49 protein-coding genes, 2 pseudogenes and 1 riboswitch (2 of these 52 cut by a window edge) are annotated in these 57671 nt (G+C 44.6%); of the genes and pseudogenes, 35 read left to right on the plus strand and 16 right to left on the minus strand.

The window, feature by feature from the left end; all coding sequences use genetic code 11:
- The 4 genes from ACYUJT_RS18780 to rlmD form a co-directional block, all read left to right on the plus strand.
- Nucleotides 1-282: the 3' portion of a YerC/YecD family TrpR-related protein gene (locus ACYUJT_RS18780; protein WP_055109624.1), read on the plus strand. 9 nt of this gene lie to the left of the window's left edge; the window shows 282 of its 291 coding nt (coding positions 10-291); the start codon falls outside the window, past its left edge; the stop codon is at nucleotides 280-282.
- Between the two features lie 2 nt (nucleotides 283-284).
- The gene (locus tag ACYUJT_RS18785; RefSeq protein ID WP_460325064.1) at nucleotides 285-1181 is read left to right on the plus strand and encodes a sirohydrochlorin chelatase; all 897 of its coding nucleotides are present in this window, start codon (nucleotides 285-287) and stop codon (nucleotides 1179-1181) included.
- Nucleotides 1182-1202: 21 nt separating this feature from the next.
- On the plus strand, nucleotides 1203-2084 hold the full coding sequence (locus tag ACYUJT_RS18790) for a diacylglycerol kinase (protein WP_460325066.1): 882 nt from the start codon (nucleotides 1203-1205) through the stop codon (nucleotides 2082-2084).
- A gap of 338 nt (nucleotides 2085-2422) precedes the next feature.
- Nucleotides 2423-4027, plus strand: coding sequence for a 23S rRNA (uracil(1939)-C(5))-methyltransferase RlmD (gene rlmD / locus ACYUJT_RS18795; RefSeq protein WP_460325068.1), 1605 nt, complete (start codon nucleotides 2423-2425; stop codon nucleotides 4025-4027).
- A gap of 123 nt (nucleotides 4028-4150) precedes the next feature.
- Here the strand turns inward: rlmD and ACYUJT_RS18800 are convergent, their stop codons facing one another.
- Both ACYUJT_RS18800 and ACYUJT_RS18805 read right to left on the minus strand, forming a co-directional pair.
- The gene (locus ACYUJT_RS18800; RefSeq protein ID WP_460325070.1) at nucleotides 4151-4570 is read right to left on the minus strand and encodes a GNAT family N-acetyltransferase; all 420 of its coding nucleotides are present in this window, start codon (nucleotides 4568-4570) and stop codon (nucleotides 4151-4153) included.
- Nucleotides 4571-4760: 190 nt separating this feature from the next.
- Nucleotides 4761-4919, minus strand: a pseudogene (locus tag ACYUJT_RS18805) (XRE family transcriptional regulator); the annotation flags it as partial.
- 47 nt (nucleotides 4920-4966) lie between these two features.
- On the opposite strand from ACYUJT_RS18805, the gene ACYUJT_RS18810 reads away from it, so the two are divergent.
- The gene (locus tag ACYUJT_RS18810; RefSeq protein WP_460325398.1) at nucleotides 4967-5059 is read left to right on the plus strand and encodes a hypothetical protein; all 93 of its coding nucleotides are present in this window, start codon (nucleotides 4967-4969) and stop codon (nucleotides 5057-5059) included.
- Nucleotides 5060-5194: 135 nt separating this feature from the next.
- Here the strand turns inward: ACYUJT_RS18810 and ACYUJT_RS18815 are convergent, their stop codons facing one another.
- On the minus strand, nucleotides 5195-6064 hold the full coding sequence (locus ACYUJT_RS18815) for a GNAT family N-acetyltransferase (protein WP_460325072.1): 870 nt from the start codon (nucleotides 6062-6064) through the stop codon (nucleotides 5195-5197).
- Nucleotides 6065-6251: 187 nt separating this feature from the next.
- Between ACYUJT_RS18815 and ACYUJT_RS18820 the strand changes: the two genes are divergently transcribed.
- Both ACYUJT_RS18820 and ACYUJT_RS18825 read left to right on the plus strand, forming a co-directional pair.
- The gene (locus ACYUJT_RS18820) at nucleotides 6252-6518 is read left to right on the plus strand and encodes a DUF695 domain-containing protein (protein WP_460325074.1); all 267 of its coding nucleotides are present in this window, start codon (nucleotides 6252-6254) and stop codon (nucleotides 6516-6518) included.
- A 271-nt stretch (nucleotides 6519-6789) separates the two neighbouring features.
- Nucleotides 6790-7386 carry a chloramphenicol phosphotransferase CPT family protein gene (locus ACYUJT_RS18825; protein WP_460325400.1) on the plus strand — a complete coding sequence of 199 codons (597 nt, stop codon included), beginning with the start codon at nucleotides 6790-6792 and terminating at the stop codon, nucleotides 7384-7386.
- A gap of 102 nt (nucleotides 7387-7488) precedes the next feature.
- Here ACYUJT_RS18825 and ACYUJT_RS18830 read toward each other — a convergent pair whose 3' ends face one another.
- On the minus strand, nucleotides 7489-8040 hold the full coding sequence (locus tag ACYUJT_RS18830) for a TetR/AcrR family transcriptional regulator (protein WP_460325076.1): 552 nt from the start codon (nucleotides 8038-8040) through the stop codon (nucleotides 7489-7491).
- Nucleotides 8041-8234: 194 nt separating this feature from the next.
- Here ACYUJT_RS18830 and ACYUJT_RS18835 point away from each other — a divergent pair, with 194 nt between their 5' ends.
- Together ACYUJT_RS18835 and ACYUJT_RS18840 are read left to right on the plus strand one after the other, a co-directional pair.
- Nucleotides 8235-9278, plus strand: coding sequence for an LLM class flavin-dependent oxidoreductase (locus ACYUJT_RS18835; protein WP_460325078.1), 1044 nt, complete (start codon nucleotides 8235-8237; stop codon nucleotides 9276-9278).
- Between the two features lie 17 nt (nucleotides 9279-9295).
- The gene (locus ACYUJT_RS18840) at nucleotides 9296-9667 is read left to right on the plus strand and encodes a DoxX family protein (RefSeq protein WP_460325080.1); all 372 of its coding nucleotides are present in this window, start codon (nucleotides 9296-9298) and stop codon (nucleotides 9665-9667) included.
- Between the two features lie 179 nt (nucleotides 9668-9846).
- Here the strand turns inward: ACYUJT_RS18840 and ACYUJT_RS18845 are convergent, their stop codons facing one another.
- Nucleotides 9847-10824, minus strand: a complete 978-nt coding sequence (locus tag ACYUJT_RS18845; protein ID WP_460325082.1) for a phosphotransferase enzyme family protein — start codon at nucleotides 10822-10824, stop codon at nucleotides 9847-9849.
- Nucleotides 10825-11158: 334 nt separating this feature from the next.
- Between ACYUJT_RS18845 and ACYUJT_RS18850 the strand changes: the two genes are divergently transcribed.
- The gene (locus ACYUJT_RS18850; RefSeq protein WP_460325084.1) at nucleotides 11159-11956 is read left to right on the plus strand and encodes a sensor domain-containing protein; all 798 of its coding nucleotides are present in this window, start codon (nucleotides 11159-11161) and stop codon (nucleotides 11954-11956) included.
- A 79-nt stretch (nucleotides 11957-12035) separates the two neighbouring features.
- Here ACYUJT_RS18850 and nhaC read toward each other — a convergent pair whose 3' ends face one another.
- Nucleotides 12036-13412, minus strand: a complete 1377-nt coding sequence (nhaC, locus tag ACYUJT_RS18855; protein WP_460325086.1) for a Na+/H+ antiporter NhaC — start codon at nucleotides 13410-13412, stop codon at nucleotides 12036-12038.
- Nucleotides 13413-13694: 282 nt separating this feature from the next.
- Between nhaC and ACYUJT_RS18860 the strand changes: the two genes are divergently transcribed.
- The 5 genes from ACYUJT_RS18860 to ACYUJT_RS18880 all read left to right on the plus strand — a co-directional run bounded on the left by ACYUJT_RS18860 (nucleotide 13695) and on the right by ACYUJT_RS18880 (nucleotide 19898).
- Complete coding sequence (locus ACYUJT_RS18860; RefSeq protein ID WP_460325088.1) at nucleotides 13695-14690, plus strand: tRNA dihydrouridine synthase; 996 nt, start codon at nucleotides 13695-13697, stop codon at nucleotides 14688-14690.
- A gap of 48 nt (nucleotides 14691-14738) precedes the next feature.
- Complete coding sequence (locus ACYUJT_RS18865; RefSeq protein WP_460325090.1) at nucleotides 14739-17006, plus strand: ATP-binding cassette domain-containing protein; 2268 nt, start codon at nucleotides 14739-14741, stop codon at nucleotides 17004-17006.
- Nucleotides 17007-17587: 581 nt separating this feature from the next.
- Nucleotides 17588-17668, plus strand: a riboswitch (ZMP/ZTP riboswitch).
- Nucleotides 17669-17725: 57 nt separating this feature from the next.
- Nucleotides 17726-18319: a DJ-1/PfpI family protein gene (locus ACYUJT_RS18870; protein WP_460325092.1), complete on the plus strand. Its 594-nt coding sequence runs from the start codon at nucleotides 17726-17728 to the stop codon at nucleotides 18317-18319.
- 45 nt (nucleotides 18320-18364) lie between these two features.
- A complete protein-coding gene (locus ACYUJT_RS18875; protein ID WP_460325095.1) occupies nucleotides 18365-18832 on the plus strand; it encodes a GNAT family N-acetyltransferase in 468 nt (155 codons plus the stop codon).
- Between the two features lie 496 nt (nucleotides 18833-19328).
- Nucleotides 19329-19898, plus strand: coding sequence for a GNAT family N-acetyltransferase (locus ACYUJT_RS18880; RefSeq protein ID WP_460325097.1), 570 nt, complete (start codon nucleotides 19329-19331; stop codon nucleotides 19896-19898).
- Nucleotides 19899-20253: 355 nt separating this feature from the next.
- On the opposite strand, the gene ACYUJT_RS18885 is transcribed toward ACYUJT_RS18880, so the two are convergent.
- The gene (locus tag ACYUJT_RS18885) at nucleotides 20254-21177 is read right to left on the minus strand and encodes a GNAT family N-acetyltransferase (RefSeq protein ID WP_460325099.1); all 924 of its coding nucleotides are present in this window, start codon (nucleotides 21175-21177) and stop codon (nucleotides 20254-20256) included.
- Between the two features lie 673 nt (nucleotides 21178-21850).
- On the opposite strand from ACYUJT_RS18885, the gene ACYUJT_RS18890 reads away from it, so the two are divergent.
- The 5 genes from ACYUJT_RS18890 to ACYUJT_RS18910 all read left to right on the plus strand — a co-directional run bounded on the left by ACYUJT_RS18890 (nucleotide 21851) and on the right by ACYUJT_RS18910 (nucleotide 25887).
- The gene (locus ACYUJT_RS18890) at nucleotides 21851-22486 is read left to right on the plus strand and encodes a glycoside hydrolase family 11 protein (RefSeq protein ID WP_460325101.1); all 636 of its coding nucleotides are present in this window, start codon (nucleotides 21851-21853) and stop codon (nucleotides 22484-22486) included.
- 204 nt (nucleotides 22487-22690) lie between these two features.
- Nucleotides 22691-23557 carry a formylglycine-generating enzyme family protein gene (locus ACYUJT_RS18895; RefSeq protein WP_460325103.1) on the plus strand — a complete coding sequence of 289 codons (867 nt, stop codon included), beginning with the start codon at nucleotides 22691-22693 and terminating at the stop codon, nucleotides 23555-23557.
- A 228-nt stretch (nucleotides 23558-23785) separates the two neighbouring features.
- Nucleotides 23786-23968 carry an aspartyl-phosphate phosphatase Spo0E family protein gene (locus tag ACYUJT_RS18900; RefSeq protein WP_460325105.1) on the plus strand — a complete coding sequence of 61 codons (183 nt, stop codon included), beginning with the start codon at nucleotides 23786-23788 and terminating at the stop codon, nucleotides 23966-23968.
- Between the two features lie 30 nt (nucleotides 23969-23998).
- Complete coding sequence (locus ACYUJT_RS18905) at nucleotides 23999-24313, plus strand: hypothetical protein (protein WP_460325107.1); 315 nt, start codon at nucleotides 23999-24001, stop codon at nucleotides 24311-24313.
- Between the two features lie 383 nt (nucleotides 24314-24696).
- The gene (locus tag ACYUJT_RS18910) at nucleotides 24697-25887 is read left to right on the plus strand and encodes a NupC/NupG family nucleoside CNT transporter (protein ID WP_460325109.1); all 1191 of its coding nucleotides are present in this window, start codon (nucleotides 24697-24699) and stop codon (nucleotides 25885-25887) included.
- A 1181-nt stretch (nucleotides 25888-27068) separates the two neighbouring features.
- On the opposite strand, the gene ACYUJT_RS18915 is transcribed toward ACYUJT_RS18910, so the two are convergent.
- Nucleotides 27069-27590, minus strand: a complete 522-nt coding sequence (locus ACYUJT_RS18915) for a cupin domain-containing protein (RefSeq protein WP_460325111.1) — start codon at nucleotides 27588-27590, stop codon at nucleotides 27069-27071.
- A 356-nt stretch (nucleotides 27591-27946) separates the two neighbouring features.
- On the opposite strand from ACYUJT_RS18915, the gene ACYUJT_RS18920 reads away from it, so the two are divergent.
- A complete protein-coding gene (locus ACYUJT_RS18920) occupies nucleotides 27947-29116 on the plus strand; it encodes a DUF4317 domain-containing protein (protein WP_460325113.1) in 1170 nt (389 codons plus the stop codon).
- 616 nt (nucleotides 29117-29732) lie between these two features.
- On the opposite strand, the gene ACYUJT_RS18925 is transcribed toward ACYUJT_RS18920, so the two are convergent.
- Nucleotides 29733-30677, minus strand: a complete 945-nt coding sequence (locus ACYUJT_RS18925; protein ID WP_460325115.1) for a ketopantoate reductase family protein — start codon at nucleotides 30675-30677, stop codon at nucleotides 29733-29735.
- Between the two features lie 148 nt (nucleotides 30678-30825).
- On the opposite strand from ACYUJT_RS18925, the gene ACYUJT_RS18930 reads away from it, so the two are divergent.
- The 3 genes and pseudogenes from ACYUJT_RS18930 to ACYUJT_RS18940 all read left to right on the plus strand — a co-directional run bounded on the left by ACYUJT_RS18930 (nucleotide 30826) and on the right by ACYUJT_RS18940 (nucleotide 32628).
- The gene (locus ACYUJT_RS18930) at nucleotides 30826-31416 is read left to right on the plus strand and encodes a TetR/AcrR family transcriptional regulator (RefSeq protein WP_460325117.1); all 591 of its coding nucleotides are present in this window, start codon (nucleotides 30826-30828) and stop codon (nucleotides 31414-31416) included.
- A gap of 199 nt (nucleotides 31417-31615) precedes the next feature.
- Nucleotides 31616-31696, plus strand: a pseudogene (locus tag ACYUJT_RS18935) (1,4-beta-xylanase); the annotation flags it as partial.
- A gap of 95 nt (nucleotides 31697-31791) precedes the next feature.
- Nucleotides 31792-32628 carry a YitT family protein gene (locus ACYUJT_RS18940; protein WP_460325119.1) on the plus strand — a complete coding sequence of 279 codons (837 nt, stop codon included), beginning with the start codon at nucleotides 31792-31794 and terminating at the stop codon, nucleotides 32626-32628.
- Nucleotides 32629-32694: 66 nt separating this feature from the next.
- On the opposite strand, the gene ACYUJT_RS18945 is transcribed toward ACYUJT_RS18940, so the two are convergent.
- From ACYUJT_RS18945 to ACYUJT_RS18955, 3 genes are read right to left on the minus strand one after another with little or no spacing between them, the layout of a single operon-like run.
- Nucleotides 32695-33711: a 2,3-diaminopropionate biosynthesis protein SbnB gene (locus ACYUJT_RS18945; protein ID WP_460325121.1), complete on the minus strand. Its 1017-nt coding sequence runs from the start codon at nucleotides 33709-33711 to the stop codon at nucleotides 32695-32697.
- 32 nt (nucleotides 33712-33743) lie between these two features.
- Nucleotides 33744-34706, minus strand: coding sequence for a 2,3-diaminopropionate biosynthesis protein SbnA (gene sbnA, locus ACYUJT_RS18950; RefSeq protein ID WP_460325123.1), 963 nt, complete (start codon nucleotides 34704-34706; stop codon nucleotides 33744-33746).
- Nucleotides 34707-34723: 17 nt separating this feature from the next.
- Nucleotides 34724-35950 (minus strand): phenylacetate--CoA ligase family protein, encoded by a 1227-nt coding sequence (locus tag ACYUJT_RS18955; RefSeq protein WP_460325125.1) that lies wholly within the window; start codon nucleotides 35948-35950, stop codon nucleotides 34724-34726.
- 159 nt (nucleotides 35951-36109) lie between these two features.
- Between ACYUJT_RS18955 and ACYUJT_RS18960 the strand changes: the two genes are divergently transcribed.
- Nucleotides 36110-36895, plus strand: coding sequence for a YheC/YheD family protein (locus ACYUJT_RS18960; RefSeq protein ID WP_460325127.1), 786 nt, complete (start codon nucleotides 36110-36112; stop codon nucleotides 36893-36895).
- A gap of 247 nt (nucleotides 36896-37142) precedes the next feature.
- Here ACYUJT_RS18960 and ACYUJT_RS18965 read toward each other — a convergent pair whose 3' ends face one another.
- Entirely contained in the window at nucleotides 37143-37871 is a 729-nt protein-coding gene (locus tag ACYUJT_RS18965) for a serine hydrolase domain-containing protein (protein WP_460325129.1), read from the minus strand.
- Between the two features lie 130 nt (nucleotides 37872-38001).
- Nucleotides 38002-39366 carry a guanine deaminase gene (gene guaD, locus ACYUJT_RS18970; protein ID WP_460325131.1) on the minus strand — a complete coding sequence of 455 codons (1365 nt, stop codon included), beginning with the start codon at nucleotides 39364-39366 and terminating at the stop codon, nucleotides 38002-38004.
- Between the two features lie 187 nt (nucleotides 39367-39553).
- Here guaD and ACYUJT_RS18975 point away from each other — a divergent pair, with 187 nt between their 5' ends.
- On the plus strand, nucleotides 39554-40723 hold the full coding sequence (locus tag ACYUJT_RS18975; RefSeq protein WP_460325133.1) for an aminotransferase class I/II-fold pyridoxal phosphate-dependent enzyme: 1170 nt from the start codon (nucleotides 39554-39556) through the stop codon (nucleotides 40721-40723).
- A gap of 706 nt (nucleotides 40724-41429) precedes the next feature.
- On the opposite strand, the gene ACYUJT_RS18980 is transcribed toward ACYUJT_RS18975, so the two are convergent.
- Nucleotides 41430-42944 (minus strand): hypothetical protein, encoded by a 1515-nt coding sequence (locus ACYUJT_RS18980; protein WP_460325135.1) that lies wholly within the window; start codon nucleotides 42942-42944, stop codon nucleotides 41430-41432.
- Between the two features lie 1163 nt (nucleotides 42945-44107).
- Nucleotides 44108-45211, minus strand: coding sequence for a UDP-galactopyranose mutase (gene glf / locus ACYUJT_RS18985; RefSeq protein WP_460325137.1), 1104 nt, complete (start codon nucleotides 45209-45211; stop codon nucleotides 44108-44110).
- A gap of 216 nt (nucleotides 45212-45427) precedes the next feature.
- Between glf and ACYUJT_RS18990 the strand changes: the two genes are divergently transcribed.
- From ACYUJT_RS18990 to ACYUJT_RS19030, 9 genes are all read left to right on the plus strand, one after another.
- The gene (locus ACYUJT_RS18990) at nucleotides 45428-46309 is read left to right on the plus strand and encodes a LysR family transcriptional regulator (protein ID WP_460325139.1); all 882 of its coding nucleotides are present in this window, start codon (nucleotides 45428-45430) and stop codon (nucleotides 46307-46309) included.
- A 188-nt stretch (nucleotides 46310-46497) separates the two neighbouring features.
- Nucleotides 46498-49359, plus strand: coding sequence for a glycoside hydrolase family 3 N-terminal domain-containing protein (locus ACYUJT_RS18995; protein ID WP_460325141.1), 2862 nt, complete (start codon nucleotides 46498-46500; stop codon nucleotides 49357-49359).
- A gap of 72 nt (nucleotides 49360-49431) precedes the next feature.
- Nucleotides 49432-51855 carry a beta-glucosidase family protein gene (locus ACYUJT_RS19000; RefSeq protein ID WP_460325143.1) on the plus strand — a complete coding sequence of 808 codons (2424 nt, stop codon included), beginning with the start codon at nucleotides 49432-49434 and terminating at the stop codon, nucleotides 51853-51855.
- Nucleotides 51856-51885: 30 nt separating this feature from the next.
- Nucleotides 51886-52491 (plus strand): hypothetical protein, encoded by a 606-nt coding sequence (locus tag ACYUJT_RS19005; RefSeq protein ID WP_460325145.1) that lies wholly within the window; start codon nucleotides 51886-51888, stop codon nucleotides 52489-52491.
- Nucleotides 52492-52503: 12 nt separating this feature from the next.
- A complete protein-coding gene (locus ACYUJT_RS19010; RefSeq protein ID WP_460325146.1) occupies nucleotides 52504-53520 on the plus strand; it encodes a glycosyltransferase family 2 protein in 1017 nt (338 codons plus the stop codon).
- A gap of 164 nt (nucleotides 53521-53684) precedes the next feature.
- The gene (locus tag ACYUJT_RS19015) at nucleotides 53685-56120 is read left to right on the plus strand and encodes a beta-glucosidase family protein (RefSeq protein ID WP_460325149.1); all 2436 of its coding nucleotides are present in this window, start codon (nucleotides 53685-53687) and stop codon (nucleotides 56118-56120) included.
- 179 nt (nucleotides 56121-56299) lie between these two features.
- Entirely contained in the window at nucleotides 56300-56641 is a 342-nt protein-coding gene (locus ACYUJT_RS19020) for a PadR family transcriptional regulator (RefSeq protein WP_460325151.1), read from the plus strand.
- A 3-nt stretch (nucleotides 56642-56644) separates the two neighbouring features.
- The gene (locus tag ACYUJT_RS19025; protein WP_460325153.1) at nucleotides 56645-57514 is read left to right on the plus strand and encodes a permease prefix domain 1-containing protein; all 870 of its coding nucleotides are present in this window, start codon (nucleotides 56645-56647) and stop codon (nucleotides 57512-57514) included.
- A gap of 93 nt (nucleotides 57515-57607) precedes the next feature.
- Nucleotides 57608-57671, plus strand: partial view of a GGDEF domain-containing protein gene (locus tag ACYUJT_RS19030; RefSeq protein WP_460325155.1) — the 5' end (the start) only. It continues 1169 nt past the right edge of the window; the window shows 64 of its 1233 coding nt (coding positions 1-64); its start codon is at nucleotides 57608-57610; its stop codon lies beyond the right edge, outside the window.

Here is a 57671-nt window from a genome sequence, read left to right on the forward strand (position 1 = left end):
AAGAAGTTGAATGATAAAACGATCGACCAATTATTTGAAGCTATTCTTACATTGAAGAATATCGAGGAATGTTACATCTTTTTCGATGATTTATGTACAGTTAACGAAATACAATCTTTGTCTCAGCGCTTGGAAGTAGCGCGCATGCTCGGCAAAGGAAATACCTATAATCAAATCGAGGCGGAGACTGGAGCCAGCACGGCGACGATTTCCCGCGTCAAGCGCTGTTTGAATTACGGCAACGACGGGTACAAGATGACGCTTGAACGCCTGGGACGTTAAGGATGAAGCAAAGCTTGGATATGCTGCATGGGCGAAGCGAAGCCTCGGGGCAGGAGCATGGACAAGGACAAGGGCTCGTTAGCGATGGTTTGGAATTTGCGGAGAAGACGCTTTCGGCGGACGGACCGCAGCGGCCCGGCGTGCTCGTGATCAGCCACGGTTCGCCGGACGGCCATTGGGTGAAGCTGGTGGATGATGCGGTTGCGGCAGTCCAAGCACAATTACCGGAGGGGCTTCCAGTGGAAGCCTCTTTCCTTGAAATCGTGGAAGGCCGCCTTATTCAGGACGGGATCGATCGGCTGGAGCAGCAAGGCGTCACCGATATGATCGTTATTCCTCTGTTCATGTCCTCGGGAAGCACGCATGTGGATGAGATCGCGTATGCGCTTGGGGTCAAAGACACGCCGGAGAAGGAGACGGATTTGGAACGTTTTCGCCTCTCTGCACGCGTGTTTTTTGGCGAGCCTGTAGACGACCATCCATTGGTTGCCCAAATGATCTGGGATAAGTCCAAGCTATTATCCCGTGAGCCGGAACGGGAAGCGCTGCTGCTAATCGGTCATGGCAGCAGGCATGAGGGTTTCCGCCAGCGGTGGGAGCAAGGCATCTCTTCGCTGGCTGCGCGGGTGAAAGAGCTCGGCGGCATTGCCGTGACCGACTATGCGCTATTAAATCCGGATAGCGTGCATAAGAAGGTAAGTTATTGGCAAGAACGGGGATATGAGGTGGCAATTGCCCCGTTATTTTTAAGCGCAGGTTATTTCACGAAGAAAGAAATCCCTTCCAGGCTGGAAGGATTGACATACCGCTACTCGGGAGAGGCGCTGCTTCCCCACTCGCTTTTGCCTCACTGGATGTTGGATCAAATATTGCATATAATGAGGTCAATGAAATTATGATAAACGGGTGGCGTTCATATCATGAAAAAAGCTAGGTTGATTTATAACCCGTCCTCTGGACGGGAGGAGATGCGGCGCTTGCTTCCCGATGTGCTGGATCGCTTGGACCTTGCCGGCATCGAGACGTCATGCCATGCGACGACGGGCGAAGGTGATGCTACGCGAGAAGCGGCGGAAGCAGTGCGGCGCGGCTACGATATCATTATTGCGGCCGGCGGCGACGGCACGTTGAATGAAGTGGTGAACGGTATGGCAGGGCTTGAGAATTTGCCGCCGCTCGGCATCTTCCCGATGGGAACGACGAACGACTTCGCCCGCGCTATGGGAATTCCCAAGCGCTGGGAGGATTATTGCGATTTGGTGATCGAGAACAAGACGCGGCCGATCGATATCGGTAAGGTGAATGGCCGCCACTTTATTAATATCGCTGGCGGCGGCTCGCTTACGGAGCTGACGTATGAGGTGCCCAGCAAGCTCAAGACGATGATCGGCCAGTTGGCTTATTATATGAAGGGCATCGAGAAGGTTGCCAGTCTGTCGCCAACGGAGCTGATCATTAGCGCCGAGGGCCATGGGGTACTGGAAGGCGAGTTCATGCTGTTCCTGATCGCGAACAGCAATTCCGTCGGCGGCTTTGAGAAGCTGGCGCCTGATGCGCGAATCGATGATGGCCTGCTGGACGTGATCGCGGTGCGCAAATGCAATCTGGCCGAATTTATCCGCCTGCTGACGATGGCGCTGCGCGGCGATCATTTCAGCGATCCGCGCGTCGTCTATTTCAAGACGAAGCGGATGGAGGTCACTTCGCCAGGGCTAGTCCAGCTAAATCTGGACGGTGAACTGGGCGGGGAACTGCCCGGCGTGTTCGAGATTTTACCGTCGCATTTGCGGATTTTTGCGTAGGTGTCGGATTAAGCGGATTGCAGGGTAATAGGATAGTGAAGAGTCGATATGTTGATGGATATAGAGGGGCTGTTTCCGAAGCATGCAGGATGCGGGGAACAGCCCCGGCTTCATGAAGGTGGCATGAGGGAAGAGCGGACAAGCTGTTATGGGTTATGCTTGTATGAGATATAGTGGATCGGGAATGGCAGGAAGGCTTGAAGGGCCTGGAGAGTAGGAGAACTGACAGATCTGGAGACCTGGCGGTGGCGGATCTGATTATCCGGAAACCCCAGAAACTCTGGCAGCTATTTTAATTATGAGGAATTACCTTACAAGAAAGAAGTGAAGTACCAGCAATGAAGAGGCAGCGAAGTAATGGGGCAGCGGGCAGGAAGGAATCGGCTGGCCATGTCTATGGATCAGCGGAGCAAGAGACCGGTATCCGCAGCTCTAGTAAGCGAAGCAGAAATGGAAGTTCAGGTAATTCGCGTGGCGCTAGAAAGCAGCAGGATCTAGAGATCGCCGGATTGCCTGTCGGCAAAAACGATGAAGTTGTTATCGATATCATCGGTATGAACCATGACGGCGAGGGCGTGGGCCGGGCGGACGGCTACACGCTGTTTGTAGCTGGAGCGCTTCCGGGCGAGAAGGTGCTCGTGAAGGTGCTGAAGACGAAAAAGCAGTACGGCTATGCCAAACTGCTTGAGCTGCGGGAGTCTAGCCCGGATCGCGTAGCCCCGCCGTGCGGCATCTACGACAAGTGCGGCGGCTGCCAGCTGCAGCACTTGAGCTACGCGGGCCAGCTGGCCTGGAAGCGCCAGCACGTGGTCGATGCGCTGGAGCGCATCGGCAAGCTGCGTGTGGCGTCAGAAGGCGATGCTGGCGCGGTGCTGGGCGGCGATGGGGCTAACGAGGGAGCAGCGCTTGGTGGCGTCGTTGTGCTGCCGACGCTCGGCATGGCGGAGCCTTGGCGCTACCGCAATAAGGCCCAGGTGCCGATTGGTGTGACCGACGGCGGCCTGGTCGGCGGCTTCTATGCGCGCGGCAGCCACCGCATCGTCGATATGGAGACCTGCCTGATCCAGCATGAGCATAACGACGATGTCGTCACCCGCGTGAAGGCAATCGGGCGCGAGCTCGGCATCACCGCCTACAACGAAGAGACGGGGCGAGGCCTCTTGCGCCATGTCGTCGTGAAGAAGGCTTTTCGTACCGGAGAAATGATGCTTGTCCTTGTCACCAACGGGCAGGACATTCCGCACGTCGAGGCCTGGGTAGGCCTGATCCGGGAACAACTCCCGCAGGTGGTCAGCATTTGCCAGAACATTAACACGAAGCAGACCAACGTCATCTTTGGCGACGAAACCCGCGTCCTCTGGGGACGCGACGTCATTTATGATTATATCGGAGACGTACAGTTTGCGATCTCGGCGCGCTCTTTTTACCAAGTGAATCCGGTGCAAACTGAAGTGTTGTACAGTAAGACGGTGGAATATGCGGGGCTGACCGGAAGAGAGACTGTCATCGACGCCTACTGCGGCATCGGAACGATTTCCTTGTTCCTGGCGCAGCACGCCGAACGCGTATACGGGGTAGAAATCGTCAAGGAAGCGATCGACGACGCCCGCAGCAATGCCGAGTTGAACAGGATGAAGCATGTGACGTTTGAGGTGGGAGCTTCGGAGGACGTCATTCCCCGCTGGAAGGAGCAAGGCATCGAAGCAGATGTCATCGTGGTCGATCCTCCGCGTAAAGGCTGCGATCCTCGCTTGCTGGAGACAATCCTGGAAATGAAGCCGGAACGGGTGGTATATGTAAGCTGTAATCCGTCGACATTGGCCAGGGATCTACGGATTCTGGAGGATGGTGGCTACCGCACCGTTGAGGTGCAGCCGGTGGATATGTTCCCGCATACGGTGCATGTGGAGAGTGTGGCACTGTTAGTGCGGAATGACAAGTAAATCGGAGATGTATTGGCGGAAATAGCAAAGAGGGGCGAACCCCCTCTTTTTTGTTGAACTAATGTTGGTTCTTGAATTAATCTATGACTGCAATAAGGGGGGGGCAGGTGATTATAAGTCAGTTCATATGTCCTTTTTTAAATAATAATGTGTATGCCTGCCTGCATTTTGAATTTCCCCATAAACTTCGAAACCTTGCTTTTTATAAAAATCTAATGCTTGAAAGCTTAATGTATCAAGTTTTATGAAATCGCACGCTTTTTCTTTAGCGATTTTTTCAGCCTCATATAAAAGCTTTTTCCCATACCCTAACTTACGAAGCTGTTCATCAACAAACAGATATTGAACTTCCATCCAGTTCCAACATATTTCACTGACGATTCCACCAAAAATTTGACCTTCAGCGTTTTTTAAATACAGATTTACCTCTTGATACCTACCTTTTAAATCATCAGGAAAATGCATTAAATTAAACTCAATCATCTTGTTACTTACATAGTTTTTGTCAGTATTATTTAATTCACTTGAGATATACAAGTCCATTATTCTGCCACGCCCCTTATAAATCGAAATCAACTGATAATAAAAAACTGAACTGATCACAACTGTAAGTTACCATATTACTCCCGTGTATCGGTAGTAAAGAATGGTTAAATCTGAATCTTCCCGTACTGATTTCGATAGAACCATCTTCGTGAGTGAATACAGTGGACTAGTAAATATAGTAGTAACTTTAGCCTAATGAGGATATCTTTTGTGCAATCATTTTAGTCATGGCATGCTTGTGAGGAATACCTGATGAATTGCAGTCGAAAACAATTTCCGAACTATTCTTAACTAGCCAGTCGTGATAATGTGTGAGTAATTCTCCAGAGTACCACTTAAAGGCGTTTTGTTGGCGGGATATTTCTAGATTATGGAACCGATGTTAACGCTAGAATTGAAGGTGGAGAAACAGCATTGTCTCTTGCTATCAAGCAAGGTAACAATAACGTAGCGGAACTTCTTCGTCAAAATGGAGCGATACTCTAGAGTAGATTGCTACCAATAGTCTAAATCTTGAATTTGACCTAGCTGCATCATTTACGGTTCCAATAAAGCCTAAAGCCCTGACAATCACAGTCAGGGCTTTTAGTCGGTAGGGGCTCATCGTATACCGACCTAGCTTTAAGCTATTGATGTAATTGGGTGTTTTACGTGTACAGGATAGAGGTTTTCACCATTTGTTCTTACAAATAAACCACCATCAGAAATATTACTTTTTATATCGATATCTTTATAATCTGGAGTGAAATGGAAAGTTATTTTTTCAGTATCCCTACCCGCAATCTTAGTCAAAATATCTTGGATTTTGACTTCCTTTATGCTGATAATATCGAAGATGTCCATGTGATTGTTTTCTTTTTTATAAATAGCAATAGCGTTCTCGTGTTCCAAGTAATAAATATCATTACAAAAAACGTTCAGGCAATAATACATTAAAATTCCTTGAGTGCAATCAGTTCCAAAACGTTGAGAAACGGGCAATCTTTCTAATGCAAATTTGTAAATAAGACGAAAATCATCTGCTTGACTTACATTTAGTTTTCTAATGCCTGTATGCTCAAATTCGCTTGATGTAAAGTCCATTGAAAATAGATGCTCTTCTACTGCTTTAAACCCAAACTTGGGATAAAAATCAAGAACCGTATTGTTGGCAAAGAGATACATGAAATCATATTTGTTCTCATATTCCTCTAAAACTTTGTTCATTAAACATGTAGATAATCCTCTTCTTCGATATTCAGGATGTGTCATAACTGTTCCAATTTGTATAGCTTTTTTCTTCTCTCCATTAATAATTAACTCAAGAATGTTTACTGAAACATTTGCAATAACCTTCTCTCCCTCAACAAATGAAAAAGGAATGTAACGTTCGCTCCAACCCCCTTTTTGATACCAATTTTCAAAACTTAAACCAAAAGTGTTGGTAGCAAGTTCGAAAAAACTCTTTCTAAGAGGTTCATTGTTTTTATAATCCTTCGTAAACTCCTGCATTGCATTCTCCCCCCCATAATCCTCAAAATCGACTGTCTTTATATTAATGGTATTATTCCGCGTTTGCTAGGTAGAATATGATTAGATATTTGCTTTACGTAATTTTCTGGTTTGGCAGTTCTGCAGGAAAATGGTGGGTATTTGTCGAAACAGATCATCATAATATGAAAAAGAAGGTGGTACAGAGATGTCGGACAATTGGAATACTTATTTTTCTGTCATAGATAATAAACCAGCTTCCTTCTTATTGGATTTGGAACCTTGGAAAAATGGTGAAAACGAACAGTATGTCTATTTGTACAGGCTAAGCGTTACACTAAATGACCCGAATGAAGATGGAGTTACTACCAAACAAGAATATGATGGAGAGTATGATGGTTGGGAAACTAAAGTAATAGAAGAAAAGGATAGTTTTCAAAAAAGATTGAAAAGGTTTTTCAAGTTGCAGGAGTAACCAGAGCTGCTCACTATTAGTCTGGAGCGGGACTTAATTCGGGGGTGTATTGGCTAAAAATAGAGCTTAACGAGTGAAAGTCTGTGGTCTAATTCTCCACAGGCTTTTTTGAGTTAGGCTCTGCTAACATTTAGTGTTGATTTTTCCGCTAAACTAACTGGCAGGATATTGCAATCGTTTATCGAATACTTCTGGGGTTGGGTAATTTTGTGAATTTTGTGAAAATAACGTTATCTGAAAATACGCAAATCTTATAGGTGAGGTGATTCGACTGGAGCAAGGACTCATTGTGTTGTTGAACGGAACTTCAAGTTCAGGAAAGACTAGTATTTCTATGGAACTGATCAATCAGAAAGAGATTCTTTTTCATCATTTATCAATTGATGATTTTTTTCATAACTTGAATGATTTTATTGATAAAAAATTTCCGGATTTTAAACCTGCAAGAGAAGTAGATGATCAAGTTATTGCACAAATCATTTTTGATCCCATAATCTCAATGTACAATTCGACAATTAAACTGTTTTCAGAAATGGGGTTGAATGTAATCGCAGATACGGTAATCGACAATGACAAGCGGTTTAATGATTATCTTGATGTACTTTTTGATTATCCTACATTGTTTGTAGGTGTCATATGCTCGAAAGAAGAACTCATTAGAAGAGAACAAATAAGAGGAGATCGACAGATTGGACTAGCAAGTTCCCAGTTTGACAAAGTATATAGCTTTAATGAATATGACCTTGAGGTAAATACGGAAGAATTGAATCCAACAGAATGTGCCGAAAAGATATTAAGTTTTATTAAGTCCGGTAAGGATTACTCCGCATTTAAGAAATTAAGCAAAAGAAATGTTAGTGTTTTATAGAAGGTGTGTAACCAGATCATTAGCTTAAAAGCATCTACAGCCACCGCCGCTGTAGATGCTTTTTTCATGCAAATAAATAAATTTGCATTTTCTTCATCTACATTATTCTAGTTTTATGTTATGCAATACTTGCTTTACGTAATCTTCTGGTTTTGTCGTGCGGTTTTGCATCCAATACATTGCAGCCCCATAAAGTGACCAGCTTAACATCACCGCAAAAGTCTCGATTTCTATTCGATTTTGGTTAGACCATTGTCTTTGCGCCCACTCTGAAAAAAAGGCTTGGAGTTCCTTTTTAAAGATCGTTTCTATTTGGGGTGTAAAAGCTTCATAACTTCGCTGACACTGGTTGCCAACCGATGTGTGGAACTTAATAATCGAGGTGAAAATCGACGTTATCGTCTCTTCGTTAATGACCTCATGCATACTTACTTCTTGAAGGACTTCTCTCATCACGCTTTCACTTAACACTTTCTCAAGCAAGTCATATTTGTCAATGAAATGATTATAAAATGTTGCACGATTAACCGTTGCAGCAGATGTAATATCCCCGATGGTGATGTTATTAAAATCTTTTTTCTTAGTTAACTCAATAAATGCGTCCATAATGAACTTACGAGTGCGAAGAATACGGGGGTCGATTTGTTTTTCCATAACATTCTCACCTGCCTTTTTGACATTTTTACCATTATGTTGGTTAAGCGATAGATCTGAAATACTGTCGATTGCTTATAGTTATCCAAATTGTTACATTAATTTTACTACAAGTGTTGTATAAGCGAAAGTTGTTGGGTAGGAAAAATCATGATTCGGGACACATTATTTAAAATTGACTAGGAGGTAAGAGGATGGTCGAATTTGAATTCGGAGTATATTCATTAGGAGAACGAATACCTGATGCAAGTGGAAACAGCCCTAATGCACAATCCAGAGTCGAAGCTATTATTCAAATGGCAAAAATGGCGGATGAAGCAGGCCTCGATATATTTGGTGTTGGCGAACATCATCGTCTGGATTTTGTAACATCTTCCTATGCCATGCTGCTCGCAGCGATTGCACGCGAGACGAAGAATATTAAACTAACCAGTACCCTATCCGTTATTAGCACAGCGGATCCAGTACGTGTCTATGAAGATTTTGCAACGCTTGATTTATTATCTAACGGACGAACTGAAATTATTGTAGGACGTGGGGCATTTTTAGAATCATTCTCTCTCTTTGGAGAAAGTCTAGATGATTATGATGAATTGTTTGATGAAAAGCTGCATCTGTTTATGAAATTGCAAGAGCAGGAAGTGGTTAGCTGGCAAGGAAAGTTTCGTTCTTCTCTTCAAAATGCACAAATAGCACCTAGACCCGTTCAGAAGAAACTTCCCCTTTGGATTGGGGTGGGAGGCACACCTGCAAGTGCCATTCGTGCAGGAAGACTTGGAGTAAATATGGCACTTGCCTTGCTAAGCGGTCGTCCAGAATCCAGCAAGCCATTAGTAGACCTTTATTGGCAAGCTGCAAGAGAAGCAGGTCATGATTTAAGCAATCTAAGGGTTTCAGTGACGGGGCATTCGTATATCGCGCAAACTGGAGAACAAGCGATTACCGAATTTGTTTCGCACTATAATCAATATTTCGGATATTTTTTAAAGGAGCGTGGTCAACAATTTCGAACGACGGAAGAGGAATTGATGCCCCAGAGAGCAGCAGGACAAATATTGGCAGTCGGTAGTGCAGAAGAATTAGCAGAGAAAATCTTGTATCAGCATAAGCTATTCGGGCATTCACGCTTCATGGGACAATTTGATCTGGGGGGTCAGCCATTATCTCGGGTAGAAAAAGCAATGGATCTACTGGCGAACAAAGTAGCACCAATGGTACGCAGGGCTTTATCTAAGTAACGTATAGTAACACGAAATTGAAGAAGGAAGTGAGACGTGACGTGGAAATATTAACTTATATCTTACAAGGAATCCTTGTAATCATGTTTCTATTTGCAGGATTTGGAAAAGTTACGGGTATCAAAATGCATGTGGAAGCATTTAATCATTTAAGATTGCCCCAATGGTTTCGATTTGTAACTGGAATTGTTGAACTAGCAGGGGCAGCACTTTTAATTGCTGGATATTGGGCATCAACTTTTGCAACGGCAGGTGCACTTATATTTGCTATTACAGGTGTAGGCGGCATCTTTTCACATATTCGCGTTAAGGATTCCTTTAAAGATACAGCAATGATTATCTTCTTAACCATTCTATCGTTTGTTGTATTAATTCATTATGTTTCGTAAATGATTTCCATTCTTAAGTAAAAGAAATGTTAGTGCTAATGGGTTATGATAGGGGTATTCTTCAGCACAGTTTAACAGGTGAGAGTAAAGGCGTAAGAGCCATTTAGACCTCTCTAAATGGCTCTTTTGTGTACTTACTAATCTTAGAGATTAATAGCGTTTTACAGTGTAAGAAATTTTTATTCCCAATAAGGTATACCATTGAAAAGAAACGATTCATTCTTTACATAGCAATTAATTTCTCTATTGGCTAATTTACCAATATGGTTTGGTAACCATTCATGAGAGTCTGGTAGCCCCAGCCAAAAATTCATTGTTTCAAGTTGCCCTGCAATAAAAAAACCTTCTAATAGTTCAATATGGTTTTCTGGTAACGAATAATAATTAGAATATGATTTAAGTAACTGGTTTCTGAATGAAGGATGAATATATGAAAAAGTCCAGCCAAGATCAAATAAATAAAAGCCAAAGCCACAAGCACCAAAATCGATAGGTCTCGCTTCTTTGCCATGAAACACAAAATTACTTGGAATCAAATCCGCATGAATCATGCCCCAATTGCTGGATGTTCTCTCGATAGAGTTCATCATATTAATTACACGTTGACCTGCATTCTGAAGTAGCTCAGTATCACCTACTTTAAGCAATCCTGCATTAGACTGCTCTTTAAGCTTTTCAAGTGATTGCAATATTCGAGAGCCATCAAATGTAGGACGTTCAAATAAACTGGGGGGGTTCCAATCCGATGATTGTCTATGTAATTTACCTATCATCTCGCCTACGTATCCAGCATCATCTAATGTAGTAATGAATGGTTTCTGCTCACCTTCCACCCATTTTAGTAAAGTGCATTTTGTGCTGTTTACATCTGTAATGAATTCCCCGTGAATATTCTTAATTGGTGAAGGTAGAGTTAAATCTGTATCCAAAGTTAAGGAGTGAAGCCAAACCATTTCTGAACGAATTACTTCTTGTTTAGTCCAATAACTTTCGATGGTTTCGCTGTTTGATATATGTAAGCGGAGACTATAGCAGTTGTTTTCTAGGTCAGTTATTTTATAGATAATATTTGCACTCTGTCCAATAAAGTCAATTGATCTACATGTTATTGAGTAGTTATTTAATGCTTCCTTTGCGATACTCAAATTATTATTCAATTCCAAATCTCTCCTTGTTACAACTGTATAAAATTATGATAACACATCTATTTGTTGGAATTATGTAATGTTTAAGTATATTTGTTTTTGACTACTTCGATCTTGTTTAAAGGGTGAATATAGCCACATCTTAGATAGGCAGCACTCATCCTATTTGAAGTCAGTGACGTTGACGGTTCGCAAAGAATAAATGAGATGATATAAGCAGATATCGATCCTAGCCTAAAGACTAGGTTCAGATACTCCCTGAGACGGTTATGACAAGCGAATCAGGCGGTTATAATAGGATTCATAACTTAGAACGTGAACTTATGAATCAAAGGAAGTGTTTGATATGAAGGCAACTGAAGTGAATGCCAAAACGCCGACAGGTAAAGTGAATTGGGTGCTTTTTAATCCAAAAACCTATGCAACGATCCTCTATTTATTGCTATCTCTCCCTTTAGGAATTATCTATTTTACAGTAGCGATAACGGGGCTCGCTCTTTCAATTGCTTTGATTCCCCTATTTATCGGGATACCCTTATTTTTTGGAGTAGCCAAGCTGTTGGATGGGATTGTGAGTTTTGAACAAAGCATAATTAGACAAATTTTAGGTTTACCGGCTGCTCCTGCTTCGTATACCTACAATCCACAGTCTAATGCTGGGCAGAACTGGTTTATGCGAATGGTGAGAGGTTTTGACGGTGGGTTATTTATTCGAAATCTGCTGCTCGTAACCATGAGATTTGTAACAGGCATTGTATTCTTTGTCATTATGATAACTGTGATTTCACTAGGGCTTGGATTTATAGCCCTTCCCGTCGTGCATATCATTTTGATGAATGAAATGCAGCTTGATATTTTGGAAAATAGTTTGTTCAGTTATTTTCATATCGATTGGACCTATAATCAGCAATATATGTTTTACGTAGGCGTGGGAGTTGTACTTTTTTGGATCGCGCTTCGCGTTGTGAATGGGCTCATGCAAGTTCAGCGCAGAATCATGTTTGTAGATGAGCCCTATCAAAGAACACAGCCGGCAATGCCTTTGCAAGATCAAACACAAGCATCAGTTCAGTTGCAATATTTTGAACACCCGGTGGATCAACCCACTCCGGAGTTCATGCAGCCAGCCTATAGAGAGCTTTAAATCAATAAAAAGAAAGAGGGGCTTGTGATTAAGCACCCTCTTTCTTTTATTCTACTCCAGCAGGGGCAGTTCATTGGTATCACTTACTTGTTCCCAGCGAGTTCCGCTGTAATTGCGGAATCAAGGCAAAGCCGAAAGTGAATATCGGACTTAACCACAGGAATGCAGCGAATGGGGCATATTCAAGAACCGGAACTCCAAGGGTCGCAGCGAAAAAAGCTCCGCTGACGCCCCATGGAATCAGAGGGTTGACGAGTGTTCCGCAATCCTCCAGGGTTCGTGACAGGGTTTTGGCCGGAATTTGTCTACGGGTATACTCATCCTTAAACATTTGGCCCGGCAGCAGAATGGATAAATACTGCTCCCCTGTCATGCCGTTAACGGCGATCGATGATGCGCCCGTCATAAGAACAATGCTGCTGCGCCGTTTTAGTGGCTCAATCCATTTACGGAACAAGGCTTCGATGACTCCACAGTGCTGCAGCAATCCGCCTAATGATAAAGCAATCAGGATCAGGGACACCGACCACATCATCGATTGCAGGCCGCCTCGGTTCACGATCTCAGCTACAGTCTCATTCATGATGGTACTCTTGTAACCGCCCTGCATCACACTGAACCAGCTACCTATCGAGGTTTGCTGTTGAACAAATGCCGTTATCAAAAGTCCAGTAACAATGCCTACTATTAATGTGGGAAGGATCGGTATACGCTTTGCGGAACATGCAATGACCGCAAGGGGTGACAGCAGCGTTAACCAGTGAAGATGAAACCCCCTTTGCAATGATTCCTTGATGGACTGAATAGAGCTCAAATCAATAGACCCGGTTGTCGGGATCAGAAGAAATAATATCGTTGTGAAAATTAACGCGGGCACCGTTGTATACATCATATTACGAATATGTGTATATAAAGAGATCCCGGCTACTGCAGGTGCAAAATTCGTCGTATCGGACAGCGGAGACATTTTATCCCCAAAACAGGCGCCTGAGACAATTGCCCCCGCTGCCAGAGGAAGTGAAATTCCCGTTGTCATGGCAATTCCCATCAAGGCGACACCGACCGTGCTGACTGTGGTGAACGAGCTGCCGGTGAACATCGATACAATGATGGTGACATATAACGCGCTCACTGCAAAATAATGCGGTTCAATATAATCCAGTCCATAATACAGTATGGTCGGCACGGTTCCGCTCATCATCCAAACGGCAATTAATATTCCAATAAGCGAAAGAATCAAGATCGGCATAATCGCGGATTGTATGCCTTGAATGATAGAGGATTCAAGCTTCCTCCAGGAAAATCCGTATAAGTGTAATATGGCGGCAGTGCCGATCGTTGCGCCCAGAAGCGGGATATGAGGCTCTGCCTTGAATATAAAGATCGAAACAAACAGAAATGCAAGAATGAAAACGATAAGACTAATACTTTGTAAAAAACTAAGCCGTCGGTCCATGATGCTGGAGCTCCTTATAAATGAGGTTAGCGGTTGAAGATATGTGTCCCCATCCGCCTTTTATCGCCTTTTTACTTTTATGCTTTTGGGCTTTTTCGCATTGAAGCACGTAGGTACTATAAACGATAAGCTGAGATCGAGTCAATGTTAAAAAATACATTCCATAATGTATCCCTGAGCACTTCTGGTTGATCATAAGTGATGAGGCATGTTATAAGTGTAAAAGATGTGGAACAGTATACTTAAGAATAATGGACGAGAGTTTGATGTCGTTTCTATATAATGAAAGGATTTGAATTTGATTTGATAAATAACTTTTGGCGTGATTTACCACGACCCTTTTTTGTGCTTGCTCCAATGGAAGATGTGACCGATGTAGTGTTTCGTCATGTGGTGAGTAAAGCAGGCAGACCTGATGTTTTTTTTACAGAGTTTGCAAACACGGAGAGTTATTGTCACCCAGATGGGCACAAAAGTGTGCGTGGACGTTTGATATTTACAGAAGATGAACAGCCTATGGTTGCACATATTTGGGGAGATAAGCCCGAATATTTCCGTCAAATGAGTATCGGGATGGCAGAGATGGGGTTTAAAGGCATAGACATCAATATGGGCTGCCCTGTTCCAAATGTGGCATCGAGAGGGAAGGGCAGCGGCCTTATTCTTCGCCCTGATGTTGCCGCAGAAATTATCCAAGCAGCAAAAGCGGGAGGACTGCCTGTAAGTGTGAAAACAAGGCTTGGATTCGAGGAGGTAGACGAGTGGCGTGAGTGGCTAACGCATATATTAAAACAGGATATTGCGAACCTTTCTATTCATTTGCGAACAAGGAAAGAAATGAGCCAAGTGGATGCGCATTGGGAGCTGATTCCGGAAATTAAAGCATTACGCGATGAAGTAGCACCCAATACCCTTCTAACCATTAACGGAGATATTCCTGACCGTGAAACAGGGCTGAAGCTTGCGGAGCAATACGGTGTAGATGGCGTTATGATTGGGCGGGGAATATTCAGCAATCCGTTCGCTTTTGAAAAAGAACCCAAAGAGCATAGCCCGAAAGAATACCTGGACCTTCTAAAGCTGCATTTGGATCTTCATGATCAATATATCGAAGAGCTGCCACGTGCCATGTCAGGGCTTCAGCGTTTCTTCAAAGTATATGTCAAGGGCTTTCGCGGGGCTAGTGAATTAAGGCATCAAATGATGAGCACCAAGTCAACGGATGAAGTGCGGGCACTGCTTGATAACTTTGAAAAAGAATGTGGAGGTTCATACTGATCAGAAGGACAATGGGTGAAATATATACGGCATAGAAGGGATGGTAAAATGTCAGAAATAAAAGATGAGATCATTTTAAGAGGGCTTAAAGAAAATAATCTGAAAAATATAGATTTAAACATTCCAAAAGAAAAAATCACCGTATTTACGGGTCTGTCAGGCTCAGGCAAGAGTTCTGTTGTATTTGATACATTAGCAACGGAAAGCAGAAGACAAATGACCTTGAACTATCCCCTCTATGTCAGAAATCAAATGCCAAGGTATGAAAGACCTCAAGCCGATCTGATGCAAAACTTAAGCCCGGTTGTAGTTGTGGAACAAAGGCCTATAGGGGGCAATTCACGCTCAACCGTCGGCACCTTTATGGATATCCATCCATTGATTAGACTTTTGTTCTCAAGAATAGGAGAGCCAGCCATAGGCTCTGCTAGTGATTTTTCAAGTCAAAGCTCCTTTGGCAGATGTCCGCAATGTGGTGGATTCGGGGAGGTCATTACACCCGACATCAATAAGATGATCGATTACGATAAGTCGCTTCGAGATTATGCCGTGAAATTTAAGCCATTATCACCTTCCGGTTGGCAAGGCAGATGGATGATGACCGGCGGATTGTTCGATCCGGATAAACCCATTAAGGACTACTCCGAAGAAGAACTCCGCCTGCTATTATACGGTCCCCCGGAAGGCGAAAAAGTCTTCGCACCGTTTCACACGAAGAACGGACCTCAACCTCATGAGTGGGACGGGCTATTGCCCAGATTTATGCGGCTTTATATTAATAGAGATGTCACAAAGTTAAAAGAAGTGTCCCAAGATGACGTCTTGGCTGTATCCACACATGCATTGTGCCCAACCTGCCAAGGTTCTGGCCTGAACCCAAAGGTGTTGGAATGTAAAATAAAAGGTTTAAATATAGCAGAATACGACCAATTAGAGCTGACAGAATTACTTGAGGAACTAAAGAACATCAAGGGACCTATGGGAGCATCGATCGCACTCCAAGCGATTCCACTGATCCAACAACTAGTAGACATGGGATTAGGTTATTTGAGCCTTTCCAGAAAAATGGGCACTCTGTCCGGCGGCGAAGCGCAAAGAGTAAAAATCGCTCGACATTTAGGGAGCAGTCTGAACAATATCACATACATATTCGACGAACCGAGTGCAGGACTTCATCCAGAAGAAGTGGACATGTTAATACAGATGCTGCAAAGTCTTAAAGAACAACATAATACTGTAATCGTCATTGAGCACGATCTATCCGTAATTAAAGCAGCAGATGAAATCATAGAGATGGGACCAGGAGCAGGTGTACATGGAGGAGAAGTGATCTATCAAGGGGAATTAGAAGGACTAAAAAACTCTCCCGCTGCTACCATCCTAAATTACAGCCTAAACATAAACAAAAATCCAAGAGATATAAAAGGTCATTTTACAATAAAAAATGCAAGTCACAATAACTTAAAAAATATAAGCGTAAACATTCCTAAAAATGTCTTGGTCGCTATATGTGGAGTATCTGGATCAGGTAAAAGCTCCTTAATGCTGGAAGCATTCGCGGAAAGTTATCCAGAAACGATCATGGTAGGGCAAGGTAGTATAGGAATTTCTAGCCGTTCGACACTAGCTACCTATATGGGAATCATGGATGATATTCGCTCCATATTTTCGAAGGAAACAGGACGACCAGCCGGTTTATTCAGCTTTAATTCCTTAGGAGCATGTCCTGTCTGCGAAGGAAAAGGAGTGATCACGCCAGACGTTGCATTTGCAGATCCGGTGACGATCCCTTGTGAAGCATGTGCCGGTACGAGATATTCAGACGAGGCACTGTCATATCGATATCAAGATAAAAATATTGTAGAAATTTTAGGTTTAACGATCGATGAGGCTATGACCTACTTTCAGATGCCAAAGATCATAAAAAGAGTGAATACGCTAAGAGACGTAGGATTAGGGTATCTAACCTTAGGACAGACGACAAGCTCGCTAAGCGGAGGGGAAATCCAACGTCTGAAACTTGCCAGCCACTTGCAAAAAGAAGGCCAGATCTACCTATTGGACGAGCCATCCTTAGGACTGCACACGAAAGATAATGGAAAACTTCTAGACGTATTTCAAACGCTTGTAAACAGAGGCAATTCCGTGATCATCATCGAACATAATCTAGATTTTATAGCGGCGAGCGACTGGGTCATCGAACTGGGTCCAGGAGGAGGGAAACAAGGGGGACATATTATATTCGAAGGAATACCAGAAGAGATGTTGCATGCAAAAACATTGACAGCGAAATGGTTAAAGTTGACCTCCAACTAATTATCCTGCTTTGATGAACATGAGCTTTGCCCGCAGGTGAACAGCCATAACTTTCAACTTCCTGGGCGGATGCTTACTGATGCCCGCATATAAGATGCGATTAAGCCAGGGACAGTAGGGAGTCGTTTGTTGTGTACCTTATTCTATTCGAATTTTCATATATAAACTCGCCCAGGAAGAGAAAAGCTGTATATGTATATGAAAATTCATATATATTGGCTCATTTAACCGTAATTCGGCTTATTATACTCGAAATATCGAATACACTCTTAGGAGCGCAACAAGGTCACGCACGGTCAGCAGAATGTGATCTAGTTGGACAAGAATCAGAGGGGATGGAAATCATGTTTCCAGAGTGAATTAACAGGTCATAGGGAGGGGAGTGCAATCGCCCACGGTGCATGACCCTCTTTCTTTATTGTCTAGTTGTGGGGATAGTGCAATATTGTTCTAGCTCCAAAGCCGTGAAACGTATCATAATTCATTTAATATTAAAAAGTATCGGAGCAGTCAAAAAAATCACACTTGGAAATTACTGTTGTAACATTCAGAAATATTTGATATATATTGAGTAGGAATTAATTGGTATGTGTGACTGGCGTAAACGTGGGGTACCACGAGGGAGCACATATGATCATAAGCCGTACGCCTGGGCAAAGTATTTGGTCTGTAGACCAGATGCTTTTTTTATTTCATGATGAAAGGTCAGGTGCGTAATGATGAAAATGGCTTTTATTCTGTTTGACAAGATGACCACACTTGATTTTGTCGGTTTTTATGAAGCAGTAACATGGATGGGGATTCTGCAAACTAAAGAAAATGTGACATGGGATTTTTGTTCGAATAAGGAAGAAATTAAAGATGACCGAGGATTAACTGTAAAAGTAAATCATGTTTCCCCTGACCTATCAGGCTATGATTTGATATTTATCCCCGGAGGGTTATCTACAAGGCAACTAAGATATGATACGGATTTTATATCATGGATTCAGACTGCCCGAGATGTAGAATACAAAGTGTCCGTTTGTACGGGGGCTTTGATTCTGGGGGCGGCAGGATTTCTAAATGGCAAAAAAGCAACAACGAACCCATCTGCTTACGAGCTATTGGCCCCTTATTGCTCCGAAGTTGTTAAGGAGCGTTTTGTACGGGATGGAAACATCTTTACAGGCGGCGGAGTATCCGCTTCAATTGACCTGGGACTGTATGTCATTGAATCGCTCACAAACGAGGAAGTGGTTCGACAAGTTCAAGAGAAGATGGATTATCCGTACTATCCATCAGGTAAATTAGATTCAGACCATATTGTTTAAAGATAATTGGATATTTGGGGGAACTTAAAGGTGCATATTCGATCGTTGGAACAAAAAGACCAAACTGATGTTGAAGAAATTATGGCAGGTCATCCTCTACAGTTTCCTAAGTTCATTATTGAGAAATACCCTGCACGTTGGTCGAAATTTTTAAAATCGAAGGAAGAAACTCAGAATGATGGTTATTATGTAGCCGTTGACGGTAAAGATAAAGTTATAGGTCATGCAGGTTATATATATCATGAGGATGCAGGTCGTTTTGAAATCGTCGGAGTGGCTGTGAAGAAGGGCTATCAACGACAAGGAATCGGACAACAATTAATCCATACAATATGCAATAAAATTACGGATTTAGGCAGTAATGAGGTTATGCTTTATACTTTGGGTCATGTGGACAACGGAACAACCTTATCGTTCTATCAAAATATTGGTTTTGATATGGTTAACTACGAAAAGGATTTCTTTATTTCTGATTACCATAGAGTTACATTCGTAAAGACATTGGTTCGCTAAATATAACAAGCATTTGGGATACGAGTTCAGCACAATCCAATGGGGTTGTGCTTTTTTAAGTCTAAGCAGAAGGGTTCGGGAATTAAAATATAATCTATACTTTCCATCTTTGGTGTATAATTTTGGTAGTTTAGATATATTGGCTGGCGTCTATAGTCGGTGACTCCAGTTGCAATTGTAATTGGATAATAGAAATAGCCTATGGAAAATAGCAATTTCTCATTACACTTCAGCAATAAGCAAGAAGAGTTATCTTCTCTGCAGGGTTACAATAGAAAGAAAATAGGATAACTACTAAGCAACTTCCATGAACATGAAGTGGCGTACATAGACATGTCGGAAGCTGTTAGGATACTCGTGTTGCTTGGGATAAACTAGGATGAACCGTATGGAAGGAACGTGATTATTATTGGGACCCCAATAGGCATTGTGGACTGGGGATGAGCTGGAGTTTAAAGACTTTCAATAAAAAAAGAATACATGGAGCGGTGACGGAATGAACATAGAAGCAGTTTTTGAACAGTTTCCTAACCTGAAATCAGATGGTTTCATGTTGAAAAAGATTGAAGATGATCATTTAGACGAAGTATTTGAAATCTATGACAATGACAAGGTGTTTAATTACTGCGGCATTCTACCCAAACACAATAAAAAGACTGTAAAAAATATGATTGGCCATTTTGAGAGAGATTATAATAAAAGGTCAAGGGTGAAGTGGGGGATATTCGCCAATCCTCAACCGGATCGTTTGCTTGGAATAATTGAAGCTGCCGACTTTAATCAAAAAGTGAACATGGTGACGATTGGCTACTTTTTAGCTGAATCCCATTGGGGAAAAGGTATCGCTTCGGAAGCGGTGAAAATTTTGCTCAATTTCTTGTTCGTGGAAGTCAACGTCAACAGAGTTCAGGCAGAAGTGATGCCTCTCAATGAAAATTCTAAGAAGGTACTATTGAAAAACGGCTTCATCAAAGAAGGAATGCTTAGACAAGCTGCATTATGGGCAGGAAAGGGAATTGTCGATTTAGAAATATACAGTATTTTAAAAGAAGAATATGTGAAATGATGAAAAGAGGACTGCACAATAGGAAATCGTTCATAGTGCAGCTTATTCTATTCGAATATTGATATATAAACTCGCTCAGGAAGAGAAAATCGGTAAATATATATGAAAATTCATATTTATTCGATCACTTAGCGGTAATTAGGCTTATTATGATCGAAATATCGAATACATATCCACAAGAGCAACGAAAAATGAGCGTATCTAGCAGAATAATCTATTTTTTCTGGACGTGGACGGTGAGAACCCATGTTTTCCGAGTAGGTGGTTATAGGAAGGGGAGTACAATCGAACAGGGTGCGTGATATCCTCGCTGGAGAAGAGGGGCCTAGAACTCCAACCCCTCTTTTTGTGTCGCCTAATTTAGCTCTGTAAAGTACCTTACTTCTTCTTTATCCGCGCAGAAGCCAACCGATTCGTATAAAGCCAAGGCGGATTTATTTGTTGTTAAAACCATGAGGCTAGCGGATTGCAACTGATTAGCTTTGAGATATTTCAGAGCTTGTGTAAGTAAATACTTGGCAATGCCGCGTTTTCTCCATGGTTCGCGGACAAAAACATCCTCTATTACACCGTGCTCTGCTTCTTGCCATGTCATCAGTCCGCCAATAATAGTGTCTGATTGACATATGATCATGGACGTCCATAGCTTGTTATTTTTGTTTTCAGATAGCCGATTAAGACCTATTGGGGTGTCAGGCCAAATTTCAGCATCTATATCAAGGTAATCCTTTTCTTCGTCAGATGTCTCCATCTTCCAGTATGAGAATTGAAACTCTTCTTGTGGCTTTAACTCAGGAATCGGTTCATTCAAATCTCGATTCATACGATACAAACTATTCAGATGAAGGTATCCTTTTTGAATAAAAAACTGATTGTTTGCTGTTTCCGCTGAATCGTTACCAACACAAAGCATTGTTCCATATTCTTTAGGCAATGTTTCCTTTAATTGATTTGCTCTTATGAAAAGATACTGATAGACATTGTCGAGTAAAACAATGTCATTTTCTCTTTCGGGAATAGTTTTAAGATTGACGTATATGGAGTGATTGTTCTCTTTTGAACGACCGGGAGGTACAACGTTAATAATGCTAACTTGCCCCTTGGCAACCATTTTCCCATCTTCAAATGCACAGTAAACATTTCCCCAATTATCTTCGTCCCCTATCCACCAAAATATTGCATTTTCTTTTACTATTACTGATTGGTACAACTCGCCAAGCAAAGGCATGTCTCTATTTTCGAAGTTACGAATGAAAGTTTCTGTTGATGATTGGCTCAAAATAATACCCCTCTCAGAGTAGGGGGACTTCGCAGTTTAATGGGCTAGATATGCGAGTTCCCCTTGGATTTTATTACCATCCACGGTAACATACCTTCAATAACTATCAAAGATAATTTATAACTATAATTATTTTCTCCATCTGTATGTAATATTGTTCAAACGCAGTTGCATTGTTTCAAAGGCTGGGAGAAGAAGACATTAGGGGGACTGTTCTCTGCAATGCAAGAAGCTTTTGATATCGAATCCGAGGTGAAAATGGCGCTAGATTTATTCCTAGTAATGAGAAACAAGCTGGTGCATGGGATTACTTCTTATTTCTAAGCTTATAGTGGGATTGGGATTGAACTCAAAGAACCGAATCGTAATCAAGTATAATAGCAATGCCGCCCTATATGGGGCGGCTTTTTTTGCGTTATAGAGTTACTACAGGGGTTCCCCATAATAACCTACCTCCCTACACACCCAAAAATATGTAAAAAAAGCAAGGATAAACCTTTAATTTCGTAATAGTTATGTATACGCTTACATTCTATAATTTACTAGTCAGGAGGTGATAGAAAGAAGTTTAGCAGAATATTGGGCACAGTTAAGTTATGTGCAGCAAGGAAAAACAACGGACAAGTAGTGTGTAGGTAAGTAGTGACAAAAAATATATTGGGAGGTAGGTATGATGTTTAAGTTCAAGAAGAAAGTATTGACGGCAGTTCTTGCGGCTTCCATGAGTTTCGGGATGTTTGCAGCAATTTCAAATGCAGCGACGGACTATTGGCAAAATTGGACCGATGGCGGCGGAACAGTAAATGCGGTCAATGGATCCGGCGGTAATTACAGTGTGACATGGTCGAACACCGGGAATTTTGTTGTCGGCAAAGGCTGGAATACGGGGTCAGCAAATAGGGTAATCAACTACAATGCCGGTGTCTGGGCGCCGTCTGGCAATGGCTACTTGACGTTGTATGGATGGACAAGAAACTCGCTTATCGAATACTACGTTGTGGATAGTTGGGGGACTTATCGACCTACCGGAACGTATAAAGGTACCGTGACTAGCGATGGAGGCACATATGACGTATACACGTCTATGCGATACAACGCACCTTCCATCGATGGCACGCAAACCTTCCAGCAGTTCTGGAGTGTAAGACAGTCGAAGAGACCGACTGGAAGCAACGTTGCTATCACGTTTAGCAACCATGTTAACGCATGGAAGAAATACGGAATGAATCTGGGAAGCAACTGGTCTTACCAGGTGCTAGCGACAGAAGGCTATCAAAGCAGCGGAAGCTCTAACGTAACGGTGTGGTAATAGCAGTGTGGTAACAAATCAAAAACTAGTAAGCGCCAAACTTCCAGAATATTGAGAAAGTCTTCTTATCATTGAATAATGCTAAGGCCCGCCGGTCACACCAACCGGCGGCCTTATATATTTCCAATACAGGATACTTACCTATGTACTGCTGAAATATGATCTTTCAAGAATTAACATACGTACTCTGAAGGAGATATATCCATGAGAAAATTATTAATATTACTATTAATGGCCAATATATTTGTTGTCAGCGCTTGTTCGCAGGAAAAGCCTGTACAAAGCGCAATGCCTGTAAAGAACGAAAACCTTGTGTTCGTCCAGGGTGGGACGATGATGAACAAAAACTCTAACTATTACGGAAAAAGTGTAACTATATCGAACTTTTATATCGGTAAATATGAGGTAACTCAAAAAGAGTGGATGGAGGTTATGGGAAGCAATCCCTCGGGATTCCGAGGCGATGATTTGCCGGTAGAGACGATAAGCTGGTATGACGCTGTCGAGTACTGTAATCAACGCAGTATCAAAGAAGGCTTAAAGCCGTACTACAATATAAACAAAAATAAGAAAGATCGGAATAATGAGAGCGAGCACGATAATTTAAAATGGACAGTAACGATTAATGAGGGAGCTAATGGATACCGATTGCCGACCGAAGCCGAGTGGGAATACGCTGCAAGTGGCGGCCAGGAGAGCAAGGGCTACACCTACAGCGGAAACAATGACGCAGATGAGGTTGCATGGTATTGGAGGAATGCTGGGGAGAAATACTTATCCGGAGATTGGAACTGGCCTAAAATCGAAAGCAACCGTAATACAACAAAATCCGTCGGTGCCCAGAAACCTAACGAGCTAGGACTTTACGATATGTCAGGTAATGTAAGAGAATGGTGCTGGGACTGGTATGGGGAAGACTTGGATAGTAGTATAAGCGGCGGTGCTTTCCGGGTCGTGAAGGGCGGCGGTTGGATTGGCGACGTCAGGAACAACGAGATATCTTTTCGAGGCAAGTTTGAGGCCAATGGCTTTGGCCCGGATCAAGGTTTCCGCGTAGTTCGCAGCGAGTAAGTGAGAAGAACATATGTTGATATCGGTAAAATAATAAAGACGCTCGGCGGTCGGATCTGAGCGTCTTTAGATTTTATTCGGAAATATTATAGAACATACCCTTAAAACTAGCTAAAAAAATACCCCTAAAACTCATTAAAATCAACTATAAACTCCTCCATAATAAGAACTAAGGGTTCGCACAAACTGTTATAATCATCGTCTTGATTTAAATAAGGAGATGAATGGATGAAAGAGTGGATTAAATTATTTGAAATGGAAAAACAAAAGTTAAATCAACTAGGGAACGAATCTTTGGCGGATGGAATTCCGCTGCACGAAAACGATGCGCTGCAAGATCAAAGCCGAAGAGTGGATGAGCTGATTGTCAAGATGCACAAAAGGGCTGGATTTAAACGGCGTTCAAGATAAGCTCAAATATTTAGAGGGGGTTAATCAACGGTGGATTTGCCGTCATGGTTTCAAAATGCGATTCAGGAAAAGCTGGAGCAGGTTATGACTCAAATTGAACGTCATCCTGAGCTGTGCAAGCTACGTTCCGAGGAAAGATCGGCCCTTGAGGCTATGTTTTCTGGTGTGGATCGAACGAAGATTCCGGGGTTTATGAATTGGGAAGACAAGCATCACTTCAAACGGGGAGTAGAAAATGAGCACTTATATATACAGGGGCTGAGAGACGGAGTACAGCTTGCTTTTGCATTGTTAGACGATCCTATTTCCGCTACCGACAAACCGAAGACAATGCTAGGAGGGTAACATCCGATACAGAGAGCAAACTGTGCGGACATATAATGAAATTTAGGGAGCGCCTTTAACTTGGCGTTCTTTTTTATATACTTTTTCATTGAAAAACAATCAATGTATTATCCACTTTATGTTTTGACATTAAAACTGTCTGAGAAGGTAGGGGGAAGGGTAATGTTATTTATCGTTACGGATAGGCATATTATAAAAGACATGGACTCCGCCGGATTGGCGAGGCCTTAGCTGCGGAGTCATAGGCAAATTTGTGAAATTTTTTCAAACCTGATCGAATATAGATGGAATGGACAAGCTAATAATAACGATGTGCCATTAATCGCGTTGAAAATGCAAAGCATATAGGAAGGGCTCAGAAGCAGAGCAAGGAGGGACTTGAGATGAAATATATAATTGCTATTGCCGGATTGCTGGCCGTATTCGCAATGACCTATTTTGCGAGTAATGACCGGAGCCGTATCCGCTATCGGCCGCTGGCGCAAATGATTATTTTACAGATTGTCCTGGCGTTTTTATTGTTGAACACGACGCTGGGCGAGACATTGATCCGGGGATTTACTTCTGTGTTCGAAGCGCTGCTGGCCTACGCGGCAGAAGGGGTTAATTTTGTATTTGGCGGAATCATGAATGAGGGCACGACCTCGCAGTTTTTTCTGATGGTTCTGATGCCGATTGTGGTTATTTCAGCGTTGATAGGCATTTTGCAATATCTGAGGATCTTACCGTTTATCATTAGATATATCGGACTTGCGCTTAGCTACGTGAACGGCATGGGCAAGCTGGAATCGTATAATGCGGTTGCTTCCGCGATTTTGGGGCAATCTGAAGTATTTATTTCTGTGAAGAAGCAGATTGGGATGTTGCCGGAGCGTCGTCTGTATACGCTGTGCGCTTCCGCTATGTCGACGGTCTCCATGTCCATAGTTGGGGCGTACATGACGATGATCGAGCCGAGATATGTCGTCACGGCGCTTGTATTGAACCTGTTTGGCGGTTTTATTATCGCATCGATTCTGAATCCGTATAGGGTATCGAAGGAAGAGGACATTCTTGAGGTTCAGAAAGAGCGTAAGCAATCCTTCTTCGAGATGTTGGGCGAATATATTATGGACGGGTTCAGGGTGGCGATTACGGTCGCCGCGATGCTAATCGGCTTTGTCGCCCTAATTGCCTTAATTAACGGCTTGTTCGGGAGTTTGTTCGGTATTACGTTCCAGCAAATTTTGGGTTATATTTTTTCACCGTTCGCATTCCTTATGGGTGTGCCTTGGAAGGAAGCCGTCGAAGCCGGCAACATCATGGCAACGAAAATGGTGGCCAATGAATTCGTGGCGATGCTTGATCTGTCGACCATGACGAAGGAAGGTGCATTATCTGCACGAACGATTGGTATCGTATCCGTCTTCTTGGTCTCGTTCGCGAACTTTTCGTCGATCGGCATCATTTCCGGGGCTGTGAAGGGGCTGCATGAAGAGCAGGGGAATACAGTCGCCCGCTTCGGCATTCGCTTGCTGTACGGGGCCACGTTGGTCAGCGTGCTATCGGCCACGATTGCGGGTCTGTTCTTGTAAGGAATCGTAACTTTTAGGTAGAACTCGAACGACGAATCATGCTGCTTCATCGGCCTGATCGAAATTGCATTCCCGCTTCTTACTTCAGAGGAAAGACGATTCGTTCAATTGCAATCTCAAGATCATCTGGCTTCTCTGTCGCCATAGGTCGCTTGGGATTATCCCGCACGCTTTTTACTTATTCCAAAAAGAGATGCCATTGTGCATCTTTTTTGGTGCGCAGAAATTAATGTAGGATAAAGCCTAGCCTCTATTGTAGAGGGCTTGGGCTTCACCCCATTTACACAAAGGGAAGAATGCCTCTCCAACAATTCTACTCGAATATTCATATATAAACTCGCTCAAGAAGAGAAAATCTGTAAATATATATGAAAATTCATATTTATTTTACCGTCTAGCGGTAAATCGGCTTATTATATTCGAAATATCGAATACATATTAAGAATAGCAATGAGAACAAAGCAGAGTCAGCAGAATGATCTATATGGACGTGAACGAGGGCTTGGAAGACGTGTAATACTTGTTGAAAATTCTTCTTTCATGTTGAGTGATTGCATATCGTTATCAGTTCTCGAACCTGCATATGCGTCGTAAATAACTTGCTTAACAAGAGGTGCTGTTAGGCACCATAATAAAGAAGCACTGCAACCATTAGGTTGTGGCGCCTTTTGCATACATTACGGGGCGAAACCTCTAATTTAATTTTTACACTATGTTCTTACGTCAACTACAGCGCTTAAAAGTTCCTAGCCACGACTAAAAGTAGATATTTTCACCGAATAGTAGTATTCTTTACGTTTTTGGAGATCGATTAGGTAGCCAAGGCGAGCTCCGAGGCCAGATCGCGCGCAGTATGACAAAGTGGATAAGACCCTTTAGTTCTAACGGTTGCCATCGCCGTTAATTCGCGGCTTATTTGTTTTTTTGAAATTCTAACGATTGTATATGCGGCTATTCTAACGTTTTGAGTATGTTGCGACGAATTCGGCATAAATAACGTGGATTACAACCGTTAGAACATCGAAGTGCTCATTTTCAACTGATTAACCGTTGTGGCAACCGTTAGAAAAGAAAATACGATATATAAAAAACACCCTCGCACTGAATGAGCAGGTAGGTCATTCCTGTTATTCAACGGAAGGTGTTTACATTGATTGCTCTGATTGCTCTAAATTATACAACTATGCTGGAACTAAATCGTAGGCCAACTTCATGATAATATCTTGATGCTGCGGGTATTTAGACAAAAGTTCATCCTGTGTAAACAATTCAAAATCCTGAAATTCAAAACCAGGCGAAACCATGCATCCAACCAGAGAGAAGGTATCTTCATCCTTGACCGATGAACCAAAGATCGAGTTTTTTGGAACGAGTACTTGAGGGACTTCCCCATTCTCTAAGTCTATTCCTAATTTATACTCCTTATATACTCCATCTTCATCAATAACATGTACGGTTAAAGGACTTCCAGCGTGATAATACCATAATTCATCGGATTTCAAACGATGGAAATGAGAAATGTCATCTGAGCCTAATAAAAAGTAGATGCTCGTATAAAGCTTTCTTTTCCCTTCAAATTCGACGGATAATTCTTGATCTGAAGTTTGTTCTTCGGATTCAAATGTTCTTTTATAATACCCACCCTCTGGATGAGGAAGCAGCCCAAGTTTGGATATATAATATTCTGCACTATATTTGTTCATCTATATTGCCTCCAATGATTCGAAATTCTCAGCCTAACAAAAGGCATAATAATCATTGTAACAGTTAACCACCGCTTGTCACTCATTTCTTTCACAGATCCTGACAGTGAAGCTCGTTATTGATCCACCGTGACATTGATAAAATTTATGAACAACAAGCAATACAATATTATATAGCATATCGACATTTATAGCTCCAAAAATCGATTCCCATGATATAATAATACGATTTAAAAAAAGTATTAAATGTATTTAGAAGGCAGCCTTCGAGTAACTTAAAAGCATTCTAGCGAAGGGTTTTTATATCGTTTATACTGATAAGATCAATTTACTTCTTAGGGAGTTGTCTAACAACTATGATAAAGAAAGAAATCATGCATATACGCAAGCAATTTAAGCTGGATCACGATTTGCTGAACATTTACGACATTCTCAATGTGTATATTATGAAGGAAAGCAACGAAATCTATCATTGGGAGCGGCAGGCGTTTGCCTTACTGGACAGAGAGAAGCAAGAGCTGTATATGGGTAATTTCAAGAAACTGCTGACGGGTGAATTGGATCAAAAGTTGTTCGAGTTGAAGTTTCAGGAGGAAGAAGCGGAGGAGCCGACGCGGGTGCTGCTTCACCAGGCTTTGGTGACTGGTGATCCGGAGGAATGGCAGGACCTGCTGCTGCTGTTGGTGGACAAAATGCTAGTGGATGTCAAATATGAACGGGATACGGTGGTCACGTTCGTTCGCGGACAATACTATCAGCCAACCAAGGGCAGAAATGAAGAGACCGAGGAGAGCGAGAAAAATGAAGTGTTCGCGCATCCGTTCATTCTGTGCAGCGTGAATTCCACGGAGCAGCAGCGGAAAACTCTTTTGTTTGATTATGTAGAAAGAGAATTTAAATACAACGTCAATGTAGACCCGATCATCAAGCTCGGTTCGCCGGAGCAAGGGTTCTTCTATCCCAGTGTGACGGACAACTATTCCGATGTAAACCGCATACTGTATTGTACGGGGAAAGCGAATGAACCGAATCCTCATTTCATCGAACAGGTCTTGAATGCCGAAAGATCCGTGACGGCACGGGAAGAGAGAGCCATCTTCGAAGATATCGTGAAGGAAGTGGCGGGTGAACAACTGGACGCGACTACCCTTGCAAATGTGTATGAGGAAATTCATCGAGTGATTGAAACCAACGAGGAGGAGGAAGAGCCTCCGAAGCTGGATTATAAAGATGTGGAGCAAGTGCTAACGGTAAGTGGTGTAGAGAACGTGACGACTGAAAAAGTGGAACGGGCGTTTGAAACGATCGTCGATGATAGGAACTATGAACTGAAGGCGAGCAGCGTTATGCCGAAATTTACGTCAAAGTCCATTAAGATCGATACTAAGGTTGCCACAATTTCGGTTAGCCCGCAGGATTTAAAGTATGTGAAGCAGGTGAATTATCAAGGAAGACGATGTATCCTGATTGAGGTTGACGAAGATGCCGTCATCGAAGGATTTACGCTCAGTACAGAGACGATATAGAATCGTTTGACAGTTTGCAGGCGCATGAATCAACGAATGACAAAATGGGCCGATAATCGCTTGATATAAGGTGTTAATACCATTTTAAAGAGGGCCGTCTCCTAGTCATACGTCGATGACTGTGGGGATGGCCCTTTGTGGTGAAGTGTCCAAATGTTTCTAAAGCACATTCTTGATAAAACAAATGTCGGGGCTTTTCCTAACTTGGCTGGTAAACTAAAATATCGGATAATCGCAAACGATGCCGCCCCCAAGAATGCAGCTAAGGGTGGCATAATGTATTGATGATTTATACATTGGAATAGGGCATTCTACTATCCATTGAGAGCTGCAGGAACGTTGCCCGACGGTCGTCAGGGTCTGGCGCGCGGACGATCAGTTCCGATTCTCCACGTTCAGTCTTCGGAGCCCGGGAGCCAGCGCTTCGTGTGAGGCGCCGAAGCGTAGGAGTTCCTTATTTCTATTTGATGATAAACATCAAGGATGACGGGCACAGACGGGGGGTCCGGAGACAACTGGAACACGGCAGGCTATTCGCTCCACCAGGAATTTGACGAGTTGGAGAAGGCCGGTATCCTGCCGCTTCATGTTCTTCAGATGACAACCCTGCAAAATTTTATGATATGGAATTTTCAATAGCTTTGTGTTGTTCATTGTTTTCAAATGCCACAGTAAGACGTGGTAAAGGTATACCTAACTTTTTTGCTTCTCTCACAACTTCAAGTACCGCAAAACCTGCTTTACTATTGTTGTATTCGATGAAAAGTCGTGGTAAGCTGTCCTTTGCAAAAATAACCTTGTTAAAAAGCGTGCCGAGAAGTGCCGGTGGAATCTTGGTCAACAGTAGAGAAATCGCATCGATCTTTGCGCCTCTTGCTTTAAGTACAGGGATCATTTCCCTCATATTCTTACCGACATTTGCGAATGAGTCACTATGATTCATGAGTGCTGGAAAGCTTCCCCGTTTTAAAACCTCGGCCTCCATAGCCGCATTCACGGCAAAGTGATTCCATAGCCAGTTTTGCATATCCTTTATCCAACTAATTTTAAAATGGGCACTTTCAAATAGTTCTTTGACCTTGTTGTTAATCTGTTCCGTGCCTACCCGTGGTTTTTCCAGAAATACCATTTTCAAAAAGCCGCCCCTAAGCTTATTGTCCGCGATGCCGCCCCCTGCTCCTGGGAACCCAAAGACAACATTGTTCATAGACAATGGCGAGATCGATGATTTTAAATCTTGCCAAACATTATTGAATATTAGGATAGGGGTGTTTCCAGCGGCAGTCGATAGTAGTTCTGCTGCTTTGGGAAGTTGCTCCGTGTTGACACTCGCAATAATGAGATCGTAATTTGGGCTTATCTCCTCATGCAGTTTGACGTTCCAGCTTTCTTTTATTAGCTGTTTCCCTTTTCGCGCGTCCCACAGTTCAAGCTCTATATGGCTTCCGAAGGTTTCTTTTCTCCCTTTTCTAACGTAAAACTCAACTGTATGCCCTGCCTTTTTAAAAGCCCAAGCATATTGGGTCGATATTACACCTCTGCCGAAGAATAAAATTCTCATATTAGCCTCCTAAGAATAGAAATTAATCCTTGTTGATGATCAAACAACGTGTTGTATAATGTTATAGTATAGATTCACTATACGGTCATCAACCATCAGATTTTTAATATCTGTCGTATAATCGATTGAACAGAAAATGGAGGCAATAATGAATAAGCAACCTGAAATTACGGACAAAACAAGGCAAACATTTATAAATGTATTCTGTGATTTATATAGCCAAAAACCAATTGAAAAAATATCCGTTCAAGAGATTGCTAACCAATCAGGATATAATCGCAGTACATTTTATCAATACTTTACGGATATCTATGCGTTGTTGGACTGCGTTGAAGAGCGTGTCTTGAAATCCATTAACGAGGAAATGGCAAGCAGAGAGTTTTCTACACATACTTTCCAAGATGCACTTCAATGCTTGGAAAATGCAGAGGAAATTTCAGTTCTTAAAGCCCTCTTGGGCGACTATGGTTCTGTTCATTTTGTTGAACGCCTGAAAAGAGAAATTCCCTTTGAGAGATTGATTGTGGACTTTCCAACAAATGATGTCTTAGCACCATACATAATTGAGTTTTACATATCAACATTAATATCTATGTTTCGCCTTTGGATACGCAACGGCAAAGATCTATCGTCGGAAGAATTGGTCAAGTTGGTAGATAGCCTATTTGCAAATGGGATAACACCGTATCATATCTTTGGCACGGTCAATCCGCGGCGCCCTGATTCGAATAAAAAGTAAGGGGACGAGGAACAGGCTGATGCTCATATGCTATTTGAATGTCCTTGAGAGTAACTCCCTTTGACTTCAGAAGCTCAAGTGCTTCCTTTACTTCGTCATCATTTAGAACTAGAGGGATTTCCAAAACGGAAATACCTTCTTGTCCTCTAATTTCAACTTGGTTGACTCTTCTATTTTTTGGAGAAGCTCCCGGTTCAATTTTAGCAATCACGTTAACGCATGGAAGAGTAAGGGAATGAATCTGGGAAGTAGCTGGTACTATGATTTACCATATACTCAATTCATGATCTGCATGATAGAATCAGGTAATGTACAACCTGTTGATACGATAAGGCAGCATGGGTTGATTCTTAGAGAGATTGGACGGAGTAATGGATGAAACAAAGAATTATTGACATGTCCTCACTTATTGTGGGGGCTTTCTTGTTTGCACTGGCAGTGAATTTATTTGTCATCCCCAATGATCTGGGCGAAGGCGGGGTTACGGGGCTTACGATTATTTTCTACTATTTGTTCGGTTGGTCGCCAGGGCTGATGAACCTGATCCTGAACGGGATTCTGCTCGTTGTTGGCTACAAGTTCCTGGATAAGAAAACAATGGGCTATACGATTATTGCTGTGGTGCTTAATTCGATTTTTCTGCATTTGACGGAGGGTTGGAGCATTGATTCCAATGAATTATGGATCAACACGATCTTCGGCGGCGTATTTGCCGGGGCTGGGATCGGCATGATTGTTCGCGTGGGCGGTACAACGGCGGGGAGCGTCATTCTGGCTCGGATCACTAATAAATATCTGGATTGGAACATCAGCTACGGGCTATTGTTTTTTGACCTGATTGTAGCCTGCTCGTCTTTTTTCATTATTGGGGCCAAAGGTTTGATGTGTACGATTATATTGCTATTTACCGCCACCAAAGTGATGGAATTTATCATTGAAGGACTCAATCCCAAAAAGGCAGTTACCATCATTTCTACCAAGCAGGATCATATTGCGCGCCATGTGGTTGAGAAGATGGATCGCGGGGTAACCGTGCTGTCTGGCTACGGCTATTATACGAAGGATTCCAAAGAAATTCTGTATATTATTATCAGCAAGAAAGAAGTTTCTATGCTCAAAGAAATCGTACGCGCCGAGGATATGAATGCATTTATTACCATCCAGGATGTTCGCGATGTCTTTGGGGAAGGCTTCCTTGAGCTATCCAAGTAACCGTTACAAAACGGATTTGTTCAACACGTGAAAAGCCGCCTCCCCTCTTACAGAGGGGAAGCGGCTTTAAGCTTTACTCGAATGATTTCCGTTATATCTATCCGCTAAATCCAGTCCCACCCCGAGCGACTGGGCTTTCTCCACCCAGTAGGCTGCTGTTGCTATATCGAACACGGCCATTCCCATTGGGCAAAATAAAATAGACTCACCCTCTGCAAATTTCCCCAGAGCGTCCCTGCAGACGACATCGGCCAGCGAACATGTATCATTCTTCGTAAGTCCCCGCTCCAGGTGCAGCAGCTCGATATCGGTGTTTTCACGGCATACCTCATCCCAATCATCGACGACGATGCCCTGTATTTGCTCCAGAGCCGATACTTTATAGTCGCGCAGGGACACATCAAGCAGCAGGCTGCCGGCAAGAGGCGGCTGGTCGATGTAACGGTGATCGCTAACGGTGCACGTTATGATGACATTGCAGCTGCTGTACAGCTCCTGCCAGCTCTCAGCGAACCGTGTACGGCCGCGATAGTCTGCATCTGCTTCGTCTATAACATGCGTCCCCAGCTTGGCTCCTCTAATATCGTAGATAAGAACCTCTTCAATACATTCCCCGAACAGCTTGCCGCACATGTCATAATGATGCTGTCCAACCGGTCCAAAACCAATGATGCCAACCCGTATCCGCCCTTCGGCAGGGCGCGCCTGCAAATAATGGCGCAGCATGACTGCACTTACGGCAACCGTCCTGGCCACACTCGGCAGTGGCGAGTTCAGAATGGCGTAAGGCACGCCTGTATCGACCTTATTAAGCAGCAGCACGCTATGCGCTCTCGGCAGTCCGCTTAACGTATTGCCGGGAAAACTGGCGATCCATTTCAGGCCCGCCGCTTGCACGGTACCCCCAACATAAGCGGGCATCGCGATAATGCGGTTAGCCGGATTGCCGTAGCGGAGGTAAGGCTTGATGGGCTGCGCATAATCGCCCGAACCCAATAGCCGTAGCGCCTCCACGATGCAGCTCTCCAGCTCCTCCCAGCACAACCCGATAGCCTGCAGATGGTTATTGTCCAAATAAAGCATGGGTCTGCTCCTTTCTATTTACAGAGATCACTTTACAGAGAACCGGCGTTTAGATGTTGCGCTACCCATTCATCATTGTACACCGTATCCATATAACGCTCGCCGCGATCATGGAGGATTACGACGCATACCGAATTATCCGGTATTTCGTGGAGCAAAGCTTCTTTAAGGGCATAAACGACTGCGCCTGAAGAAGGACCAGCGAGGATGGCTTCATGCTGCACCAGCATGCGGCAGCCCGTTACCATATCGGCTTCTTTGACCTGAATGGTGTTGTCCGTAAATTTGCTTTGGTTAAATGGGGGAACGATGCCGGCGCCAAGGCCGGGGAAGAAGCGCTTGCCTTTCGTTCCGCCAAGAATGACACTGCCAACGGCGTCGACAGCGACGATTGTAGTATCCAGCTGCTGCTCCTTGACGAAGGTGGCGCAGCCCAGCATCGTCCCGCAGGTGCTGACACCGCCTATAACATAATCGACATGACCCAGCTCGGCGATAATTTCCCGCATTGTCCCGTCTTTATGAGACAAATAGTTGTTTTCATTCTCATACTGGTTGGGCCAGAAGCTGTTCGGGATGCTCTGAACGAGCTGTCTGACCCTGTTCAGCCTGGCTGGAAGGAACTCGCCGGTTTCAGGGTCAGGCTGCTGCACAAGCTCGACATCGGCCCCATAAGCACGCATGATGCGAATGTTTTGGGGTGCTGTTTTTGGATCGACAACGCTAATGAAGCGCATACCCAGTCGGGAGCAGATGGCTGCCAGGCTGATCGCCATATTGCCCGAGCTGGATTCGATAATGACCGAGCCGGGACCGATTAAGCCTTGCTCCAGCGCTGCCGAAATAATACGCATAGCGGGGCGATCCTTCGCGCTTCCGTTCGGATTTAGCATTTCAAGCTTGGCGTGGACGGCAATGCCGCGATCGTTGGCGAAGAGGCGGGAGAGCCGAACAAGTGGGGTGTTGCCGATGCAAGAAAGCCAATCTTTGGTCATGGATGACATTACGCCTCCTAGTTATATAGTTTTTTGGACTTCACGGAGCCTTGCCCTTGGTGAAAAGACTCACTTTTTTTCACATGAATAACCTCAATACGATTGAGTATACGGCTGTCGATCATTTGTCCGATAGCTTCAATCGTATGCTCGATCGCATACCGGATGGAGCTCAGCAGCTCGTTATTGAGCGAATCGCTGCGAATGCGGACGGTTAGCTTGTTGTCGTCTACGCTGACGCGCAGCTCGGCATCCTTGACGAAGGTATGCACAACATTCTCGATGTCGTACAAGCTGATTTTCTCGCCATGCTTGAGTTCGCTGCCGATTCGCTTGGAGATGCAAGTGAACGCCTGCCGCATCGTCCCGTCAATCTCTACGGTGCGGAAATCTCGCACAACATCGTAGGTAACATAACGGATGACAGGGAACAGGCTGCGTTCGCTGGAGGTTAGTACGAGCACTCCCTCGTTGTCTGCCAGCGGCTCGAAGCGAGGATCAAGCTGCTCGGCGCGGACCGTCTCCGCGTGGATCCCGTCAGCGAACAGATAGACGCCATGCTGGTGGGAATAGGAGGCAATCGCACCTATCTCGATGGAGCCAACCGTATCGAGAATATCCTGTGCATCTATGCCGAATCGCGCTGCCATATTGGCCTGCCAGGCGGGTGAAGCTAATTCTCCGACGAGAATGATTCTACGGATGCCAAGTGACGCGGGATCCCCGGCGGCTCGGGCAATGGCTTCCAGAATGGAAGGCATCGTGTAGAGCAGCTCGGGCTTGAATGCGTTAATTCGGGCGATATGCTCTTCAATGGGTCTGGAGAAGGAAATCGACTCTGTCTGCAGGCCAAGCTCGTGAAAAATCGAATTGGCCGTGCTTGCCGCATGACCGGTGCCTACATCAGAAAAAGCTCTTTGTATCTGCAAAGGGCTGGATGCTAGCCACGTACGATAGCAGGTCATTTTGGCAATCCGGTAATGCTCTTCGTCTTCTGGTGAATAATAGATCGATTTACGTATGCCGGTTGAGGTTCCAGATGTCCGGTAGACGGTAAGGCCAGTCTCTGTGCGCGGCTCCTGCTTGTAATAGATTGTATTCAGAAGTTCCTCGGTAAGGAGCGGGAGTTCGGACAAAACTGCAGTATGAGGCTGGATGCCCAGCTCTGCAAGCAGATCGCCATAGGCGGGATGCAACTGAATGATGCGAGCCAAATGCTGTTGAAGCGAAGGGGTAAGCGCCATATCGCTATTAAGCCTCCTAAACATAGTAGTGGATGCAGCTCTTCCAACTGCTAGTCAATTAAGCATATGAAAAATCCTTTCATCCCGTGCCGACAGCGGCCTACACCATTTTTTTTGTTCGGAACGTATGCTGGAGTAAAAGGGAAATGGAGGGATAGCATGAGGTTTCGTAAGAAGGATAAATGGACCAAGGACGTGATTATGCGAAAGGAGGAAATGCTGCGGAAGCATATGCCGCCGACAAGAATCGCCACGAAGGAGCAACTGCATGACATGCTTTTGAAGCACGGAATGGTCTACGTGAAGCCAGATGGCGGGACGCAGGGAAAGGGCGTCATGAGGGTGGAGTTGAGCAAAGTCGGAAAGCGGAGATATATTTATCAGATTGGCGAGCGCAGGCGGGAATTCGCAACCTATGACAGGGCTTATGAAGCTATAAGCAAGGAGATGAAGGGCAAGCGGCATGTCGTTCAGAAGGGGATTTGGCTGCTTAAGCATAAAGGGCGTCCATTCGATATCAGGCTCATGATTCAACGGCGGCCTAGGGGTGGCTTTGAAACGACCGGTACTTTCACCAGAGTGGCACATCCCCGCAAAATCGTGACGAATGGAAGCCAGGGAGGCACGATTTATGCAACCGATGACGTATTGCGCCAATTTGCCGGAACCGCAAAGCGTAAGGAATTGTATCGCCGCATGGACGATCTTGCGCAACGGACCATAAAGCGGCTGCGGGGCAGATTCACTGAAATTAAGGAGCTTGGCCTCGATTATGCTATCGACAGCAGCCTGAAGCCATGGATTCTTGAGGTGAACACGTTGCCGGATGCGGCTCCGTTTACGCTCCTGAAGGATCAGAGCATCGTCCGGCGGATTGTCCGATACGGCAAAGCATACGGCAAAACTTATAAGCTAGTTTGCAAAAAAGCCAAGCGTGGCATATAGATGCCAAAATTATGGCGTTAGAACTAAAGATGACGACAGCACGCTTAACGAAACCTCGCCCTCGGCGAGGTTTATTGCTGTATGCGCCGATAATAAACCAAAATTATAATATATTATTTTTTTACCAAGAGAAACGAGATATCATTAACACCAGGCGTGGACTCCAATGGCATGTTCAAACAATCGCATATTCCATCTTCATTGACGTTAAATTCGATCAGAAACTGGGCATCGTTTTGTTTATCGACTACAGCCAGGCAGATAAATCAGTTACATTGGAAATAATAGACCCGGCAGGGCCTTGTGTATCTAGATCGGTGAATGGTATCTCGATGATCTCATCACCAACTGCAGTGTAGGGCATTGCGTAATTGTCCATATGCTGCAAATCCTCGACGGAGAAGAGAGTGGAGGACATTTCAAGCGGTTCAAAGATCTTTTTCTTTACCCATTCTTCCCATGTCATCCCTGTTTGCTGTTCGATGAAAAAGCCTATTAATACATACATGATGTTGGAATACTGCCACACATAACGGATGGGGAGATTAGGATCGAGAAATCGAAGACTTTCGGCAATTTCTTCTCGTGTGAGGGTTGTATTGTGAAGAACCATATCATGCCTCGGCAGTCCAGATCGATGACAGGCAATATCGCGTAAAGTTAAATGATCTGTAGCATAAGGATCTTGCATTTGGAATGAAGGCCAGTACTGCTTAATAGGGGTGTCCCAGTCTATATTTTGTTCATTTAATAATATGGAGAGAGCCATGGCTGTGAATGATTTTGTCGAAGAAGCAATGGGGAATAATGTTTCTGTATTTACAGGAAGTTTCTCTTTCATGTTTCTTTCACCAAAACCTGAAGAAAACAGAACCTGATTTTTTTGCACCACGGATATGGCGATTCCCGGGATGTTCCATTCTTTTCGCAATTTATCGATCCAAAAGCTTATCAATTTGAACACAGCGGAATTCATCGGCACCTCTCCCATCACAAATGCTCTTTATTAATAAATATACAATAATTTACAAAAAGTCAAATTATTATCATATTACAACTAGGGTCATAGCTGTGATACATACTTCCATTATCCTGAGGTTTCACGCCTAACGCGAATGCACCTTCTCACCCTGCACCCACACCTCGCGGATATGCTCAGGTCTAACCAGATATATCATTTTCTGAAACACGTCGTCCAGGTTCTCATTTTCATTAAAAATCGGCAATTTGGCGGATGGCAGCTTCGTATCGATCACTTGTACATCCCAAGCATAATTCTCTTCAATCCGGCCGATGGGCAGGCTTAAGCCCTCACCACCGCCGGCAGTAGCCAGATAGAATGCTTCATGGACTGTAATGCGTGATCCGGGCACGCCGCGCTCACTGGCCGGAAGGGAGATGTTCACACCATCCTCCAGCATTCTTGAAGAGATGACCGCTTGTCTGATGTTATCGTACAGGCTAGGCGAGAAGCCTCCCGAAATATCGGAGCCTAATCCGATCTCGACGCCTTTGGAATGAAGATGAGCGATCGGGATGACGCTATTGGCAAAATACGCGTTTGAGATGGGACAATGGGCAATAGCCGTTCCTGTCTCGGCAAATAAATCTGCATCATGATCATCAAGGAAATTGCAATGAGCCATGACGGATTTATCTCGTAGTAGGCCAAAATCATTCAGGGCAAAGGCATCGTTCTTCTGGAAACGATCCTGTACATAACCGTGCGCCCAGTCGCTCTCGCTGCAGTGCGATTGAACGTACGCATCGTATTTGGCGGCAAGCTCTCCGAGGCCTTTTAGGGCTTCGTCGGTACAGCTTGGAATGAACCGCGGTGTTACTACCGGGTAAACGCCTTGTTTTGTGGATTTAGCTAGCTCCTGTACAGCAACAATGAATTCTTCCGTATCTACGAGTGCCGTGTTGGTGTCGACATCGCGATAATATTCCGGGTTTTGCTCGGGATCATCCATGACGACTTTGCCGACGAGTCCGCGCTGGCCTTTGTCGGCACATATTTCAGCCAGCAATAAACTGGCTTCTTTATGCACAGTTGCAAAATAAAGCGCCGTTGTTGTTCCGTTAGCGAGAAGGTTGCTTACCACATCGTCGTAGATCTTTTTTGCAAAATCCAGATCCGAGAATTTAGACTCCAGCGGGAAGGTGTACGTATTTAGCCAGTCGTAGAGCGGGATGTCCAATGCGGTTCCGGACTGGGCCCATTGCGGCGCGTGGACATGCAAATCGATAAAGCCAGGCAGGAAATACTGGCCGTCAGCCAGTCGATGGAAGTTGGGTTTGCCTTGATAACGATCCAGCAAAGGCTGATAGTCGGAATCTTCCGGTGCAACGATTTTTGCTATGACTCCGTCCGCATGAATACAAAATAGATAATCCTTAAGGATTTGAATTTCTTTGGGGGATTTACTGGAAAAAGCAGTGCCTTGAAATATGTGCATATAATTATCCATAAATACCGCCTTAATGTACGTATTTTAAATGTATTTTGTATTATAGTTCGTTGAACAGGAGAAGTCTATGATCAAAAAACGGATAGTTTCGACTCTGCTATTATGATAACCTTTTATTAGTAGCTAGGCTTACCGCAAGATGATGAGGGGCCTAGGAATTAGTTTAAGTCAAAAGGAGCAAATAAAGATGCAGTTCGCGAAAAGAATGGATCGGTTTGGTGAAGGCATTTTCACTAAATTATCGGATATAAAACGCAGCAAATTGGAACGGGGGGAAACGGTAATCGATCTGAGCATCGGCACGCCGAATATTCCGCCGGGCAAGCATATCATCGAAGCTTTATGTACGGCCGCCGCTGATGAAAGGAACTATGTGTACGCTCTCAGCGACCAAAGCGCTTTGTTGGAGGCGGTAAGCGACTGGTATCGGGAGAGATATGAGGTAGAGCTGGACCCCAAGACGGAGATTTGCTCGCTACTCGGTTCACAGGAAGGGCTGGCGCATATTTCATTGTCCATCGTGGATGACGGAGATGTCGTGCTGGTACCGGATCCCTGCTACCCGGTGTTCGCAGACGGGCCGTTGCTGGCGGGAGCGAAGCTTCACTATATGCCGCAGAAAAAAGAAAACGGCTATGTGATCGACTTGCGGGATATTCCCGAACATGTAGCGCGGCAGGCTAAGCTGATGCTGGTGTCCTATCCGAATAACCCAACCACCGCTATGGCGCCGGACAGTTTCTACGTCGATCTGATCGCCTTTGCGAAGAAATATGATATCATCGTTCTTCATGACAACGCTTATAGTGAATTAGTGTTTGATGGTAAAAGCTGCGGCAGCTTTCTCTCTTTCCCTGGCGCGAAAGAGGTCGGCGTCGAATTTAATTCCTTGTCTAAAACCTATGGGCTGGCTGGGGCAAGAATCGGCTTTTGCGTGGGAAATGAGGAGGTTGTCTCTCGCCTGAAAATACTGAAGTCGAACATGGACTATGGCATGTTTCTGCCAATCCAGCAAGCAGCGATTGCCGCGATAACGGGGGATCAGAGCGGCGTAGAGACGACGCGCAAAGCTTATGAGCACCGAAGGGATATTCTTTGCGATGGGTTGAATGCGCTCGGATGGAAAATAGATAAGCCGGAGGCAACGATGTTCGTCTGGGCGGCGATTCCTTCCCATTATGAGACATCCGAAGATTTTGTCATGGACATGGTTACCAAAGCCGGGGTCATTATTACGCCGGGCAGCGCCTTTGGCCCTTCGGGTGAAGGATATGTACGAATGGCTTTGGTTCAAGATGAAGAGAACCTGAAGCAGGCGGTCGATGCGGTTCGCCAAAGTGGGATTTTAAACGTGTAGCAATCGAGAGTGGCCCGAGGGGCCACTCTTTTTTTTAGTAGAGCGTAGGAATTGGAGGGCATGAAACCGCGTTAATCAAATCGGGGGAAAATCCGTAGAATGTCCAGAATGCTCCCGTCCATCGATATCCAGAAACCTCCCCATACTCCACCCGTGTTGGATAATACCAGAAGCTATCTCCGTTCCATAGCCAGACATAGGTGTATTGATATACGCAGTCAATGATATAAGAGACATACGGCTTTGGCGGGATATAATTGGGGGGAGGGGCCAGAGCCTGACCGATTGATCTTTGAGAACTCGACTGAGGTTTAAAGGTCAATGGAATACACTCCTTGCATATTTTTTGTATATGTTACGTGGGTAAATGACCAAATGATTGGGCAGTTGCGGAGAGTCAGCTATATTAGCTTCTAACAAATAATTAACCTATCTAAAGTGCGTCCTTTAAAATAGACCGATACTATTGAAAGAGTCCTGGAATCGAAGCGGTGGCCGGCGATTTTCGGTGCGGATATGTAGCGCGGGACGGAAAATAGGGCCGGAACTGTAGTGAGTAACATTGGACCACTGAACATAAAATACCCCTGTACCAAAGCGCTTGCTTTACGGTATAGGGGTGGTAAATGCATTTATTTCTTTTGATTTTATGGAAATTCTCATATAAGTTGGACAAAGCCCTTTAAATAATTCAGGATCTGTCTATCTATATCGAGTACTCATTGACTTCAAAGTGCAGAATCCTGTCGAAGATCACATAATCTGTTCTCTTACTAAAGGGGCCTATATTATTATTGTACAGATTTATTGCAAATTTAGCAGGTCCTGAGCCAGTGTCCCTTGTATCGTACCAATCAAGAAATGAGTTTACATCAGAGATAGGGAGGTCATATTCTTTTTCGAGGCCGGTTGTCATGGTTATAACCAAAATGGCACGATTACCAGTCGGTCTCGGATCAGGTATTGTAGGTTCCTCAGGTATTGTAGGTTCTTCAGGCTCTGAAGGCTTTTCAGGCTCTGTAGGTTCTCCAGGATCAGGTATCACGGAAGAATTATCAACAATGCCGAAAGTTACTTCAGACAGAGACGCCCATGATCTTTGCGCATTTACATAGATTCTTATTCCCTCATAAAATCCTTTCTCCACGTCGATGGGTTCCAAAATTCTCGTCTCAGTTTTTGCGTTTACCGTTCTTGTTGTTACTGGGCTAATTTGGATCCATTCGGTATCTTTTAACCCATAAATTGTATAATCGACTTGGCTTTCAGGGGTAGTTTGTGCAGCTAACTGTACGAAACTCATCTCCAGAGCGTAAGGGAAATTTATTGTAATAGAAGCAGGACTACCTGTAGCATTCCATATTGTATCGAGATCTTTATCTAACACTCTACTAGCTACTGCGTTACCATATACACTACTAGCTGTGGCTGTTGTGCCAACAGGTGGTACCGCTCCTTCCATACCCGGAATCATAGGGTAGGTTGGCGTCTCACTCACTTCAGATGAAATATGTATTATATCAGTACCTACTTTAGCTTCAATCATATAATAGTATGTTTTATCGTTAGTCAAATTCTTGTCTGTATATTTATTGTCACTTAAAGTGGCGATTGTTTTATAAGGCCCTCCAGGATTTTCAGATCTCTTAATTGTGTATGAGGTAGCTCTACCCATGTGGTCCCATGACAAAGAAATTTGAGAAATATATGGGACTAACTTAATATTCTCAATAATATGATCTGAAACCAATCGTCCAGATGTATCAACATCAATTGCATCCAGTTCAGCGTATAATGAATCAGTAGTTTTGAGCTCAACTTTATGTAAACCATAGCTAAGATCTAGTTTTTCGTAAACTAGATATTGGGTTCCTGTAGGTCTTTTGAGGCTTATGTTTTCGGAAACATTATCTATCTTGATATTTAGATTCTCAGTATGGCTGGTAGTACCACTTGTAATCAGTCTGATTTTGGAACCATAAAAATAGAAGTTTATTGTTTCTCCAGAAGTTGTAGTTAATTTTGTACTATTATTGTAATAAGTCGACCCGCTGTAGTTGTACCAGCCATTTGAATAATTAATTGCTGGATCCTTGTCATCAAATCGATTCCACCCTTGTTCCGGAGCTGATAGTTTATCTCCTACTGAAGCTGCATATACATTTGAATATATGCTAAGAAACAGAACACTAAACAAGACGAACGATGCTATTTTTTTCAAATAATTTCATCCTTTCAATATTATGTATATGTACCGCCATTATTCTAACAAGTTCAGGATAAATAAACCATGTAATAACAGGGTTTAATTACAACATATCCTAAATAGGGTTTGATTAGTTTGGTATATTAACGGAAGCAAGGTAATGTGGACTAAAGATCAGTGTCGAATTTGTTGATCAAACCTGGGTTGGAGCGGAAAACAGAAAGGAGGATTCTGACATTGAAAAAAAGTGTTGAATGATCTCGTACAGCCAGTAGTAGATCTTTAGACATCAGAGCATTTTGTCATGGCCATGTTCCCCAAAGCTGGGGTCATTGTCACGCCGGGAAGCGTCTTTGGCCGTTCGGGCGAAGGATACGAAGGGCGTTGGTTCAATATGAAGAGAACATGATGCAGGCGGTTGACGCGGTTCATCAAAGCGGAATTTTAAATGCAGCATCAAGAGTGGCCTGAGGGGCCACTCTTTTTATATATAACTAGGAATTTTATTTTATGTTTCTTGGTCTTCTATCTTTTTTTATAAAAGCTTCTTTCTTATCAATGGTTCTTCGGATTGCAAACAAATGTCTATCCATTAAGTTCGCATTGAAAGTTTTGATCGTTAAATCTGCAATAAAATAGCCTAATATAATAACGATAAAAATCATGGTGAAAAAAACCATGTCTGGAACATTATCTGCGGGGTATAAACTAGAAGTTATAGCGAAAACAGCAATTAATAAACTGAATAGTGTGAGTAAATTAGACAAATAGTTTGAAAATTGATTGTTTTCAGTATATCTTGTACGTTTTATAGATATTTCTGTCTCGAGATCTTTTAGGGAACTCAAGTTAAATCCATAGTAATATTGTAGAAACCTCTTGTTAGTTGTAGATAATGTGAACTCTATCTTGGAAGTAGATAGTCCTTTAATAAATTTATTGGATGGTCTCCTAAGATTTAGATGAACCCATTTAAAATTTGAAAAGTCAATCAGAGTAAATAATAGAAGAGCAAGAATGAAGGATCCAAATATTGTGATAATACTAATCATAAAACTTCTCCTTTTTCTTCTGCGAGTTAGAGAGAAATTAATTTTTAAAAGGCATATTTAGCAACAATTTTAAAAAATGGAATCCAATTGCTCACAAATTTGATGTTACTTATCACATTTATCTCCTCACTTCTCAAACTCCCTGCTCACCTCGGCCAAAGCCGCTCCAATGACTTGGTGCATGTCGTAGTATTTGTAGGTGGCAAGGCGTCCCCCAAAAATGATGCGTTGCTCGCTGTCGGCTAGCGCTTTGTATTTCCTGTAGATTTCATTGTTTTTATCGTCATTGATCGGATAATAGGGCTCGTCGCCCGGCTTCCACTCGGTCGGGTATTCCTCCGTGATGACCGTTTTGTCCTGCGTGCCGAACTCAAAATGCTTATGCTCGATGATCCGCGTATACGGCGTCTCCGGGTCCGTGTAATTGACGACGGCATTGCCTTGGTAGTTGGCCGTATCGTGCAGCACCTTCGTTTCGAACTGCAGGCTCCGGTATTCGAGTACGCCGTATTCGTAATCGTAATATTGGTCGATCATACCGGTATACACGACTTTATGGGCGCATTGGAGCCAGTCTTCTTTGCGATCAAAAAAATCGACATTCAGCTTGACCTCGATACCCTCCAGCATCTTTTCGATGATCGTCCCATAACCGCCGATCGGAATACCCTGGTAGCGGTCATTGAAGTAGTTGTTGTCATAAGTGAAGCGGACGGGGAGCCGTTTGATGATGAAGGAAGGCAAGTCCTTGGCCGATCTTCCCCATTGCTTCTCGGTATAGCCTTTGATCAGTTTTTCGTATATATCGGTTCCGACGAGCGAAATCGCTTGTTCCTCCAAGTTTCTCGGCTCGGTGATGCCGGCGGCCTGCCTTTGCTCCTCAATTTTGAGCTTGGCTTCGTCCGGGGTGACGACCCCCCACAGCTTATTGAAGGTGTTCATGTTGAAGGGCAGATTATATAACTCCCCTTTATAATTGGCGATGGGTGAATTGGTGTACCGGTTGAATTCGGCGAATTGGTTCACATAATCCCATATGGCCTTGCTGTTCGTGTGAAAAATATGAGCCCCGTACATGTGTACGTGGATGCCCTCGATTTCTTCCGTATACACGTTTCCGCCGATGTGGTTTCTTTTGTCGATGACTAGGCATTTCTTGCCCTTCTTGTTCGCTTCATAGGCGAAGACCGCTCCGAACAGACCCGCGCCAACCACTAAATAATCATACATGTCCATACTCCCTTGATCGATCGTTATTTCACATCTTAGCATAAATTGAAGGCCGTGAACTACAGCTTGTCCGAAGAAGGTAAGGGATTGCCATAAAGTGAAGTATGCTATACTATCAATGCAATCGGGTTAGGTAGAATGACCCTGGCATACAGGGCGAAATTCAGCACAGCTACCATTGGCTAAGGAGCGACCGGAAATAGGGGGTTAGCCGAATTGAACACAGAGGCATTGGAGTATTTCATCAAGGTATATGAGAAAAATAGTGTTACAGCGGCAGCGAAAGACCTGTTTATTACCCCTCAGGGAGTAAGCAAGACCATCAGGCAGCTGGAGATGGAGCTGGAAGCCGAATTATTCTACAGAAGCTCCCGCGGGATGGAAGCGACCAAAGCTGGCGAGCTCCTATATGCCCGGGCTAAACATATACATTATTTGATTGAGGACATCAAGAAGGAAATCAGCATCATTAGCGGAAAAAAAGGCAGCTTGAACGTGGTGATTACATATTCCATAACATCGATTTTACCCGTGGACCTTTTATATCATTTCTCTAAGGAATTCCCTGATATTCAAATCAAGCTTAAAGAGTATCCCGATGAGTATCCCTTAACCCAGATATTCCAAGAGGAAGTGGATGTCGGCCTGGTGATCGGCACGGAAGACATCGAGAATTGCGAATTTGAATTGATTGCGGAAGGTCAGGTCGTAGTCATCGTCTCGCGAAACCACCCATTAGCCAGCAAAGATGAGATATCCGTTACCGAACTGGCCAGCGAAACTCTGGTCGTTAAAACGGCAGGCGAGGGGAAGGAAAACAGCTTTATTGAGAAATGCCTCGAGCAGGGATTCTCGCCCCATGTCATGCATGAATTCGGCAATATCATATCCGCCCATAGATTATGCGAGAGAAATGGAGCGGTGGCCATTTCTATTGACTTTGTGGAAGAGTCGCTCAATAATGATAACTTAAAGCTGATTAGACTGAAGGAGAAGATTCCTCAGGATATTTATATGGTCTCTAGAAAGAGAGGCATTCAGTCTAAAGCCGTGGCCTTATTTCAAAGATACGTCAAGGATCGGTGCAAGTCGTTTTGATGGGAGGAGCCTTCCGTCAGGACGGCTTTTTTTAGTAGTCAACTAAAAGTTGCCACCCCCTAACGTTTGGTTGATTCTATATTCATCCTGTATACGTTAAGCTTACATTGCAATCAACAAGAACGCTTATCCATGATTTATAACTCATGAAAGCGTTTCAAAATAACTAGATGGGGGCAAGAAATTCTATGTCTGGTAAGTCTAAGAAAAAGTTCCGTATTATCATGAGTTCTCTGCTGGTATTCGTATTGCTTATCGGCACAGGGGCTAACATTGCACTAGCCTACTACTCGGATGTTATCACGGCGTATTTTTCAAAGATCGATATCACAACGCCAGAAGCGCAGAAAGCGCGGGCTAATTCTGAAGTGGTGTCGGAGCTGATTACGGATGAAGGGATCGTGCTTCTCCAGAATCATGATGGCATGCTGCCGATGACGGCAGACAAAAAGGTCAATGTGTTTGGATGGAGCTTTACGGCGCCTGTATACTTGGGCTCTGGCTCCGGTGCGGCAGACTCTTCCACGGCTGTAACGCCAAAGGCTGGTCTGGAAGCAGCTGGTTTTGAGGTCAACGAGCAATTATACAACGATTACGTAGCAACCGGCCTTGAAAGACCAGTATCAGGAATTGAGGGATATGACTGGACGATTCCAGAACCTGTGGCTTCCGAGTTCTACACCGAGGAAAGAATGAAGCAAGCAACCGAGTTTTCGGACACAGCGATTATCTTCCTTGCCCGTGCGGGCGGAGAAGGGACAGACCTTCCGGCGGTATTGGACGGTCCGGATACCTATGATCCGAACGGAACCACGATGGGGCCAAGCGGAGAACGCTTCGGTAATCCTGACGATTTGGATCCTAATAAACATTACCTGGAGCTGTCCAAACGGGAGCTTGGCATGATCGATGCGGTTACGAAGCATTTTGACAAAATCATCGTCATCGTGAACGGTTCGAATACGTTTGAACTGGATTGGGTTAAGAAATACGACCAAATCAAGAGCATCGTGACGGTCGCTGGACCAGGACAAAAAGGTTTTGCTTCGCTGGGTAAAATTCTAGCGGGACAGCTCAATCCGTCGGGAAAAACGGTGGACTTGTTCGCGACAGATATGCTTGATGCGCCAGCGATGAAGAACTTTGGCGATTTGCGTTATGTGTTGGATAACGGTGACGGTACATATGCTGTAGCCGTAGATAAAACGAATGTTCCTTTGACTTACGTGAATTACACCGAGGGGATTTATGTAGGCTACCGCTACTACGAGACTGCAGCAGCAGAAGGTGCGATCAACTATGACGAGAAAGTCATGTTCCCGTTCGGGCATGGGTTAAGCTACACGACATTCGAACAAGAGGTTGTTGCAAACAGCTTAAACTGGAATGATACAGACATTTCGGTCGACGTTAAAGTGACGAATACAGGATCCATGGAAGGTAAAGAGGTTGTACAGCTTTATTATTCCGCGCCTTACACAGGTAAAATTGAGAAGTCCTCCGTCGAGCTGGCCGCTTTTGCCAAAACGGGCGTGATTAAGCCAGGCGATTCAGAGACGGTGACCCTTACGTTTAAAGTAGAAGATATGGCTTCTTATGATTACGCTAAAGTATTCAGCCAAACCGGTTCTTATGTTCTTGAAGCCGGCGAATATAAACTCTTGCTCATGAACAACTCGCATGACAAAATCGCCGATGTTGGTTCGAAAAGCTTGACGCAAGTGGTATTTGACCAGAATGGCCGTTCTTCGGATCAGCAAGTGGCTGTCAATCAGTTTGATGATCTCGTGACTGGGGAAGGCAGCATTCAGACATATCTTTCTAGAGCAAATGGTTTTGCGAATATGGATGTTCTGAACACGAATGAAAACCTCCAGGTAAAGAACGCTGAAGGCGCTGTTGAGGAAGTAAGAGGCACGGTCGTGAACGCTGCATTCGTCGACTATATTAACAGCAAGCGTTACGACATTCCTGCGGACGAGCAGCAGAGTCCACCGGCGACTGGAGCGAAGAATGGAAAGACGTTAAAGGATTACGTGGGTGTCGATTATGACGATGCAAGCTGGAACGAGCTGCTAGACCAGCTATCTGTTCATGACCTTGTTTCGATCGGGACGCTTGGCGGTTACCGGACTGTCGAAGTGGCATCCGTCGGCAAACCGGCAACGACAGACTACGATGGACCAGCGGGCATTAGCGCTCTCTTGTCCAAGAATCCGATGTCCGGAATCGCCTTCCCTTCGGAGACGATGCTCGGACAAACCTGGAACATTGAACTCGTCGAGAAAATGGGCGATGCCGTAGGCGCAGAAGCGAAAGCATACGGAGTAAGCGGCTGGTATGCACCAGGCGTTAACATTCATCGCACCGCATTTTCCGGAAGAAACTTCGAGTATTATTCCGAGGACGCTCTTCTTTCCGGTAAGATGTCCGCCGCTGTTACAAAGGGCTACCAAAGCCATGGCGGATTTGTCTACATGAAGCACTTTGCACTTAACGATCAGGAGAAGAATCGTACCCTAGGCATTCTAACCTGGAGCAACGAACAAGCGATCCGTGAAATCTACCTGAAAGCATTTGAATATGCGGTGAAGGAAGGTGACGCTAAAGGTGCGATGTCTTCATTCAACAGCATTGGACATACATGGGCAGGTGCAAGTCCGGCTCTCATGAAAGAAGTGCTCCGCCACGAATGGGGTTTCAAAGGGATCGTTAATACGGACTTCTTTATTGGTCCTGCTTATCCTTATATGACGGCTGAACTTGCCTTCCGTGCAGGCAACGATATTCTTCTTACCGGGGTTGCACCGTACGGTGTTCCGGAAGTCAATGCCAAGAGCAATGATACATTATGGGCAATGAGAGATAACGCTCACAATGTGCTGTACACCGTAGCGAACAGCAACGGGATGGAGAATGGAATGAGTACGGATTTAGCGGATTGGGTGAAGATTACGATTGCAGTAGATATCCTTATCGTGATTGGTGTTGGCGCTGGCTTCTACTTCTTATTCCGCAGACGGAAACCTGCTGTTACAGCAGCAGCTTAAATTAAAATTCAATTTGAAAACATTTTGGCGGTACTCTACAGAGGGTACCGCCAAAAATAAAAGGAAGAGACGATGAAACATACTGAACTTATAAAGAAAATGACGCTGGAAGAGAAGGCATCTTTGATGTCGGGCAAAGATTTCTGGCAGACGCAGAATATTGATCGACTGGGCATTCCTAGCATATTCCTTGCAGACGGCCCGCATGGCATTCGCAAGCAGCAGGCCGCAGCCGATCATTTAGGGTTGAATGAGAGTATTCCTGCGACATGCTTCCCGACGGCGGCGGCAGTTGCTAATAGCTGGAATGTAGAATTAGGAGAGCGTCTCGGAGAGCACTTAGGGAAAGAGGCGGTTGCCCAGAAGGTCAACGTGCTGCTTGGCCCGGGGGTCAATATGAAGCGCAGCCCCTTGTGCGGGAGAAACTTTGAATATTTTAGCGAAGATCCCTACCATGCCGGCAAAATGGCTGCGGGGTATATCCGGGGAATTCAATCGCAAGGCATTTCGGCTTGCGTAAAGCACTTTGCCGCGAACAACCAGGAAGAAAGACGGATGTCGATCGATACGATCGTGGATGAGAGGACGCTAAGGGAAATTTATTTGACGGCCTTTGAGATCGCGGTTACAGAAGGCAAGACGCAGACGGTCATGTCTTCTTACAATAAGCTGAATGGCGAATATACAAATGAGAATCTGCACTTAATGCGGGAAATCCTCCGCGACGAATGGAGTTTCCAGGGGATTGTCGTCACCGATTGGGGCGGAAGCAACGATCGCGTAGCAGGATTGATCGCCGGCAATGAGCTTGAAATGCCGACGACGGCGGGAGAGACGAATGAAGATATCATTCAGGCCGTGCGCACTGGGAAGCTGAAAGAAGAAGTATTGGACGAATGCGTCGACCGGCTGCTTGAGCTTATTTTTTCTACGGAAGAAATCTATAAGAAATCCGCTAGAAGAGGATTTAATATGAAAGAGCATCACAGGGCAGCCCAGGAGGCAGCCGAGGAATCGATTGTGCTGCTCAAGAATGAAGGAAATATATTGCCGCTGGAGACGGGCGTAAAAGTAGCGGTCATTGGCGATTTCGCGCAAAAAGCGAGATATCAGGGAGCCGGGTCATCGATCGTCAACCCGACGATTCTGGATCATACTCTAGATTGCCTGGGGGAATCGGGCATCGTCAGCGTTGGTTTTGAGCCTGGATTTGAGCGTTACGGAAAGAAAAACCAGCGAAAGATCGATAAAGCGTGCGCCCTCGCCGAGAAGGCGGAAGTTGTTCTGCTGTATATGGGCTTGGATGAAGTAACGGAGGCGGAGGGGCTCGACAGGCAGAGCATGAAAATCCCGCAGAACCAGATCGATCTACTTCACGCCCTGCATCATGTGAACTCGAATATTGTGGTCATTCTCTCCTGCGGCTCTGCGGTAGAAATGCCATGGATAGATAAGGTGAAGGGACTTATTCACGGTTATTTAAGCGGTCAGGCAGGCGCAAGAGCCATTCTTCGGGTATTGTCCGGCGAGGTGAATCCTTCCGGCAAATTGGCGGAAACGTATCCCCTCCGCTATGAAGATACGCCGGCCTACCGTTATTTCCCGGGCAAGGAAGTGAGCGTGGAGTACAGGGAAGGGCCGTATATCGGTTATCGGTATTATGATACGGCGAATGTGGAGGTTCTTTTCCCGTTCGGCTATGGGCTCAGTTATTCCACCTTTGAGTATTCGGAAATGCAAATCATTCCTGAAGGCGTAGCGTTCAAGATTACGAACACCGGAACTAGGGCCGGGTCGGAGGTAGCGCAGCTTTACGTCGGCTGCAACTCGGCTGACATTTTCAGACCAAGGAAAGAATTAAAAGGATTCGCCAAGGTATCGTTACAAGCGGGCGAGACAAGAACCGTGCTGATCCCTTTTGACGATAAGACCTTCCGTTATTTCAATGTAAAAACAAACAAATGGGAAATTGAAGAAGCCGAGTATGAGATTATGATCGGTGCATCCAGCGTGGATATCCGGTTGAAGGGTGTCCATGCCGTTCAAGGAACGAACGCTCCACTGCCGTATGACAAGGAGAAGCTGCCATCGTATTATTCCGGACAGGCTGGCAAGGTTAGCCAGGAAGAATTCGAGAGCCTTCTCGGGCACAAGGTTCCCGCAGCGGCTTGGGACCGTACGAAGCCGATTGGTTACAACGACACGATTGCCCAATGCCAATATGCCAAAGGCGCTTTTGCCAGATTCGCATTCCATTTAATCTCTTTCGCTCATTGGTTCTTATGGAAGATAGGCAAACGGAGCACTGCCAATTTGATCATGATGTCTGTCTATCATATGCCGTTTAGAGGAATTGCTAGAATGACCGGCGGCATCATGAATATGCCGATGCTGGATGGGCTGCTGATGGTAGTGAACGGCCAGTTTTTCAAAGGCTTCCGGCACTTCTTCAGAGAGAGAGGCAAAATGCTGAAGGTCGCTAAACAGAACAATTAAGTCTTGCATCAGCGACAGAGGAGTGGAAAAATGAGTTCTAAAAAAAATATAGCCGGCCCGATGGGGCTGTGGACCAGATATAAGGAAAAGCACCCCAATATTGCGCAATTTCTAGTATTCTTTATACTGAGCAATGGAATCACCGTTTTGCAGCTTGTCTTAATGCCTTTTTTCAAAAGCTTGTTCGCCAAGACGGCGCTAGTGAGTACAAGTTTTCAAATTTTACAGTTCGGGCACAACTTTGATGGAAGCGCCTATTATGTGTTCGACTATGCAGCTGGCGCTCTTGCATCCGGCGGAGGTGGAGGTCTTGCCTACTTCCTGGCGGTGCAAATCACCTTGGCTATCGCCCAAATTATTAACTTCTTCGCCCAGCGGAGCATTACGTTCAAATCGAACAGCAACATTTGGCAAGCGGCCTTCTGGTACGTCTTAGCTTATATCGTGATCACCATTGGAGCGGCTGCGGCTCAAGGCTTCTATAAGGCGCCTATTTATAACCTGTTCATAAATACTTGGGGAATGGGCGCCGTAGGGGAAACGACGGCGGATGTGATCACGATGATTATTAACAGCGCGATTTCGTTTTGGGTGTTCTTCCCGATTTTCAAAGTCATTTTCAAACAAAAATCATAGGGTAGTGTTAGCATGAAATTATTATCCGTAGTCATCCCTTGTTATAATTCACAGGATTATATGAGATACTGCATTGAATCCCTTCTGCCAGGAGGGGAGGATGTCGAGCTGTTGATCGTCAATGATGGATCTGCCGACCGCACAGCGAACATTGCCGACGAATACGCCAGGCGGTATCCGACGATTGTCAAAGCGATCCACCAGGAGAACGGCGGACACGGAGAGGCGGTCAATGCCGGCCTCCGGAACGCAACGGGATTGTATTTCAAGGTCGTAGACAGCGATGATTGGGTAGACGTCCGGGCCTATCTGAAAATTCTACAAACCTTGCAAGATTTACAGAATGAAGACAAAACCGTTGATATGGCGATCAGTAATTTTGTCTATGAAAAGGAAGAAGCCAGCTACAGGAAAGTCATGAAGTATCATCATGTGCTGCCAGAGGGAAAGATATTTTCCTGGGACGAGGTCAAACCGCTTCGCAAGGGGCAATATCTGTTGATGCATTCCTTGTTATATCGGACGCAATTGCTTAAGGACTGCGGCTTGGAGCTGCCGAAGCATACCTTCTATGTCGACAATTTATTCGTATATGTGCCGCTGGTGCATGTGAAGAAGATGATTTATATCAATGTTGATTTCTACAGATATTTTATCGGCCGGGAAGATCAGTCCGTTCAGGAGAGCATCATGATTAAGAGGATCGATCAGCAGCTTAAAGTCAACAAACTGATGATTGAGCAGGTGGGGATGGACAGCATTCCCCACCCTATCCTTCGTAGCTATATGTTCAGTCATCTCGAGATTGTAACGGTGGTATCAGCGATTCTTCTGATCCGTTCCGGGACGGCTGAGAATCTAGCGAAGAAGAAAGAGCTGTGGAAGTTTATTAAGGATACGGATATCCAGTTATACCAGGAGCTTAAATACGGATTTATGGGAAGGCTGATCCATTTGCCGGGACGAGCCGGCCGGCTGATTTCGGTCGGAGCTTACAAAATATCACAAAGATTAGTTGGGTTTAACTAACAGAAAAAGCAGGAGCCTGAAGAGGCATCCTGCTTTTTTTAAGATATAAGTACCGGAGTCTTTCGTTTCTTACAGCATTTGGTGTGCTATAGAATGTGTATAGATAATATAGTAGAATATTTTAAAGCACGTCATACCGTCCAATACACTGAAGAGGAATAGAGATGAAGTATAGAGAATTGATTGCGCAGATGACGTTGGAAGAAAAAGCTTCATTAATGTCAGGCAAGGATTTCTGGCAAACGCAGGACATCAGCCGGCTGGGCATACCCAGCATGTTTCTTGCGGATGGACCGCACGGCATCCGGAAACAGGCCGTGGCCGCAGATAAGCTGGGCCTGAATACCGGGGTTCCTGCCACCTGTTATCCGACGGCAGCGACTGTAGCCAACAGCTGGAATGTAGAGCTGGGGGAAAAGGTAGGAGAGTATTTGGGGGAAGAAGCGATCTCCCAGAAGGTTAATGTCCTGCTCGGCCCTGGCGTGAACATGAAGCGTAATCCCTTATGCGGAAGAAACTTCGAATACTTCAGCGAGGATCCGTATCTAGCCGGCAAGATGGCTGCCAGTTATATTAGAGGCATTCAGTCGCAGGGAATTTCCGCTTGCGTCAAGCATTTTGCCGTGAACAATCAGGAAGAGAGACGGATGTCGATCGATACGGTCGTCGACGAAAGAACCCTTAGGGAAATCTATTTGACCGCCTTCGAAATTGCAGTTAAGGAAGGCCGGACGAAGTCGATCATGTCTTCCTATAATAAAATAAATGGTACATACGCAAATGAGAATATGCATTTGATGCAGGATATTTTGCGTGGCGAATGGGGTTATCAAGGCGTCGTCGTCACGGATTGGGGCGGAAGCAACGATCGCGTGGCAGGGCTCTTGGCCGGCAATGAGTTGGAGATGCCGACGACGGCCGGGGAGACTGATCAGGAAATCGTTCAGGCCGTGCAAAGCGGAAAAGTTCCGGTGGAAGCTCTGGACGAATGCGTGGATCGGCTGCTTGACCTTATTTTTGCTACGGAGGCCGTTTATCAGCGCCCTCGGCTGGAGTTCAATGTGGAACAGCATCACAGGGTGTCACAGAAGGTGGCCGAAGAGTCTATCGTACTCCTTAAGAACGAGGGCGGCATTCTGCCGCTTAAGTTCGGCAAGAAGGTGGCTGTCATCGGCGATTTTGCCAAAGACGCACGATATCAAGGGGCGGGGTCATCGATCGTTAACCCGACGATTCTAGATCATACCTTGGATTGCTTCGAGGAATCAGGGATTGTCAGCATCGGCTTTGAGCCTGGCTTTGAGCGCTACGGCAAGAAGGACTCGCGTAAAATCGCCAAAGCATGTGCGCTTGCGGAGAAAGCGGATGTCGTGCTGCTGTACCTCGGACTGGATGAAGTAACGGAAGCTGACGGTCTAGACAGGCAGAGCATGCAGATTCCGGAGAACCAGATCGACTTGCTCCACGCATTGCACGAGGTGAATCCGAATATTATCGCCATCCTCTCCTGCGGCTCTGCGGTCGAAATGCCCTGGATCGGCAAAGTGAGAGGATTGCTGCATGGATATTTGGGAGGGCAGGCAGGAGCGAGAGCTATCCTTCGGGTATTATCCGGCGACGTCAATCCTTCGGGCAAGCTGGCCGAGACGTACCCGCTCCGTTATGAGGATACTCCCTCGTATCGCCATTTTCCCGGCAACGAATTGACGGTCGAATATCGCGAGAGTATCTTTATCGGTTATCGTTATTACGATACGGCGGATATCGGTGTGCAGTTTCCTTTTGGATACGGCCTCAGTTATACGACCTTCGATTATTCGGATATAAAAGTCGGAAAAATGGGGGTCACCTTCACATTAACCAACTCGGGTGACCGGGCCGGCATGGAAGTTGCGCAGCTGTATGTCGGTTGTAAGTCCAGCGATATATTCAGGCCTCGCAAAGAGTTAAAGGGTTTTGTTAAAGTATTTATCAATGCCGGTGAATCCAAGACGGTGACGATTCCTTTTGATGACAAGACTTTTCGCTATTTTAATGTGAAGACGAATGAGTGGGAGATCGAGGAAGCGGAGTATACCATCTTGATCGGTGCCTCCAGCGCCGATATCAGGCTGGCCGGCTCCCTCCAAGTAATGGGAACGGGGGCGCCTGTTCCTTATGAGAAGGACAAGCTTCCGTCTTATTACTCGGGCAAGATCAGAGATGTTGGCGTTAATGAGTTTGAGCATCTGATCGGACGCCAGGTGCCGGTTGCGACTTGGGATAGATCCAAGCCGCTTGGCTATAACGATACGATCGAGCAGTGCCAATATGCAAAGGGAGCCATTGCTAGGCTGGCCTATCATTTGATTGTGTTTGCATATTGGTTCCTGAGAAAAATCGGCAAGCGGAGCACCGCAAATCTGATCATGATGTCCGTTTACCATACGCCGTTTAGGGGAATCGCCAGAATGACAGGCGGCGTGTTGAATATGGCCATGGTGGATGGCCTGTTGATGATGGCTAACGGCCGTTTCTTCAAGGGCTTGAGCCATTTCATGAAGGAGAGAAGCCGTAAAGTGAAGGCTGATAAGCTGCGGTGGCAGAACAATGGGCAATGATTCAAATATGAGCAACGGGCTATAATAGCCCGTTGTTTTTTTATGCCAATTTTGCTGAAGGAAAAATACAGGTGGCCGAAACTTAAGCGGATAGTACTTTTTCAGATCGACATATATGCTTGTGATATTACCTTGACAGTCATAGTACTTTTTTATATTATAGCCAGGGGGTGACTTACTTGAACGGAAAAATTTCATCCGATTTACTGAGAGGCCATACTGACACGATTGTCCTGGGGATTTTGATGAACGGGGATAGCTATGGGTATGAAATATACAAAAGAATCATAGAGAAAAGTGAGGGCTTGTACGAATTAAAAGAGGCGACGCTGTATTCCAGCTTTAGAAGGCTGGAGCAGGATGGAAGCATTGCTTCGTATTGGGGAGACGAAACCCAAGGCGGAAGAAGAAAATATTATAGCATTACCGAAACGGGAAAAGCTGTATACAGGCAGAACAGGGAAGACTGGGATTTCACGAAAAAAATCATCGATAAATTAATAACAGGGGAGGAGCGCTGATTTATGAAGAGAAGAATCGAGCAATACGTAGACGATTTATTTGCCGATATTTATGAAACGAAACAGTTGGGCGAACTGAAGGAAGAGATTCGCGGTAATTTATTGGAGCAGGTCAATGATCTTATGGCCAAGGGCGACAATGCCAATGCCGCCTTCGAAAAGGCGGTATCCAATTTGGGGGATATGAGCGAGCTGGTGGAAAGCTTGAAGAAAGCCTCCGAGACGAGATTTAATGAGGCGATGTTCAAACCCGTTCCGCTGGATAAGCAGCATGTCATCGCATATTTGATTGCTTCCGTGTGCGTATTGCTAGGATTGATGCTTGGCGGGGCTGCCTATCTCCAGTATCAAGATTTATTCAAGACGTTTATCTATCTCATTCCGTTTATTTTAGTTGCCGCCCCGATATTTATCTATTTCGGCCTTACGCAAGAAACATCGCATGATTATGGCATGAAGAGCAAACGCGCCTTATCTTACAGCGTGGCAGCCGAAATTTTCCTTCTAGGTGCCACGGTGTCGGGCGTAAAATATTTTCAGGAGCAAAGCCTTCTCCACATTGTTCTGATTTTTATGCCATTTCTCGTCGTGTCAGCCGCGATGTTCATATACTTGGGACTGACAGAGAAGAGCAGAACGAAGATGGACTCCGAATGGGCGAAGCAATGGGTCAGCTACTATAGCGATCCGCAGTCGGTTCTCGTTAGCGGAAGTATTTCAGGCGCATTGTGGATATTCAGCTTTGGCGCATTCATTTTCCTTGGATTCGCTTGGAGTTGGAAGTTTTCCTGGATCGTATTTGTCCTTGCTGTCGTCTGCCAGCTTTTGATTGAGGCTTATTTTGCCGCCAAAAGAAACAAAAGGTATTCATAAATAACAATGCTGCATAATTCCTAAGTTGGTGCTTTGCTTTAGCCGATAATAAATAAGAAGCAAAAGTAAAACATCACGAAGGGAATCATTTACTTGAAGATTACGGTTCGGAATTTCCTTAAGCTTGTTCTCCCATTTGTTTTAATGGTTGCTGCCT

It is taken from the genome of Paenibacillus sp. YSY-4.3 (genome assembly GCF_054767475.1).

Coding starts and splice junctions, on each gene's coding strand:
- ACYUJT_RS18785 (WP_460325064.1), top strand. CDS start 285: ATGAAGCAAAGCTTGGATATGCTGCATGGGCGAAGCGAAGCCTCGGGG.
- ACYUJT_RS18790 (WP_460325066.1), top strand. CDS start 1,203: ATGAAAAAAGCTAGGTTGATTTATAACCCGTCCTCTGGACGGGAGGAG.
- rlmD (WP_460325068.1), top strand. CDS start 2,423: ATGAAGAGGCAGCGAAGTAATGGGGCAGCGGGCAGGAAGGAATCGGCT.
- ACYUJT_RS18800 (WP_460325070.1), bottom strand. CDS start 4,570: ATGGACTTGTATATCTCAAGTGAATTAAATAATACTGACAAAAACTAT.
- ACYUJT_RS18815 (WP_460325072.1), bottom strand. CDS start 6,064: ATGCAGGAGTTTACGAAGGATTATAAAAACAATGAACCTCTTAGAAAG.
- ACYUJT_RS18820 (WP_460325074.1), top strand. CDS start 6,252: ATGTCGGACAATTGGAATACTTATTTTTCTGTCATAGATAATAAACCA.
- ACYUJT_RS18830 (WP_460325076.1), bottom strand. CDS start 8,040: ATGGAAAAACAAATCGACCCCCGTATTCTTCGCACTCGTAAGTTCATT.
- ACYUJT_RS18835 (WP_460325078.1), top strand. CDS start 8,235: ATGGTCGAATTTGAATTCGGAGTATATTCATTAGGAGAACGAATACCT.
- ACYUJT_RS18850 (WP_460325084.1), top strand. CDS start 11,159: ATGAAGGCAACTGAAGTGAATGCCAAAACGCCGACAGGTAAAGTGAAT.
- nhaC (WP_460325086.1), bottom strand. CDS start 13,412: ATGGACCGACGGCTTAGTTTTTTACAAAGTATTAGTCTTATCGTTTTC.
- ACYUJT_RS18860 (WP_460325088.1), top strand. CDS start 13,695: ATGAAAGGATTTGAATTTGATTTGATAAATAACTTTTGGCGTGATTTA.
- ACYUJT_RS18865 (WP_460325090.1), top strand. CDS start 14,739: ATGTCAGAAATAAAAGATGAGATCATTTTAAGAGGGCTTAAAGAAAAT.
- ACYUJT_RS18870 (WP_460325092.1), top strand. CDS start 17,726: ATGAAAATGGCTTTTATTCTGTTTGACAAGATGACCACACTTGATTTT.
- ACYUJT_RS18880 (WP_460325097.1), top strand. CDS start 19,329: ATGAACATAGAAGCAGTTTTTGAACAGTTTCCTAACCTGAAATCAGAT.
- ACYUJT_RS18890 (WP_460325101.1), top strand. CDS start 21,851: ATGTTTAAGTTCAAGAAGAAAGTATTGACGGCAGTTCTTGCGGCTTCC.
- ACYUJT_RS18895 (WP_460325103.1), top strand. CDS start 22,691: ATGAGAAAATTATTAATATTACTATTAATGGCCAATATATTTGTTGTC.
- ACYUJT_RS18900 (WP_460325105.1), top strand. CDS start 23,786: ATGAAAGAGTGGATTAAATTATTTGAAATGGAAAAACAAAAGTTAAAT.
- ACYUJT_RS18910 (WP_460325109.1), top strand. CDS start 24,697: ATGAAATATATAATTGCTATTGCCGGATTGCTGGCCGTATTCGCAATG.
- ACYUJT_RS18915 (WP_460325111.1), bottom strand. CDS start 27,590: ATGAACAAATATAGTGCAGAATATTATATATCCAAACTTGGGCTGCTT.
- ACYUJT_RS18920 (WP_460325113.1), top strand. CDS start 27,947: ATGATAAAGAAAGAAATCATGCATATACGCAAGCAATTTAAGCTGGAT.
- ACYUJT_RS18925 (WP_460325115.1), bottom strand. CDS start 30,677: ATGAGAATTTTATTCTTCGGCAGAGGTGTAATATCGACCCAATATGCT.
- ACYUJT_RS18930 (WP_460325117.1), top strand. CDS start 30,826: ATGAATAAGCAACCTGAAATTACGGACAAAACAAGGCAAACATTTATA.
- ACYUJT_RS18940 (WP_460325119.1), top strand. CDS start 31,792: ATGAAACAAAGAATTATTGACATGTCCTCACTTATTGTGGGGGCTTTC.
- ACYUJT_RS18945 (WP_460325121.1), bottom strand. CDS start 33,711: ATGCTTTATTTGGACAATAACCATCTGCAGGCTATCGGGTTGTGCTGG.
- sbnA (WP_460325123.1), bottom strand. CDS start 34,706: ATGACCAAAGATTGGCTTTCTTGCATCGGCAACACCCCACTTGTTCGG.
- ACYUJT_RS18955 (WP_460325125.1), bottom strand. CDS start 35,950: ATGGCGCTTACCCCTTCGCTTCAACAGCATTTGGCTCGCATCATTCAG.
- ACYUJT_RS18960 (WP_460325127.1), top strand. CDS start 36,110: ATGAGGTTTCGTAAGAAGGATAAATGGACCAAGGACGTGATTATGCGA.
- ACYUJT_RS18965 (WP_460325129.1), bottom strand. CDS start 37,871: ATGAATTCCGCTGTGTTCAAATTGATAAGCTTTTGGATCGATAAATTG.
- guaD (WP_460325131.1), bottom strand. CDS start 39,366: ATGGATAATTATATGCACATATTTCAAGGCACTGCTTTTTCCAGTAAA.
- ACYUJT_RS18975 (WP_460325133.1), top strand. CDS start 39,554: ATGCAGTTCGCGAAAAGAATGGATCGGTTTGGTGAAGGCATTTTCACT.
- glf (WP_460325137.1), bottom strand. CDS start 45,211: ATGTATGATTATTTAGTGGTTGGCGCGGGTCTGTTCGGAGCGGTCTTC.
- ACYUJT_RS18995 (WP_460325141.1), top strand. CDS start 46,498: ATGTCTGGTAAGTCTAAGAAAAAGTTCCGTATTATCATGAGTTCTCTG.
- ACYUJT_RS19000 (WP_460325143.1), top strand. CDS start 49,432: ATGAAACATACTGAACTTATAAAGAAAATGACGCTGGAAGAGAAGGCA.
- ACYUJT_RS19005 (WP_460325145.1), top strand. CDS start 51,886: ATGAGTTCTAAAAAAAATATAGCCGGCCCGATGGGGCTGTGGACCAGA.
- ACYUJT_RS19010 (WP_460325146.1), top strand. CDS start 52,504: ATGAAATTATTATCCGTAGTCATCCCTTGTTATAATTCACAGGATTAT.
- ACYUJT_RS19015 (WP_460325149.1), top strand. CDS start 53,685: ATGAAGTATAGAGAATTGATTGCGCAGATGACGTTGGAAGAAAAAGCT.
- ACYUJT_RS19025 (WP_460325153.1), top strand. CDS start 56,645: ATGAAGAGAAGAATCGAGCAATACGTAGACGATTTATTTGCCGATATT.